General features: G+C 43.1%; 47 protein-coding genes and 1 pseudogene (1 of these 48 only partly in view). 26 read left to right on the top strand and 22 right to left on the bottom strand.

The window, feature by feature from the left end; translation table 11 throughout:
• Nucleotides 1-231 precede the first annotated feature (231 nt).
• The 3 genes from V7K97_RS17300 to prfC form a co-directional block, all read right to left on the bottom strand.
• Entirely contained in the window at nucleotides 232-744 is a 513-nt protein-coding gene (locus tag V7K97_RS17300; protein ID WP_334802248.1) for an RNA recognition motif domain-containing protein, read from the bottom strand.
• Between the two features lie 662 nt (nucleotides 745-1,406).
• Nucleotides 1,407-3,689, bottom strand: a complete 2,283-nt coding sequence (locus V7K97_RS17295; protein WP_334802247.1) for a M48 family metalloprotease — start codon at nucleotides 3,687-3,689, stop codon at nucleotides 1,407-1,409.
• 120 nt (nucleotides 3,690-3,809) lie between these two features.
• A complete protein-coding gene (prfC, locus tag V7K97_RS17290; protein ID WP_334802246.1) occupies nucleotides 3,810-5,438 on the bottom strand; it encodes a peptide chain release factor 3 in 1,629 nt (542 codons plus the stop codon).
• A gap of 124 nt (nucleotides 5,439-5,562) precedes the next feature.
• On the opposite strand from prfC, the gene V7K97_RS17285 reads away from it, so the two are divergent.
• The 3 genes from V7K97_RS17285 to V7K97_RS17275 all read left to right on the top strand — a co-directional run bounded on the left by V7K97_RS17285 (nucleotide 5,563) and on the right by V7K97_RS17275 (nucleotide 8,452).
• Nucleotides 5,563-5,922 carry a DUF4870 domain-containing protein gene (locus tag V7K97_RS17285; RefSeq protein ID WP_334802245.1) on the top strand — a complete coding sequence of 120 codons (360 nt, stop codon included), beginning with the start codon at nucleotides 5,563-5,565 and terminating at the stop codon, nucleotides 5,920-5,922.
• Between the two features lie 502 nt (nucleotides 5,923-6,424).
• Nucleotides 6,425-7,405: a porphobilinogen synthase gene (hemB, locus tag V7K97_RS17280; protein WP_334802244.1), complete on the top strand. Its 981-nt coding sequence runs from the start codon at nucleotides 6,425-6,427 to the stop codon at nucleotides 7,403-7,405.
• A gap of 387 nt (nucleotides 7,406-7,792) precedes the next feature.
• Nucleotides 7,793-8,452 carry a Nif11-like leader peptide family natural product precursor gene (locus V7K97_RS17275; RefSeq protein WP_334802243.1) on the top strand — a complete coding sequence of 220 codons (660 nt, stop codon included), beginning with the start codon at nucleotides 7,793-7,795 and terminating at the stop codon, nucleotides 8,450-8,452.
• A 191-nt stretch (nucleotides 8,453-8,643) separates the two neighbouring features.
• Here the strand turns inward: V7K97_RS17275 and V7K97_RS17270 are convergent, their stop codons facing one another.
• From V7K97_RS17270 to V7K97_RS17255, 4 genes are all read right to left on the bottom strand, one after another.
• A complete protein-coding gene (locus tag V7K97_RS17270) occupies nucleotides 8,644-9,240 on the bottom strand; it encodes a hypothetical protein (RefSeq protein WP_334802242.1) in 597 nt (198 codons plus the stop codon).
• A gap of 362 nt (nucleotides 9,241-9,602) precedes the next feature.
• Nucleotides 9,603-11,189, bottom strand: coding sequence for a glucose-6-phosphate isomerase (locus V7K97_RS17265; RefSeq protein ID WP_334802241.1), 1,587 nt, complete (start codon nucleotides 11,187-11,189; stop codon nucleotides 9,603-9,605).
• Nucleotides 11,190-11,299: 110 nt separating this feature from the next.
• The gene (locus V7K97_RS17260) at nucleotides 11,300-11,557 is read right to left on the bottom strand and encodes a cytotoxic translational repressor of toxin-antitoxin stability system (protein WP_334802240.1); all 258 of its coding nucleotides are present in this window, start codon (nucleotides 11,555-11,557) and stop codon (nucleotides 11,300-11,302) included.
• Between the two features lie 62 nt (nucleotides 11,558-11,619).
• The gene (locus V7K97_RS17255) at nucleotides 11,620-11,817 is read right to left on the bottom strand and encodes a hypothetical protein (protein ID WP_292722524.1); all 198 of its coding nucleotides are present in this window, start codon (nucleotides 11,815-11,817) and stop codon (nucleotides 11,620-11,622) included.
• Between the two features lie 179 nt (nucleotides 11,818-11,996).
• On the opposite strand from V7K97_RS17255, the gene V7K97_RS17250 reads away from it, so the two are divergent.
• The 7 genes and pseudogenes from V7K97_RS17250 (at nucleotide 11,997) to V7K97_RS17220 (ending at nucleotide 16,349) form a co-directional block, all read left to right on the top strand.
• Nucleotides 11,997-13,130: a branched-chain amino acid ABC transporter permease gene (locus V7K97_RS17250; protein WP_334802239.1), complete on the top strand. Its 1,134-nt coding sequence runs from the start codon at nucleotides 11,997-11,999 to the stop codon at nucleotides 13,128-13,130.
• A complete protein-coding gene (locus V7K97_RS17245; RefSeq protein WP_334802238.1) occupies nucleotides 13,120-13,902 on the top strand; it encodes an ABC transporter ATP-binding protein in 783 nt (260 codons plus the stop codon). The genes V7K97_RS17250 and V7K97_RS17245 overlap by 11 nt, the downstream gene beginning before the upstream one ends.
• A 54-nt stretch (nucleotides 13,903-13,956) precedes the next feature.
• Nucleotides 13,957-14,241 carry a type II toxin-antitoxin system HicA family toxin gene (locus tag V7K97_RS17240; protein WP_334802237.1) on the top strand — a complete coding sequence of 95 codons (285 nt, stop codon included), beginning with the start codon at nucleotides 13,957-13,959 and terminating at the stop codon, nucleotides 14,239-14,241.
• A 33-nt stretch (nucleotides 14,242-14,274) separates the two neighbouring features.
• Nucleotides 14,275-14,499: a type II toxin-antitoxin system HicB family antitoxin gene (locus V7K97_RS17235; protein ID WP_334802236.1), complete on the top strand. Its 225-nt coding sequence runs from the start codon at nucleotides 14,275-14,277 to the stop codon at nucleotides 14,497-14,499.
• Nucleotides 14,495-14,653 (top strand): annotated as a pseudogene (locus V7K97_RS17230) (hypothetical protein); the annotation flags it as partial. The gene V7K97_RS17235 and the pseudogene V7K97_RS17230, both read left to right, overlap by 5 nt.
• A gap of 241 nt (nucleotides 14,654-14,894) precedes the next feature.
• On the top strand, nucleotides 14,895-15,470 hold the full coding sequence (locus tag V7K97_RS17225; RefSeq protein WP_334802235.1) for a Uma2 family endonuclease: 576 nt from the start codon (nucleotides 14,895-14,897) through the stop codon (nucleotides 15,468-15,470).
• 165 nt (nucleotides 15,471-15,635) lie between these two features.
• Complete coding sequence (locus V7K97_RS17220; protein ID WP_334802234.1) at nucleotides 15,636-16,349, top strand: Uma2 family endonuclease; 714 nt, start codon at nucleotides 15,636-15,638, stop codon at nucleotides 16,347-16,349.
• Between the two features lie 14 nt (nucleotides 16,350-16,363).
• Here V7K97_RS17220 and V7K97_RS17215 read toward each other — a convergent pair whose 3' ends face one another.
• From V7K97_RS17215 to glpX, 3 genes are all read right to left on the bottom strand, one after another.
• Entirely contained in the window at nucleotides 16,364-16,924 is a 561-nt protein-coding gene (locus V7K97_RS17215; protein WP_334802233.1) for a DUF2087 domain-containing protein, read from the bottom strand.
• Between the two features lie 105 nt (nucleotides 16,925-17,029).
• The gene (locus V7K97_RS17210) at nucleotides 17,030-18,316 is read right to left on the bottom strand and encodes a glutamyl-tRNA reductase (protein ID WP_334802232.1); all 1,287 of its coding nucleotides are present in this window, start codon (nucleotides 18,314-18,316) and stop codon (nucleotides 17,030-17,032) included.
• A gap of 233 nt (nucleotides 18,317-18,549) precedes the next feature.
• The gene (gene glpX / locus V7K97_RS17205; RefSeq protein WP_334802231.1) at nucleotides 18,550-19,587 is read right to left on the bottom strand and encodes a class II fructose-bisphosphatase; all 1,038 of its coding nucleotides are present in this window, start codon (nucleotides 19,585-19,587) and stop codon (nucleotides 18,550-18,552) included.
• Nucleotides 19,588-19,913: 326 nt separating this feature from the next.
• Between glpX and grxC the strand changes: the two genes are divergently transcribed.
• The 4 genes from grxC to V7K97_RS17185 all read left to right on the top strand — a co-directional run bounded on the left by grxC (nucleotide 19,914) and on the right by V7K97_RS17185 (nucleotide 22,733).
• Nucleotides 19,914-20,228: a glutaredoxin 3 gene (gene grxC, locus V7K97_RS17200; protein ID WP_334802230.1), complete on the top strand. Its 315-nt coding sequence runs from the start codon at nucleotides 19,914-19,916 to the stop codon at nucleotides 20,226-20,228.
• 133 nt (nucleotides 20,229-20,361) lie between these two features.
• Complete coding sequence (tadA, locus tag V7K97_RS17195; RefSeq protein ID WP_334802229.1) at nucleotides 20,362-20,847, top strand: tRNA adenosine(34) deaminase TadA; 486 nt, start codon at nucleotides 20,362-20,364, stop codon at nucleotides 20,845-20,847.
• 115 nt (nucleotides 20,848-20,962) lie between these two features.
• Nucleotides 20,963-21,718, top strand: a complete 756-nt coding sequence (locus V7K97_RS17190) for a lysophospholipid acyltransferase family protein (RefSeq protein ID WP_334802228.1) — start codon at nucleotides 20,963-20,965, stop codon at nucleotides 21,716-21,718.
• Between the two features lie 406 nt (nucleotides 21,719-22,124).
• The gene (locus V7K97_RS17185; RefSeq protein ID WP_334802227.1) at nucleotides 22,125-22,733 is read left to right on the top strand and encodes a hypothetical protein; all 609 of its coding nucleotides are present in this window, start codon (nucleotides 22,125-22,127) and stop codon (nucleotides 22,731-22,733) included.
• A 37-nt stretch (nucleotides 22,734-22,770) separates the two neighbouring features.
• On the opposite strand, the gene V7K97_RS17180 is transcribed toward V7K97_RS17185, so the two are convergent.
• A complete protein-coding gene (locus tag V7K97_RS17180; RefSeq protein WP_334802226.1) occupies nucleotides 22,771-22,905 on the bottom strand; it encodes a hypothetical protein in 135 nt (44 codons plus the stop codon).
• Between the two features lie 50 nt (nucleotides 22,906-22,955).
• Here V7K97_RS17180 and V7K97_RS17175 point away from each other — a divergent pair, with 50 nt between their 5' ends.
• Together V7K97_RS17175 and grxD are read left to right on the top strand one after the other, a co-directional pair.
• Nucleotides 22,956-23,213 (top strand): BolA family protein, encoded by a 258-nt coding sequence (locus V7K97_RS17175; protein ID WP_334802225.1) that lies wholly within the window; start codon nucleotides 22,956-22,958, stop codon nucleotides 23,211-23,213.
• A 73-nt stretch (nucleotides 23,214-23,286) separates the two neighbouring features.
• Entirely contained in the window at nucleotides 23,287-23,610 is a 324-nt protein-coding gene (gene grxD / locus V7K97_RS17170; protein WP_273763784.1) for a Grx4 family monothiol glutaredoxin, read from the top strand.
• Between the two features lie 443 nt (nucleotides 23,611-24,053).
• On the opposite strand, the gene V7K97_RS17165 is transcribed toward grxD, so the two are convergent.
• On the bottom strand, nucleotides 24,054-24,302 hold the full coding sequence (locus V7K97_RS17165) for a DUF6761 family protein (protein ID WP_104907495.1): 249 nt from the start codon (nucleotides 24,300-24,302) through the stop codon (nucleotides 24,054-24,056).
• Nucleotides 24,303-24,885: 583 nt separating this feature from the next.
• Between V7K97_RS17165 and V7K97_RS17160 the strand changes: the two genes are divergently transcribed.
• On the top strand, nucleotides 24,886-25,659 hold the full coding sequence (locus tag V7K97_RS17160; RefSeq protein ID WP_334802224.1) for a response regulator transcription factor: 774 nt from the start codon (nucleotides 24,886-24,888) through the stop codon (nucleotides 25,657-25,659).
• Nucleotides 25,660-25,813: 154 nt separating this feature from the next.
• Here the strand turns inward: V7K97_RS17160 and V7K97_RS17155 are convergent, their stop codons facing one another.
• From V7K97_RS17155 to V7K97_RS17140, 4 genes are all read right to left on the bottom strand, one after another.
• Nucleotides 25,814-26,641, bottom strand: coding sequence for an ABC transporter ATP-binding protein (locus tag V7K97_RS17155; RefSeq protein WP_334802223.1), 828 nt, complete (start codon nucleotides 26,639-26,641; stop codon nucleotides 25,814-25,816).
• Nucleotides 26,642-26,657: 16 nt separating this feature from the next.
• Entirely contained in the window at nucleotides 26,658-27,224 is a 567-nt protein-coding gene (locus V7K97_RS17150; protein WP_334802252.1) for a hypothetical protein, read from the bottom strand.
• 68 nt (nucleotides 27,225-27,292) lie between these two features.
• Complete coding sequence (locus V7K97_RS17145) at nucleotides 27,293-27,754, bottom strand: DUF4079 domain-containing protein (RefSeq protein ID WP_334802222.1); 462 nt, start codon at nucleotides 27,752-27,754, stop codon at nucleotides 27,293-27,295.
• A 322-nt stretch (nucleotides 27,755-28,076) separates the two neighbouring features.
• On the bottom strand, nucleotides 28,077-28,472 hold the full coding sequence (locus V7K97_RS17140; RefSeq protein ID WP_334802221.1) for a DUF1830 domain-containing protein: 396 nt from the start codon (nucleotides 28,470-28,472) through the stop codon (nucleotides 28,077-28,079).
• 578 nt (nucleotides 28,473-29,050) lie between these two features.
• Between V7K97_RS17140 and V7K97_RS17135 the strand changes: the two genes are divergently transcribed.
• The 5 genes from V7K97_RS17135 to V7K97_RS17115 all read left to right on the top strand — a co-directional run bounded on the left by V7K97_RS17135 (nucleotide 29,051) and on the right by V7K97_RS17115 (nucleotide 33,253).
• Nucleotides 29,051-30,643, top strand: coding sequence for a photosystem II high light acclimation radical SAM protein (locus tag V7K97_RS17135; protein WP_334802220.1), 1,593 nt, complete (start codon nucleotides 29,051-29,053; stop codon nucleotides 30,641-30,643).
• Nucleotides 30,644-30,727: 84 nt separating this feature from the next.
• Nucleotides 30,728-32,125: a DICT sensory domain-containing protein gene (locus V7K97_RS17130; RefSeq protein ID WP_334802219.1), complete on the top strand. Its 1,398-nt coding sequence runs from the start codon at nucleotides 30,728-30,730 to the stop codon at nucleotides 32,123-32,125.
• Nucleotides 32,122-32,760: a pentapeptide repeat-containing protein gene (locus V7K97_RS17125; protein WP_334802218.1), complete on the top strand. Its 639-nt coding sequence runs from the start codon at nucleotides 32,122-32,124 to the stop codon at nucleotides 32,758-32,760. The genes V7K97_RS17130 and V7K97_RS17125 overlap by 4 nt, the downstream gene beginning before the upstream one ends.
• Nucleotides 32,761-32,813: 53 nt before the next feature.
• Nucleotides 32,814-33,014, top strand: coding sequence for a hypothetical protein (locus V7K97_RS17120; protein WP_334699277.1), 201 nt, complete (start codon nucleotides 32,814-32,816; stop codon nucleotides 33,012-33,014).
• Nucleotides 33,011-33,253: a hypothetical protein gene (locus V7K97_RS17115; protein ID WP_334802217.1), complete on the top strand. Its 243-nt coding sequence runs from the start codon at nucleotides 33,011-33,013 to the stop codon at nucleotides 33,251-33,253. Before V7K97_RS17120 ends, V7K97_RS17115 begins: the two co-directional genes overlap by 4 nt.
• A 120-nt stretch (nucleotides 33,254-33,373) precedes the next feature.
• On the opposite strand, the gene vapB is transcribed toward V7K97_RS17115, so the two are convergent.
• The 5 genes from vapB to clpS form a co-directional block, all read right to left on the bottom strand.
• Nucleotides 33,374-33,601 carry a type II toxin-antitoxin system VapB family antitoxin gene (gene vapB / locus V7K97_RS17110; protein ID WP_334802216.1) on the bottom strand — a complete coding sequence of 76 codons (228 nt, stop codon included), beginning with the start codon at nucleotides 33,599-33,601 and terminating at the stop codon, nucleotides 33,374-33,376.
• Between the two features lie 225 nt (nucleotides 33,602-33,826).
• Nucleotides 33,827-34,066, bottom strand: a complete 240-nt coding sequence (locus V7K97_RS17105; RefSeq protein ID WP_334802215.1) for a hypothetical protein — start codon at nucleotides 34,064-34,066, stop codon at nucleotides 33,827-33,829.
• Nucleotides 34,067-34,070: 4 nt separating this feature from the next.
• Complete coding sequence (locus V7K97_RS17100; protein WP_334802214.1) at nucleotides 34,071-34,292, bottom strand: hypothetical protein; 222 nt, start codon at nucleotides 34,290-34,292, stop codon at nucleotides 34,071-34,073.
• Entirely contained in the window at nucleotides 34,285-35,115 is an 831-nt protein-coding gene (locus V7K97_RS17095) for a CPBP family intramembrane glutamic endopeptidase (protein ID WP_334802213.1), read from the bottom strand. The genes V7K97_RS17100 and V7K97_RS17095 overlap by 8 nt, the downstream gene beginning before the upstream one ends.
• A gap of 129 nt (nucleotides 35,116-35,244) precedes the next feature.
• On the bottom strand, nucleotides 35,245-35,526 hold the full coding sequence (gene clpS / locus V7K97_RS17090; protein WP_012410249.1) for an ATP-dependent Clp protease adapter ClpS: 282 nt from the start codon (nucleotides 35,524-35,526) through the stop codon (nucleotides 35,245-35,247).
• A 299-nt stretch (nucleotides 35,527-35,825) separates the two neighbouring features.
• On the opposite strand from clpS, the gene V7K97_RS17085 reads away from it, so the two are divergent.
• The gene (locus V7K97_RS17085; protein ID WP_334802251.1) at nucleotides 35,826-36,170 is read left to right on the top strand and encodes a hypothetical protein; all 345 of its coding nucleotides are present in this window, start codon (nucleotides 35,826-35,828) and stop codon (nucleotides 36,168-36,170) included.
• 134 nt (nucleotides 36,171-36,304) lie between these two features.
• On the opposite strand, the gene V7K97_RS17080 is transcribed toward V7K97_RS17085, so the two are convergent.
• Nucleotides 36,305-36,505 (bottom strand): hypothetical protein, encoded by a 201-nt coding sequence (locus V7K97_RS17080; RefSeq protein WP_334802212.1) that lies wholly within the window; start codon nucleotides 36,503-36,505, stop codon nucleotides 36,305-36,307.
• Between the two features lie 472 nt (nucleotides 36,506-36,977).
• On the opposite strand from V7K97_RS17080, the gene V7K97_RS17075 reads away from it, so the two are divergent.
• The 3 genes from V7K97_RS17075 to V7K97_RS17065 all read left to right on the top strand — a co-directional run.
• Complete coding sequence (locus V7K97_RS17075) at nucleotides 36,978-37,307, top strand: STAS domain-containing protein (protein WP_334802211.1); 330 nt, start codon at nucleotides 36,978-36,980, stop codon at nucleotides 37,305-37,307.
• A 148-nt stretch (nucleotides 37,308-37,455) separates the two neighbouring features.
• Nucleotides 37,456-40,167 carry a TIGR03960 family B12-binding radical SAM protein gene (locus tag V7K97_RS17070; protein WP_334802210.1) on the top strand — a complete coding sequence of 904 codons (2,712 nt, stop codon included), beginning with the start codon at nucleotides 37,456-37,458 and terminating at the stop codon, nucleotides 40,165-40,167.
• 946 nt (nucleotides 40,168-41,113) lie between these two features.
• Nucleotides 41,114-42,308, top strand: partial view of an Rne/Rng family ribonuclease gene (locus tag V7K97_RS17065; protein WP_334802209.1) — the 5' portion only. 971 nt of this gene lie beyond the right edge of the window; 1,195 of the gene's 2,166 nt are visible here — the first part of the coding sequence; its start codon is at nucleotides 41,114-41,116; the stop codon falls past the right edge of the window.

The following is a 42,308-nucleotide window of genomic DNA, read 5'->3' as shown; positions in this document are numbered from 1 at the left end:
GACTCAAATGATTGAAGATTACATTGACAAATTGCCTAGCCACAAGATTGACGACTCCTTATCCAACCCGCTCCCTAATCAATCTAACGATTGATATTGGTCGGAGTTGGAATCGTCGCCGTCCGCTCCCTATCCCCACCCTATGAGTACATTAAGGGTGGGGACTTCCGCGATACGTTAAAAATCAAAAAAAATTCTGATTTTTAATTTTTAACTTCTTTCCCTTAGGGATTAATTCGTAGTTTGTGCAGCTAGCATCTGCTTCAGCTTTTCTAATTCCGAAGCCCAACGAGGATCTGGACGAATAGCGTCTGAATCTGTGGTTGTGGTGCTGCTTTCACGAGAACCTCCGCCACCACTGCCGCCACGACGAGGCTGTTTCTTAGAGCTTTTCTCACGACGGCTGCCTTCTCTGTTAGGCATAGGAGTGGGGGTACTATTACTAGCAAGAGTCACTGGTTTAGGAGCTTGCTCCTCGCCCTCTTCACCCTTTGTCCGAGGTAATGCCTTCTCTAGCTTAATGGGAGTATCTTTGAACATCTGACCATTATATTTTTCAATGATTTCGTCAGCTTGTTCGTCGTTGTTGACTGTAAGAAAACCGAAACCACGGCATTTGCCAGTTTTGCGGTCTTTAATTAATTTAGTAGTTACAGCATCACCTTCTGCTGCAAAAACTGCTTGCAGATCTTGACGATCTATTTCATCTTTAGGCAAATTACCTATATATAGGCGAATGGACATGAACTATACCTCCAGAGTTGAATGAACATGGCAAGGCGAGAAAAGAATCATTTAGCTTTGGCTTTTAAATAGATGCTATTGACTAAGACTGCCATTAACCAATTTTTTTGCTCGAAACTGTCAACTTATACAACAATACAGTTTTTCGTCGGGATCAAGCTTGTTTAATCCAAAGGCTCACAATATGGTGAGCTAATAACACCTTAATTCTAAGAATTGTAAATTTAATAGCCTATTGCCTGCTAAAGTACACGCTTTCTTCTATGCCCTTTTTTGCAGAATCAAATACCATTCCTTACATTACCACGGTATTTTCTACGTAGCTAGTTTAGCGCATAATTTTCCGACGTTAGCATTATTTCATCGTAACATAAAACACCTTTTTTTCTGCAAGAGAGCATATTTGGAAACAAAAACCAGCCAGTGGCTGGTTAATTTACTGCTGTGTTGGGAGGATAAAAGGTATGGTGCAGGGGAAAAAGCATCCAAATTTTTAACTAAGCTGTGGTGCTGAGTTACATCGGTTGCTCTGGTTTGTGTGAATAAATGTAACACTTGTTAATAAAACCTGCAACTTTTGTTTACATCCCAATTTATCCAATGCCCAATGCCTAATACTTCTCTTCTTAGGCTGCGCCAACGACTTCGCTCAGTACAAGTGCCTAATGACCAATAACTAATGAACCAGTGAGAAAAACGTATGCGCCCCAAGTAAGTGCTGCAAGTGCCAAAACAAAAGACCAAATGGGATGAGGGCTGTGAATGGTTTTACCACTTTGAGTTTCCAGGGTTTGGATATCGATCCAAGGTGTTGCTCCTCGCCGAAACCAACCTGTGACGATAATTTCCCGCCCGATTAGCTCCTGATGATTGCCTGACTGTCCTAACCAAGAAATGTGGTGTAATTTCACCAAGCCTGCGCTCGATTGGAGGATTAAATCTTGGGCTAGGGAGTTGCTGGTGCCTTGACGACCTAATAGTTTGCCTACAAGACGCACGCTGATGCTGTCAATGGGTAAGGCAGAAGGATCTGATAACAGGTTGGGTAAGCTGTCGTCAGTTTGCACGGTGGCAGGTTTAATATCGGGGAAGAAAGAGTTAATCCGCATCACTGTACCGATGCTAAAGCCAATCAGAAGGCAGCCTGTAATGAAAGAGGAATCATCATATATCCACTTGAGATTTAAAAACTTGAGTGCAAATGCTAGTTGCCAGGTTATCCAGACCAAAGCTGCAAGCAGAACGCCTAGAGGAATTCCCAACCAAGGAGCGATTTGCAATAAGAAAGACTGACGCTTAACCTTTGATGGTTCGCTAGCCAAATGTAGTTCGGTGTCTAGATGCCAGTGACGGGCTATTTGGCAAAGGCGTTCGATGCGATCGCCCATTAAAGGATGACTATTATTAATCGTAAACCATCGGCCATAGGGATTGGCAGTATCCCACTTCAAAAAGGATTCAAAAGATAGATTGCTGGCAATAGTGCCTAAAGATAAACTCTGTTGGTGGCTGACTGGTGTCAATAGGTTTAAGCTTTCCAGTTGCCAACTGGTGTGTTCTTCTTTTTGGATATCAGCTGCAATGCCAATGGCAATTTTGAGTAAGGCACGAATTAGGGCATTGGGATTACCAGTAATTTCAGAGGCGACGCGATCGCTATAATAAAGCCGCAACTGTGACAACCACAATGCAGTTCCAGTCAGCAAACACCAAACTCCATAAATTAGACTAGCCAGAATTGTCACCGGCCAGCGCCAAATTTTCGTTGATATTTTGTCTCCCCACTTCGACACTTGCTGATATAGTTGATGAGTTGGTAGTGTCACCAGCAGCAACAAAGACATCACAGCAAAATCCCAGTGAGCAATATGCCCTAGCTGCGTGGCATAAATAGTGGCGATTTCATCATCTGCTAGTTGCTCTAACAGCCCTTGACTCACAACAATCCTGGCATTACGTGGTAAACTACCATAAGTCAGGATAATTGGTGCAGCCATTGGTAAAATCCGTAGTTTGGGTAATGGCCAGTGCCGTTGTTGGCAACAACGTTGTAGCACCCGAACAGCTTCGCGGCTATGAGTATTCAATACATCCTTGGAAAATTCTCGCTGACCATACAAGTTTGCCAGTAGCAGATCCAGCAACCAAGGTGATACTCCGATCAAAATCACCAACACTATTAGCAAAAGTTTAGTAGGATCGTTGTATAAAACCTGCAACGGACCCACATAAGGTAGTTTAACTAAAGTCTGGTTGATCAATCCCATTGCTAACTTGAGGATTTCTCGCATCACCCAAAATAAGGCAATGAATGTTCCTGCTGATAGTAGCCGTAAAGGTATTAATTTCGGTTTACGTAGTGGTTGCCATGCTCTGGCGCGTTGTGCTTGTCGCCAATAAATAACGCCGAATAATTTGGCTTGGGTGCGAGTAACAGAACCCATAAAGCCACTTAGAGGCGCAGGTGGTGGTAGTGGTGTAGCGACGGTAGCTTTGAGTCTAGTTAGTGGCACCATTGGTGGGGTGTCGTCGCTTTTGGTTTCTATTACTTGATCATTTGGCTTTTCCTCTAATGTCGGAGTTACCGGGGGAGGATCTAGGTTTGCATCGGGGGTTGAATTATCAAAGGCAACAAATCCAGTTTCGACATTTTTTGATTCTTGATCGGGTTTTTTACGTTTTGTCAGGTGTTCGAGAGCGCGTGTTGCCCACTCTTGAACTTGGGGATTGTTACTCTCAATGAGATTCTGGGAAATAGCGATCGCTTTAGAAACTTCGCCAGTGCGAGCATAAGCCATGACTAAGCCAACCTGGGCTTGTAAGCTAGCAGTACCACTGCTTTGGCTGCTAGCAATAGGTTCTAGTTGAGCGATCGCTGTTTGGTAATTTCCCTGCTTGAGGGCAACTAAACCAGCCTCCAAAGACGATTTGGCGTGTGAAGGCATACAAATTCTGGCACTCCAATCTCTTCTAAGTGATCCACGTTTGGGCAAAAGCGCGAACCTCGGATGCCGTGGAACTCAACCGTGCCCAAGTTTTGCTTGTCAACCAAAATTCGGAGTGAATTATTCCTCCACTGGTTGTTGACTAGAAAATACTGGAGCGATCGCGCTTAATTTTAACTCTGGATGGTCGCCCAATAACTGTTGACAATTCCATTCATTGCGGAATAGTAACACTGGGCGTGCCATACTATCTTTAACTGTAGTGGTATTGAATATCCGTCCCACTTTTTCTAATGCTTCCCAACCACCCTCAACCCAACGGGCGACACTGTAGGGCAATAACTCTAATATGGTTTCTACACCATACTCGTTTTGTAACCGAAACTGTACCACCTCGAATTGCAACTGACCCACCGCCGCCAAAATTGGATCGCGCTTGGCTTCATCAGTTGAATACATAATTTGCACAGCCCCTTCTTCGCGCAATTCCGCAACGCCTTTTTGGAATTGTTTAGACTTCGAGGGGTTCGGATTCCTCAAAGATGCAAACAGTTCTGGCGAAAAATACGGAATCCCTTCATATTCGAGCTTTTGTCCCGTGTAAATTGTATCTCCGATCGCAAAAACACCAGGATTATTCAAACCGATCACATCGCCAGGATAAGCCACATCAATCGATTCTCGCTCTTGAGCAAAGAGTTTTTGCGGGCGAGACAGACGGATAAGTTTACCAATGCGAGCGTGATTCACCATCATATCTTTTTCAAACTTACCAGTGCAGACCCGGATAAATGCGACGCGATCGCGGTGTTTCGGGTCCATGTTCGCTTGCAGTTTGAAGACAAACCCCGAAAATTCTGGGTATGTAGGGGCAACTTCGCCAACACTGCTGAGATGAGAACCGGGTTTGAGGGCATAGTCGAGGAAGTATTTGAGGAATAACTCTACCCCAAAGTTAGTCATGGCGCTACCAAAGAACACAGGCGTCATTTTGCCTTCGTGTACCAACTGTAAATCTAGCTCTGGTCCAACTCCTTCTAACAGTTCCAGATCATTTTTCAGTTGGTAGTACAGACTTTGTTCTAGCTGCTCTTCTATTTTCGGATCGCCTAATTCGACTATGGTATCACGGGCTTCTCGGCTGCCGTGGGCGCTGCGTTCAAACAGGTGAATTTGTTGCTTGTGGCGGTCAAAAACACCTTTGAAGCGATCGCCCATACCAATTGGCCAGTTTACCGCATAGGTTTGCAATCCCAATTCTTGCTCAATTTCATCCAACAGTTCCAGAGGTTCCCTTCCTGGGCGATCGAGCTTGTTGATAAATGTAAAAATCGGGATACCCCGCAACTTACACACTTCAAACAATTTGCGGGTTTGAGGTTCCAAACCTTTTGCCGCATCAATCAGCATTACAGCGTTATCGGCGGCGGCAAGGGTGCGGTAAGTATCTTCACTGAAATCTTGGTGTCCGGGAGTGTCTAATAAATTGATTTGACAATTCCGGTATTCAAATTGCAACACCGTGGAGGTAATGGAAATACCCCGTTGTTGCTCCATTGCCATCCAGTCAGAGGTAGCCTTGCGCTGTGCCCGTCGCGCCTTAACCGCCCCAGCTTCGTGAATTGCACCTCCGTACAGGAGTAGTTTTTCTGTTAGTGTCGTTTTACCCGCATCGGGGTGAGATATAATCGCAAAGTTGCGGCGAAGTTCAACTGCTTGAATAAGTTCAGACTGAAGTTCAGTTGACATAAGTGTATTTGTTTGTGAGCTAACTTAATTTTTTTTGACTCTGGTAAGTCTTTTAATCTTAAGACAACGATGCTCGTGATCGGGTCGTGATATAACCAACAATCTGACTAAATAGGAGAAAGTAATGTACGACACAGACAAGCGAAAGCTTCTATCTGCCTTGTCGCATGGAGCGATTTTTTTCAGCACGACATTGGTATCTGTAAGTGTACCGATTGTCATACTGCTTGTATCTGATGATCCTGTTGTTAAAGAAAATGCCAGAGAATCCATCAATTTCCACTTTAACGTCTGGCTTTATGGAGGAATTCTCGGAGCGCTATTTTTTATATTCGGTTGGTTAGTGTTACCTCTATTATTACTGGGGCCACTAGCCGGTCTGGGATATCTATTGCACTGGGGATTAACAATTTGGGCACTCATCGGAGTTTTCAGCAATCCTGATATACCCTTCCGTTATCCCTATATTTTCCGGGTTTTTTAACACAAATTATCATTGGGCATTGGGCATCCCTTCTCTACGAGACGCTACGCGTAGCTTGCTTCCACGAAGTGGTACGGCTCCGCTTAGGGCAAGTGGGCATGGGGCATGGGGCATTGGTAATTGTCAGTTATTTTTTATTAAGCTGTTGTGCCTTGAATTTGCACACACCCAATTGCCACAATTTTTGCCAACAGACAGTCTTACCATTTTGAATTTTGTTAGCGAGTCCGCGTACCCTTACAGGGAAGCAAGCTACGCTTTTAGCGTCTCCTAGAGAGCGTCATTTTGAATTTTGAATTGCTTCGTATGTTGTTTTTTTTCCAGTCCGTCGGATAGTTGCAACCAAGATGTAGAATACAAAATTGCCCCACAACTTGATTAAGAGTAGGGCAAAGGACAGTTAAGCACTGTTTGTAGTCTGTCCGGCGGCAGGAAAATTTTAGCCTGCTCCTGTGACGCTTTATTTTGTGTCCATTTGCGTTGTTTTTCTTCATAAAATTTTATGTTTCCTACACATCGCCCCCGTCGTCTGCGTACTCATCCCCAACTGCGCCGGATGGTTCGTGAAACTGTTTTAACAACAAGCGATTTAATTTACCCATTATTTGCTGTACCAGGTGAGGGAATCGCTAATGAGGTGAAATCCATGCCCGGTGTCTACCAACTTTCGGTAGATAAAATTGTTGAAGAAGCAAAAGAAGTTTATGACTTAGGAATTCCTGCGATTATTCTATTTGGGATTCCGGCTGATAAAGATGTGGATGCCACTGGCGCTTGGCATGATTGCGGTATCGTCCAAAAAGCAGCGACGGCGGTAAAAGCAGCAGTACCAGATTTGATTGTAATTGCTGATACTTGTTTGTGTGAATATACTAGCCACGGTCATTGTGGTTATCTGCAAGTTGGTGATTTAACAGGACGAGTTTTAAATGACCCAACTCTGGAATTGTTGAAGAAAACAGCAGTTTCTCAAGCGAAAGCTGGTGCTGATATCATCGCACCTTCGGGAATGATGGATGGGTTTGTGCAGGCAATTCGGGTAGGTTTGGATGAAGCAGGATTTCAAGACACGCCGATTCTGTCTTATGCTGCGAAGTATGCTTCGGGTTATTATGGCCCATTTCGGGATGCGGCAGACTCGACACCGCAATTTGGGGACAGAAGAACTTACCAAATGGACCCAGGTAACGCCCGCGAAGCGATTAAAGAGATTGAATTGGATATTGCAGAAGGTGCTGATATGCTCATGGTTAAGCCAGCCTTGGCATACATGGACATTATCTGGCGGGTGAAGGAAGCGAGTAATTTACCAGTTGCGGCTTACAATGTTTCTGGTGAGTATGCGATGGTGAAAGCCGCGGCTCTCAATGGTTGGATTGATGAAGAGCGGGTAGTTATGGAAACTTTAACTGGATTTAAACGCGCTGGCGCAGATTTGATTTTGACTTATCATGCTAAAGATGCGGCGCGATGGTTAAAGTAAGTTGGGCGATTCAAGGGTAAGAATTTAAGAAATCTCACGCAGAGGCGCACAGACGCAGAGTTGTGTTTTGGTGTTTGGGCGTGAGATTATTTGTATTTTGGTTAATTCATGAATAATTAATACTATCTATTGACTTAATTTTATTTTATGAGAGGCAATAACGAGTGTAGGCGCAGCCTGCCCCAGGTATCGCAATCCTTCGTATTTTCCTCAGTGACTGTTATTTGTTGTGATAAACTTTACAGAAAATTCATACTTAGCCACTGTGTAATTCCATTTACATGAGATAAGAGATTTAGTACTGTCGAAGAAACAGATTATACTCACTACACTGGTGTTGATTAATCAAAAACATCTACCAAGTTTAAAACTTCGGCTAAATGACCCATGTATTATCAAATTTGGAATTTCTTTCTTAAAGAAGATAAATACATTTATTGGAAAGAAAAAATAAAAGTTAACAAAAACTTTGACAAAGTTACATGGCAAAAGATTATTGATTTTTTGTCACTAGTAGAGCAAACTTTCCAGTTAAAAAGTCAACTAGCAGAAACCGATAGCCTGGAGCCATTTCTCAAGTTAGCAACAGACAACGGTTACAATTTGACCGCAGAAGAACTTGCCTGGTTTCTAGTTACGAGAAGACAGATTTGGGATCTTTTTGATTTTGCACAAAAAACGCCATCTCTCAAAGAAGACTTGTTAATAACTAAAGATCCGCAGCATTTCGTCAATATCGCTGCCGAAAATGGCTATTACTTTTCTGTAGAAGAGTTAGCTTGGCTGTTAATTGAAATCAAATCATCTTCAGAATTAGTATCTATTAACAACAGCGTTGGAGAGATTATCACGGTATCAAGCTATGGCAGAATTGAAACAGGATACTGGATTTGGCTGGCGGAAGACTGGGGAATTGTACCACCATTCTGTCATCGGGATCAGCCGGGTACTTTCTTATGTGAAAATAACAACAATCCTTTTTTACTTGATCGCTGTTTCTTACCCAAGAGTTACTTTAGTCAACACCTCATGGCAATTAGTAATTAGTAATTCGTAATTACAGCAGAATCAGGAATCAAGAGTTAGTGCCCCTACTGACCAGCCACTAGGCTTAATACTATTTATGATCATTAAGCCTAGTGACTTTTGAATTGAATTTAGTTCTTGTATACTACTTTGTCAGCTTTTTGTTGATGTGTGACAGTTAGGGTGCCGAAGGTGGGTTATAATATAACTTTTCAGTGTACAGCACTAGCTAAGATTCCTAAAATTTTATTGACATCTTTAAGATAATATTCACTTAAGTCTATCTGGATAAATTGCCCTTCTAATTTTAAAAATTGCCAAATACTTCCTGTTGTAACAGTTCCGTAAATTACCAAATTTTCATTACTTGCTCGTTCGTTAAATATTCTTGCTGCTAACATTTCGGCTACACATTGTCCTAAACCAGCAGGAATATTTTCTTTTTTAGCTTCCACAATCATAATAACTGGTGCAGTGATAATTAGTCTTTCTGGAGAACGGGTAATTAGAAAATCACAGATTCCATTTAAACCTTGTGCCGTATCAACATTAAATTCCACACCAGAGAACAAATTTATCTGGTCATTTAATTGTCGTCTCAATTCTAGTAGAATCGGAGAAATAATCATCTCAGAGCGAGCTTTTTCACTATTACTGGCAATAGCTATAGGTGAATTATATTGAAGAATTTCTTTTAATAATTCACTGCATTCTATATCAGGCGTATTAGCAAAAACATCAGTTTTCTCAATAGTATTTATTTGAAATTTTTGCTTGACTTTCTCTAAAGTAAAATCACTATATGCCATATTAAGTAATATCCATCCACAATAACGTTAAATTATAGCGCTTCTCATTTGTATTGCATCCGTTCGAGAACCGCTATTTAACAATTCAAAATTCAAAATGACGCTCTCTACGAGACGCTAAAAGCGAACGCGGACTCGCTAACGCTGCGCTAACAAAATTCAAAATTAAAGACATTTCAGACGGGGATTTAAACCCCGACTGAAATGGGTCTTAAACCCTTTAAATTACGATAAATTGGAATTGCGAATTATATGGTGAAGCATCCTAGACGGAAGATATATCTTCTATCTAGGATGCTTCACAAGAAAATTGTTGCTGAGACAACAATTATTGACAAAATGTGATATTTAGACTAGAGCTATCAGCTAGCAGAAACCGTCAAACTACCTGGTTTCTGAAGATCGCCTTGCAAAAACACACCTCGCTGATTGGCATGGAGATGACGCAAAATCTTGTAAATTGCTTCTACTTGCTCTGATGCGCCTGCTTTTTCGGCAAGTTCCTCAAGAGAAATGGGAGTTTTTTCTTTTTGTAGCACTGCTACCACTCGTGTTTGCAAATCGAGAATGGAGGCGGCAGCTTTTTTACCAGCTTCTACCCCTGGTTGATGGTAGGCGTTGACATTAACCAAGCTAGCGTATAAACCAACAGCGCGTTCATACAAAGCAATTAATGCCCCTACAGTTCGGGGATTAACTTGGGGAATGGTGACTGTAATGGAATCGCGGTGATTTTCATAAAGCGCTTGTCGGGTTCCTTGGAGAAAACCGGAAAGATAATCGCCTGATGTAACTCCCGGATCTATTTCAGTGGATGGCCCCTGACGATCTTCCAACACTTCGATGAAGGTAGCAAAGAAATTCGCTACACCCTCGCGTAACTGCTGCACGTAAGCGTGTTGATCTGTTGAGCCTTTGTTGCCATAAACGGCGATGCCTTGATGGACAACTTTACCGTCTAAGTCTTTTTCCTTGCCCAAGGATTCCATGACTAGCTGTTGTAAATAGCGACTGAATAAAAATAAGCTGTCCTTGTAAGGTAGGACAACCATATCTTTTTCGCCCTTTCCATTGCCAGCAAAGTACCAAGACAAAGCGAGTAAGGCTGCTGGGTTGTTTTTCACATCACAGACGCGGGTAGCGTCATCCATTTCTTTTGCGCCATCTAGGATGGCGCGAACATCTATCCCCTGTAATGCGGCTGGTACTAGCCCCACAGCAGACATTTCTGAGGTACGTCCCCCTACCCAGTCATACATAGGAAATCTGGCTAGCCAACCTTCGTCTTTGGCCAGTTTATCCAGGTTGCTATCAACGCTGGTAATAGCTACTGCATACTGAGCAAATTCCAAATTGTGGCCGGCGTAGGCTTTTTTAACTTCAATCATGCCATTTCGAGGTTCCGGTGTTCCCCCAGATTTGGAGATCACCAATACCAGAGTGCTGGCGAGGCTATTTCGGAGATGATTGATCACGCGATCAATACCTGCGGGATCGTTGTTATCGATAAAGTGAATTTTCAGAGGCGGGAAATCAGGAGCGAGAGCTTCCGCGACAAATTGGGGGCCGAGGGCGGAACCACCAATGCCAATGGAGATAATATCTGTAAAGCGGCTGGCTCTGGGAGGGTGAATAGCACCTGTTTGGACTTTTTCCGCAAAGGCTTCGATTTGTTCTAGGGTTTGGACTATTTCTTGTGTAACTTCTGGAGTTGGCGCTAAATCAGGATTTCGCAGCCAATAGTGTCCAACCATGCGGTTCTCATCAGGATTTGCGATCGCACCCTTCTCTAGTTGAGCCATATCCGCAAACGCCTTGTCAAACTTCGGCTGCAACGACTCCACAAAGGCATCATCGAACCGTATCCGACTCACGTCTAAGTACAGTCCCAATCCCTCGTGGAAATATAACCAGTTTTGGTATCGTTGCCAAAGTGCCCTAGCATCCATAGGGAAATCTCAAATAAAGTGTTTTTCAAAACCAGTTTAATGTAAGGTTATAGCGATCCCTGCCTAGCCTTATACAGTTTACAGTTTTCAGTGTTCCCTTAACTCTCTCCTTAAACATCTGGCATAGGGATGACACGTAGAAATTTCACGATTTCACCCCTGATTTCTATACCAATTAGATAATTATCGAGGGTAAAGCGGTGAAAAATGCCTTCGCTATCAAGCTGTCGCAGTTCTTTTAAATCAGTCAGTTGCCACTTTTGGGCTAACTCAATAAAGACAAAATCATACACCCGCTCGTAGGCGGCAGGTTCTAAATTCTTCAGGTCTAGCAAAAAAGACCTGGCATAGCGCATTTCCAGACTCACTAGGCGTTACCTTAACCAAAACTTGAGGGGCCACTGGCACTAGAAAAGAAAGCGCTGCTGAATTAGAAAAACATCAACAGTCGTACCGCTTCTTCATGGGTTAAGATATCCCACGGTTGCTGCGATCGCTTAACTTGTTGTATTGCTTTGAGCATATAAAAGTCACAATGTAAAGCTTCGAGAACGTCCCAAATGCTTTGCAAATCCTCATCGGCTAACTGCTCGATTAAGTGATGCATTCTCAGTCGCAGCAAATTCATACGTCAATTATTCCTTACAAGCAAACACCAACAATAAATAGTATTCCCAAAAAATTAGCTACGCTAAACTTTATTACTTAGAGCATCGATTCAGGAATCAAAAACCTAACCCCCCAGCCCCCTTCCCTACTAGCGTTGGGGGAGCAAAACTCCTAACTCCCCACTCCCCATTCCCTAACATGGTTGACTATCTCATTTTCTTAGCAATTTCTACAGCGCTTTTTGCTCTATTCGCATTAGGACTCAATTTGCAGTGGGGCTTTACTGGGCTAATTAACTTTGGTCATATTGCTTTCATGACTCTGGGAGCATACACAACGGTATTGTTAAGCTTAAAGGGCGTGCCTTTACTCATATCAGCAATAGCTGGGGCAATTGTCGCCGCCTTGTTAGGTTTGGTAATTGGTTTTGCAACTCTACGCTTGCGGGAAGATTATTTGTCGATTGTCACTATAGGTACAGGAGAATTAATTCGTTTGGTGGTGAATAACCAGGAATTACCTGTGGGTGACACCTGGGTTTCTGGAGCGTTTGGTGTGCAAAGTTATCCCATACCCCTATCCACAGAGCCGAATTTGTTTGTCAAATTTGTGATGATTGGGTTGTTAACGCTACTAGCTGCCGTAACTTTTTTTACATTGTGGCGATGGATTCGCACCACCCAAATATCTCGGACTACTGATTTAGGCCAAAGAATGACTAGCAAGCAAGAATTCGCCTCTCGTTTGGGTGTGGGAATTGTGTTAGGAGTTTTGGCAGTAGCGATTTATATTTCCGGGGTGATTGGACTGTATAATTACAACCCAAAAGCGGGTTTAATGCTAGTCTTGCTGCTGGTTTTAGCATTTGTATACTGGCGGTTAGAAATTTTGGTGCGATCGCCTTGGGGTAGAATTCTCAAAGCCATCCGCGAAGATGAAGAAATTCCCAAGGCGCTGGGAAAAAATGTTTTTTGGTATAAATTACAATCTCTCATGCTTGGGGGTGCGATCGCGGGTATTGCTGGTGCTTTCTTCGCTTGGCAACTCAGCGCCATTTACCCTGATAATTTCCAACCGCAGATCACCTTTGACACTTGGATTATGGTGATTTTAGGCGGTTCTGGGAATAATGTTGGCACAATCTTAGGTGCGGTAATTTTCTTTGCTTACGATGCCCTGACGCGGGAAATCTTACCCAGAATCGTTCCCCTCGATCAAGACCGTTTGGGTGCATTTCGCATCATGGTAATCGGACTAATTTTAATGATGCTGATGATTTGGCGACCTCAAGGTATCTTAGGTAAAAAGGAGGAACTCACCCTTGGTAAATAACCAGTCATCGCCACTTCCCCTTTTAGTAGCCACTGGACTTTCTAAAAGCTTTGGTGGTGTCAAAGCAGTTAATGAGGCGAAAATCGAAGTTGCTAAAGGCAGCATTACGGGCTTGATTGGCCCAAATGGTGCTGGTAAAACCACTTTATTTAACTTACTCTCCAACTTCATTCGCCCAGATAAGGGACGAGTGATTTTTGACGGTGAACCGATTCACAACTTGCAACCATATCAAATCGCCCAGCAGGGAGTAATACGCACTTTTCAGGTTGCACGCACCCTTTCGCGGTTGTCGGTGTTAGAAAATATGCTGTTGGCAGCGCAAAAACAAACGGGTGAAAATTTTTGGCAGGTGCAGTTGCAACCGCACGTTGTCGCTAAGGAAGAAAAGCAACTCGTAGAACGAGCAATGTTCCTATTAGAATCAGTGGGTTTGGCAAAAAAAGCATCCGATTATGCTGGTAGCTTGTCTGGTGGACAACGTAAGCTGCTAGAAATGGGACGGGCGTTGATGACTAATCCCAAGTTAATTTTGTTGGATGAACCAGCCGCCGGGGTGAATCCGAGGTTGATTGATGATATTTGCGATCGCATTATCACTTGGAACCGTCAAGATGGCATGACCTTTTTGATTATCGAACACAACATGGATGTAATTATGTCCTTGTGCGATCGCGTTTGGGTACTTGCCGAAGGGCAAAATTTGGCTGACGGTACACCCGCAGAAATTCAAACTAATCCCAAAGTTTTAGAAGCTTATTTGGGCAAATAAACTCATACTCATGTTAAATGCCCAAATAATCTTGGGTAAAAGGCAAATTAGTATATGCCCAAGAAAATTAGAGAACTGAAAAGTTTATTACTGCGATCGGGGTTTACCTATAAACCGGCAAAGGGAAGTCATAGCAAATGGATACATCCAAAATTATCTAAAGCTATGATCATTGCTGGTAAAGATGGTAGTGACGCTAAACTATATTTAGAAAACCAGGTTAATGAAGCACTAGAAGAATTAAATATAGCGTTTATTAATCAGATGAGGTACATCATAGCCCCCTCTCGAAGAGCGGGGTGGGGTTCTTGTACCTCACTCAACCGAGAACCGCTATAAGATAGAAGCAGAGGAAAAGAAGGAACCAGAAGCATGAAATATACAATATTAATTCAGTGGTCAAATGAAGATGAATGTTATATAGTTTCATTACCTGATTTCCCGGATGTTATGCAGCCTTGTACTCATGGAGACACTTATGAGGAGGCTTTGAAAAATGCTCAGGAAGTATTGGAAATGTTAATCGAATCTTATTTAGAAGATGGTCAGCCTTTACCAGATCCACAAACATTAGGTAAGTCTTTAAAAGTGGCTTGAACACAATATGGATGTGATTATGTCCTTGTGCGATCACATTTGGGTACTTGCCAAAGGGCAAAATTTGGCTGACGGTACACCCGCAGAGATTCAAACTAATCCCAAAGTTTTAGAAGCGTATCTGGGAAAACAATACTGTGGTTTAAAGTTCTGATTGACCATATATTGGGTAATAGATATAGCAGTCCTAAATCATTTGTGAAAGTTTCTGTTGATTCTTCTCTCTGTGTTCTCTGCGCCTCTGTGGTTCGATTAAAAAGTAATTTTCACAACTCAGATAGGATTGCTATATTACCTTTAAATAGGTTTGAGAGAAAGTCGCACACGGTGTCAAATCTTCGGAAATTTGGCTCTTGTTAAAATCGAGTTGTATATCTCAGTGGAAAAAGCTTTTTATGTCAATGATGACAGTCAGAGATTTAGAGCAAGTTCAAACCGCTTTTACCGAAGCAGGTTTAGATTACCAGCTGGAACTCGAAAATGGGAAAATTTCAATCATGGGACCGTCAGATATTGTATCCAGTGAAATCAGTAGTCGTCTCATCGCCTTTCTCTTTGCTTGGGTAAATCCTCGTCGCTGGGGAAGAGTATTTGATTCCGCAGGCGGTTTCATCATGCCAGATACAAACCTCAAAGCACCTGATGTTTCCTTTGTTCGCGCTTCCCGACTTCTCCAAAGTCCTCGTTACTTTGGCGAACTTGTCCCTGACTTGGTGGTAGAAATTAAATCTCAGAGCGATAAAATTAAACTTATAGCAGCCAAAATTCTGAAATTTATAGAACTAGGAGCGATCGTCGGTATTCTAATTGATCCTGATGAAGAGACAGTTACAATTTATCGCTCTACAGGCGAACCGACAGTTTTAGAAAATGGCGAAATTTTAACCATACCAGAACTTTTTCCCGGTTGGGAATTGCCCGTTACTGAATTATGGCCTCCGATCTTTACCGAGGAAGAAACACAAATTTAGTGTTCTAACTGCATAAAAATACAACCTATAATTGTGCGGTTATTGTGCGGATAAAATTTGTGGATTATATTACCATTTTAAAATACTATCTGAAGTTAGTCGGCTACAAGTTTTATCTGAACTGTCCTAAACTATGAGAATATCGAAGAGTGAAGGCGTAGCATTATGGTAATCACTGCTAATACCGCATCTGAGGTCATCTACCCCGAAAGCGACGGACAACCAATGGCGGATAATACCAAGCAGTTTCGCTGGATAGTAACTATTAAAGAAAATTTAGAAATTTTATTTGCATCCCAATCAGATGTATTCATCGCCGGAGATTTATTTTGGTATCCAGTTGCAGACAACCCTAACATCAAACAAGCACCTGATACTCTGGTAGTGTTTGGTAGACCCAAGGTAGATAGGGGTTCTTACAAGCAATTTGAAGAAGATAACATTCCGCCACAGGTGGTGTTTGAAATCTTATCTCCTGGTAATACAACTAAAGAAATGGCAAAAAAACTCCTGTTTTATCAACGCTATGGAGTTGAAGAATATTACATTTACGACCCAGACCGAAATGAATTAACAGGATTTATGCGCTCAGAAGATTGGTTGCAAGAAATTAACCAGATTCATGGGTGGATAAGTCCGCGTTTGGGAATCCGTTTTGAGCTAGCCCCACAAACTCTAGAAATATATCGCCTTGATGGATATAAATTTCTTACACCCGTTGAGCTTGACCAAGTACGTACACAAGAACGTCAACGCGCTGAACAAGAACGTCAAGCTAAAGAAGTAGCTCTCCAACAACTGGAACAAGAACGCCAACGATATCAAGATTTATTGACACGACTACAAGAACGGGGAATTAACCCAGAACAACTGTTGTGAAACATCTTTCATACCTATGTTGTACGCCAATAAACCCCATTTTCGCGCTGCATTAACTGGCAAGCAATCAACTCTCTTCGCAAGGTGGCGCAGTCAAGATGGTAGCGTTTGAGAATGTCATTTACCAGACGTTCAGGGTAGTTGACTCCCACTTCAAACTGGTTTACCAACCATTTAAGAATTACTAAACGTTTTTTGCGACTAGCGGGGATTTCTTTAAGGGATTCGCCCTCGAAATAGTTTTTCAACACTTTGCTTTCCCAAGCCTCGGTATCCACATCTCCAATCAAAGATGCTATTTTCTCAGGTGTGAAAATTTCCTTACTAATGCTTTGCAAAGCCTCGCTATCCAATTTATATAGACGGCTATTACCTTCAGGACGCATTGTTACCAAATTTAGCTCTTTAAGTTTCGCTAAATGATGGGATACCGTCGGTTCCTTCAGTTGCAGTAACACCGCCAATTCTTCGACGCTGCACTCCTGATTCGCCAGGATACCTACAATCTTCAATCGGCTATCATCCGCTAATGCCTTGAAAAAGCGCAGTAAAATGTTAAATTGCTCTGGTTGCATAACTAACTTCTAATTAGATATCTATCTAATTAGAAGTATATCTAATTTAAAAGCTCAGATCCCCGACAACTTTTACGAAGTCGGGGATCTTACTTGTTGTTTAATTTAACTAAACTGTTCCTCTGCATCGAGGTTGAACAGCATTTGCAGAGTTTGCATACAGCGCCGTCTGGCTTCTACATCTTGCTGCGATCGCAATTGCACCATCGGGTCATGTAAAATTTTATTGACAATTCCCCGCGTTAATGCTTCAATCACTTCTTGATGTTTGTCGGCGAATTCCGAACCCAATCTCGACAAAGCTTTTTCTAACTCTTGTTCGCGGATGGTTTCGACTTTATTTCGCAAACAGCTAATAGTGGTAACAGTTTCCAGACTGCGCCACCAAATATCAAAGGCTTCTACTTCTTCTTCTAAAAGTCGCTCCGCTTCCTGTGCAATCTTGCGACGGCTTTCGTAGTTTTGCGCCACTACAGCCTTCAAATCATCCACATTAAACGCCTGCACATTTTCCAATTCATTGACATCCGCATGAACATTACGCGGCACAGAAATATCAAATAACATCAAAGAGCGCTGAACTTCTAAAACTATTTCTAACTTGGCACGGTCAAGTATTGGCTCTGTTGCCGAAGTACTTGTAAACACCAAATCACTATCGGCAATCACTGCCATCATTTCCGATAGTGGATGAATTTGGATCGGTTGTTGAGGGAACTGCTTGGCTAATTCTTGGGCGCGATCGCGGGAGCGATTTACAATACTAATTTGCACAGCACCCTTAGAAAGTAAATGTTGCACCAGCAGCCGCGACATTTTACCAGCACCCAAAATTACCACTCGGCAAGCTGCTAAATTTGCCACTTTTATCTGTGCTAATTCTACAGCGGCCGAACTGATAGAGACAGCGCCAGTACCAATACTAGTTTCAGTCCGAACCCGCTTACCAGCTGTCAGCGCTTGTTTAAATAATCGATTCAAAATGGTTTTTATACCACTATATTGCTGTCCCAGTTTGTGAGTAGTCTTCACCTGAGCCAAAATTTGACCTTCTCCAAGTACCAGACTATCTAAACCACCTGCTACCCGCATAACGTGCATCACGGCATCATCATGAAGCAACATAAACAAGTGTTGTCGCAAAGACTGTCCAGGTAACTTGCTGTATTCAGCAAGAAACTGGGTAACTTCCCGAATACCTTGGTCTGTTTCACTGGTAACAATATAGATTTCTAGGCGGTTACAAGTGCTAAGAATTGCAACTTCATCAATATGGGGATAGCTGGCCAGTTGAGCGATCGCACTTTCAATTTGTGGTTCTGGAATGCTCAGTTTTTCTCGGACTTCTACTGGGGCTGTCTTATGGCTTAACCCCACCACTGCTATATTCATTTGCTAAATCGTAGTTACTAGTTGGTAGTTGAAAATAAGATATTGAGTGAGAAGAGGGAATGGGGAATTTTTGTTTATTGATTGATAGTTTTTCCAACCAACAATTAATCACTAACTACTAACTACTAACTACTGTAAGAATGAAGCATTTGAGTGGCTATTTTTCAGTTTTGTAGAAAGATTTCCTTCCAAATGCTTCGCCCCTACTTTTACCATTCCCCATTCCCTAAAAATTAGTTCAGTTGGAGAGTCTTTGGTTCATTCAACATATGAATTGTATCAACAAATCGAGCAGTTTTCGACTGGTTGGAAATTACCAAGCTTTGAGTTCTTGCTCCGTCCTTGAAGAAACGTACACCTTGCATCAGATTACCACTGGTAATGCCACAAGCAGCGAACAAAACAGTTTTACCAGATGCCAGTTCATGAGCATCATAGACCTTATCAGGGTCATTGATATTCATAGACGTTAAGCGATCGATGTTGGCTTGCTTGCTTTCTCCAATCAGACCTGTTTTTACTATTTCTGGATCGTAGATCAGTTGACCTTGGAAGTGTCCACCCAAAGCACGCATTGCTGCTGCCGATATGACACCTTCAGGAGCTGCACCGATACCCATCAGCGCGTGGATATTAGTTCCAGCAAAACCACAGCTGATGGCTGCACCCACATCACCATCTGAAATTAGGGCGACTCTCGCTCCAGCCTCACGGATTTCTTTAATTAAATCATTATGGCGTTCGCGCTTCATGACTATGATTACAAGTTCTTCAATCGAGCGGTCTAGACACTCAGAGAGAATCTTGAGGTTTTCCGTTGCTGACTTGTTGATATCTACCTTGCCCTTAGCTGCGGGAGGTGCTGCTAACTTCTTCATGTAAAAATCAGGAGCAGCAAACAATCCACCCTTCTCAGAAATTGCCAAGACAGCCATCGAACCAGGTTGTCCATAAGCTACCAAGTTTGTACCTTCGCAGGGGTCAACAGCGATATCAATTTCGATTAATTCATCAGGGTTACATAAACTACTGGCATTTGCTTGGGTACAGATACCAACTTCTTCCCCGATATATAGCATCGGCGCGTCGTCGCGTTCGCCTTCCCCGATCACAATGCGACCCCGCATATAGATTTTATTCATCCGTTCCCGCATAGCTTCCACAGCTACCTGGTCAGCGATGTTTTTTTCGCCTTTACCCATCCACTTTGCGGATGCGATCGCAGCTTGCTCTACTACTTCAATAATCTCTAACCCAAGTGTATTTTCCACAGAATCTACCCTCTCAGCTGCTTGAATTTGCGTCGTTTCTTCTGGCTATTTCAGTTTTCAAGTCTACCAAAGGGCGGATACACGTGGAAGAAAGTTAAGTTTTACTGCTAACTCGTTAGAAAAGCGCCAGTTAACACATCCTGATTTTCTACTTATACTAGTTCAGTATAAAGCGTGTTCAAAAGTAAATGAAGTATCTAGACTGGATATTTATCTGACTGGAATTATTTAGAGAGTTCCCAAAAGTTGCTTCCAGCACCGATGCGGTAAGCAATGCCAGCAATGATCTAGGCTAGAGACATAGTTAAAAGCTTGCTTAATAAAATATGCTGGACTTTCTTAATCCCCTCTTAAATCGCCATCCAGAGCGAGTCAAAGCCAACGTCGAACTTTACACATGGCAAACTTGTCCTTACTGTATTCGTGCCAAAATGCTGCTGTGGTGGAAAGGTGTAAATTTTACTGAGTACAAAATCGACGGCGACGAAGCAGCCAGAGCTAAAATGTCAGAACGCGCTAACGGATGTCGGACTGTACCACAAATATTTATCAATAACCAGCACATTGGCGGCTGCGATGACCTCTATCAGCTAGACGCACAAAGTCAACTCGATCCCCTTTTAGCCCAAGTCGCTATTTAGACGCGATGAATCGCCGTCAAGACGAAAGATTATTGTAGAGACGGCGATTCATCGCGTCTCTTGCCTTAACCGAACAGTATTGGGGGAATGGAAGTGAGGTCAGAATATTAAGTTGCACATTATTGATCAGAATATGCTAACTAAATATAGAGAATATCTTATACATCAACAATGGATGAGTTGTGCCCTAGAATTAGCACAAACAGCAGGTGATGCAGGTGAAGTCCCTGTAGGTGCTGTTATCATTGATTCAACAGGTAAATTGCTGGCACAAGGAGAAAACAGAAAAGAGCGCGACAAAGACCCTACCGCTCATGCGGAAATTCTCGCTCTCAAGACGGCTGCAACAACTTTACAAAATTGGCATCTTAATGAATGCACCCTCTACGTAACTCTCGAACCTTGCCCGATGTGTGCAGGCGCTATTGTACAAGCGCGTCTAGGACTACTTGTATATGGAGTAGACGATACCAAAACTGGCGCAATTCGTACAGTTATTAACATACCCGATAGCGCTGCTTCTAATCACCGCCTCCAAGTAATCGGAGGTATTCTAGAGTCGGCTTGTCGTCAACAATTACAGGCTTGGTTTGCCACTAGGCGGCGTAGGGTAAACTAACAGACAGAGGTAAAACTGTCCATCTAGTACGACACAAGTCACCCAAGAGAATCTACGGTGTAACTAATTAGGCTTTTCGTTAAATTTTACGCGTAAATCAGCTGCATCCGTCATCATGGAATTTTACTCTTCATCTGATACCTGCCAGCACACAGCAGCAAATTCCCAGGTAGACCATACTACCTCAAGAGTCTCGCCTTGGTTAAGTCCTCTGGCATATTTATTAGGGCGTCACTGCCTATTACCATTATTCTTTGGGCAAATTAGAATAACCGGACAAAAAAATATCCCCACAACTGGGCCTGTGATTCTTGCACCTACCCATCGGGCGCGTTGGGATGCCTTGCTTGTACCCTACGCTACCGCCGATTGTCTGAGAAAACAAGACCTGCGGTTTATGGTGACTATTGATGAATGCCGAGGTTTGCAAGGCTGGTTTGTCCGACGTTTGGGGGGGTTTCCTGTAAATTCTAAGCATCCGTCAATCCGCACACTGCGTCATGGAGTTGAGCTACTTCAGCAGGAAAAAACCCTGGTGATCTTTCCAGAAGGGAACATTTTTCGTGATGGCCAAGTTCACCCATTGAAGCCGGGAATTGCTCGTCTGGCTTTGAGTGCTGAATCTAGTCATTCCGGGCTGGGAGTGAAAATTATACCCATAGGCATTAATTACAGCCAACCTGATCCAAACTGGGGTACAGATGTGAGTATTGACATTGGTTCCCCAATTAGAGTAGCGGATTACATGAGTGGCTGTATCAAACAAAATGCCAAGAGTATCACAGCTGATTTAGCAAAGGCACTGCATCAATTAAGCCATCAAGAAACAAAAGTTACTAATCGTGCATTTGCAGAAATCACTAATTCTTAACGTCATAAACATGACTGGTAAAAACCCAATTTTGGGAAGTTTGGACTCGGTACATCACCATTTTTAACTTGTTTGGTGCGATGCCTAGGTTGGGCTACGCCTACGCAAATAGTTCAAGCAGTGCTTTCAAAAAATTCTTCTACCAAAGATCCCAGTTAACCTGAGATAATTATTGGGGAGCAAAGTCGGTAATCAAACAGATGGTGAAGCAGTCTACCGTGGGTATATCTCATCAGGGCGATTTAAGTTGGTTACTATACAGGGTTAATGGGAACTCTAGTAAACCGATTTTTAGTCTAAACCAGAGATACTTTTGATGTAACTTTGCTTTGTCCAAGACCAAAACAGAGTTAAGATACCCGAAGTTTCCATGACTTTTTTATCTAGTTGTCGCACTAATTGACCCATGAACACTGCTGCCGCTGTTACCTTGATGCACCGTACCTTATTATCAGTCATAGCAGTCCTCAGCCTGCTATCACCTGTGAATGCTCAGGTATCACAGTCACCAGGCACTACCAGCCAACCACAACCGATTGACCCCAACGATCCGAATAATCTCCGCCCCATAACTGAAAGTAACAGCATTTTGAGCATTGATGGCGGCGATCGCTTAGTGAAAGAGGCAGACCAAGCCGTTTCTGCTCAAAACTACCCCTTAGCTGCTAAAAAACTGCAAGAAGCACGTCAGGTTTATAATCAGCTATCTAATTTTTATCAAGAATTAAACGCTAGCTTTTCGGGAATTGACAATAGAGTTTCTGATTCTCAGCGTCAAAAAGCTCTATTAACAGCCCAAAAGCGAGATGAAGCCACCTTTCAGCTAGCATTGGTACATCGGGCACAAAATCAGCCAGAATTAGCTGTACCATTGTTGATTCAAATAATTAAGAGTCAAAACCCGACGCGAGATTTAGGCAAAAAAGCCTATAAACAGTTGTTTGAATTGGGTTTTGTTGATTCTCCCTATCCCAGAGAAGGTGGTAGTTCATCCTCTTCATCCCCAAAAAAATAAATAAATTAAATCTTCGTTGACTGTTTTCCCCATCTCCCTAACCAGTCCCTTGGGAACGCCCCAGTGCTAGGATAGAGCTATCCGCCGTAGCCAAAACCTGAGCGTTCTCAAAATCCACCTCAGAGGCGCATTGATCTACAGCCTTGCCAAAACCTGAAGTTGGCACAGGCATTTGCTCTATATCTGTTAATAATAGAAAAGTAAGTTTTTTCAGGAATTGCGATGATTAGTCCGCAGCAGATTGAGGCAATGATCAAGGCGGGACTGCCAGACGCCCAGGTTCAGGTGCAAGACTTGACTGGTGGCGGTGACCACTATCAGGTGACAGTAGTTTCATCGCACTTTGCAGGTAAAGGACTAGTACAACAGCACCAGTTAGTTTATGGTGCGTTGGGTCAAGCTATGTCAACTGAAGCGATTCACGCCTTGGCGGTGAAAACATACACTCCCGAAGCTTGGCAACCAACAGCAGCTTCGTAAAGTTATGAGTTAGGAGTTATGAATTTTTTTTAACTCCTAACTCTATTAATGCAACATAGGAAACACAAATACCATGACACCAGAACTCAAAGACAAAATTGATAACTTGCTACAACAGAACAAGATTTTAGTTTTCATGAAGGGAAACAAGTTAATGCCCCAATGTGGTTTCTCCAACAACGTTGTGCAGATTCTCAATACCTTGGGAGTTCCCTTTGAGACGGTTGATGTTCTATCCGACTCGGAAATCCGTCAGGGAATTAAAGAATACTCTAACTGGCCGACAATTCCCCAAGTGTATATCAATGGTGAATTCCTTGGCGGTTCTGACATCTTAATTGAACTGTACCAAAAAGGTGAATTACAGGAAAAGGTAGAAGTAGCACTAGCTTCGTAATCTCTATTTCCGCAAACTAGAGGGTATGGTGCTAAATTTTCGCTTCGCAATCAAGGCAATGTGCCGTTTTTAATCAGGACTTACGCAAATAATAGCCGAAACCCTGATTTCAGGTAGGGGCAATTCATGAATTGCCCCTACAATATTTTCTTTTGCCTAAATGCTACTCAATGTCCTTGAAAGGGAAAATAAATAGTGTCTCCCCTTTCAAGGGTTTTTTCATAGATTTCTGTCAATTATGTTGGGCTTGATTTCATAGCTAGTCAACAATCCCCTCAGTCGTATTGGCAATGGTAAGACCAATATAGGGCTGAGGGGATGGGTTTAATCAATACAATATCTCCAAAATGTCACACCACGGCAAAGCGTTGACCAATACAGATAATATGCTATAATTATCTGCGGTAATTAGCGTTTACTCTCAATCACCAGGTAAATGGTACTTAGTAGTAATCGGGTTGTGGCTGTGGTTGCGGCACTGCAAAGTTTGATCCATCGTACAAGTAGCGGCTGGCTTCCTCTTCTAGGCGATGAATCAGAAAAGGTTCAATAACGTTGCTATGTCGCAGTGCGGCTAAATACCCATCCAAATACATCCGCATATCATCCGTGCGATAACCGCGATTCCATAACTCGACGAAGGCGTCGGTGAGTCTTTGGTAATAGCGGATGGTTTGTGTGTCTTGGAGCATAACTGCTGTATTAATCTCTTTGGAATGAGAATTGTAAATGATTCACGCTCAAAAGTGAAGTGTAATTTCACTTTGGCATCAACTCAAAGTCAACACATCTACTTTGGGTAGTACCCTCATAGCAGTTACAAGCTACTTTAATCCTATTCCAGAAAACATCGATTTTAGTTAGCTGCTAAGTTATTTTTCTGATTTTCATGGTCAACAGCCCAATTGCATTGGTGTTATATTCCTGAATATGGGCATTAAATTTTTGCGAAAAATCCACTTTAACTATCAGGTTGAAAAGCTGTTGTAGTAACGGTTAGTTGGTTGGGTTATAGATGTTTACCAGATGACAGCCATGTAAAAGCAGAATGTTAAGCTAAAAGAACTTTTGATAAGTCTAACAACACTCTCGATAAATTTAATAAAAATTTAATAATATTTCTAATCGCCTATCGGAAGGCATAAATTAAAGATATTACCGCTCTTTTTATGAGGAAATGTAAAGCTCATCGCAATTGAAGTAACAAAGGCTACAAAACCTTAGAGATGGGCTTGTTACTTTGAAAGTCATCAGACGCTAAGGGGTCTTGCCACCGTGGGTTCGGTTTGTATAGAAATCATTGAGGGGAATCCCCATCTGAGGTCGTTGTTGGGTTGGCACTTGCAACAACTGGAATACCGTGTGCATCAAGCTGCCAGCATTTATCAAGCAAGGGAAGTATTTTTAAGCCATCAACCAACACTGGTCATTTTAGATGCAGACTTGCCTGATGGTGATGGCATTGAGTTTTGTCGTTGGTTACATCGTCAACAACAGCCTCTAATCTTAATGCTATCTGCCCGTAATAGTGAAGCTGATATCGTCGCAGGTTTAAAGGCGGGTGCCGATGATTACCTTAGCAAACCTTTTGGGATGCAAGAGTTTTTGGCACGGGTAGAGGCACTGATTCGCCGGAAGCGCACACCTACTGCACCAGCTTATTTGGATTATGGCACTTTGCAAATCGATTTAGTTCAGCGTCGTGTCCGCTTCCAAGGGGAGTTCATCGACTTAACGCCTCAGGAATTCAGTTTGCTGTACGTTTTAGCACAAGCTGGGGGAGTGCCTCTGAGTAGGTCTGAATTGCTGCGTCGTGCTTGGCCTGACGCTATTGATAACCCTCGTACCATTGATACTCACGTTTTATCGCTGCGGAAAAAGGTTGAACTTGATCCCCGGCAACCGAATTTAATTCAAACTATCCGCAATGTAGGATACCGTTTTAACATGGAAATTTTGAATACCAATATTTCACAGTCACAAACAACAAAGTTAGCTAGAGAGAGATTTAATAATCAACGCTCAACACTTACTAGTAGTCAAGTGTAAATGGGGCATGGGGCACTTGTACTGAGCGTACCCCTCCGGGGATCTTGCTACGCGTAGCGTCTCCAAGAGTTGTCGTTGGCGCAGCCTAAGAAGAGAAGTATTGGGCATTGGGGTGAGGAAGTAAGAAAACAACTCCTGATTCCTATTTCCTGATTCATCCAAAATCGTCTTGAGCTTCTGCTTGAATTAGGCTTTCTCGTAATTCAATCCAGTTTATCTCTGAGAATCTTTGATTTGCGAATAAATGACCTTTTTGTAGATGCAATAACCGAGTGCAAAACATCTGGGCTAGTTCCAGTTGGTGATTTACCATCAGAATCGTGGTTTGATGAGTTTGATTCAACTGGGTTAAGACTTGCATTAGATGAGCAGATGTACCAGTATCTAGTGCAGAGGTTGGCTCGTCTAATAATAATATTTTAGGCTGGATGATTAAGGCACGAGCGATCGCTACTAGTTGTCGTTGTCCCGCAGAAAGTTGTACCTCTGTTCGCCCCAACCATTCATTGGGAATGTGCAGTTGTTCTGTCCAATGATTGACTCGTTGCTGAATTGTCTGTTTGGGCAAACCACGCAAAACTAAAGGATAAGCCAAGGCTTGCCCAACTGTCATCCCCAACAGCTTTGACTCTTGCAATACAAGTGTCACGATCTGGCGTAGCTGGATGACAGGAACTTGGCGATATTCTTGATTTTCTAGATAGATTTTACCACTGGTGGGTTCAATTAGGCGGTTAAGGAGGCGTAATAACGAAGTTTTTCCAGCGCCTACTGGGCCGACAATGGCAATGCGTTCGCCGCAGGCGTTGGCGGAGCCATCGCTGTGGAATACCTCTAAGGAGATATCCTGCAATATGGGATATCCTTGCTGATTGCCGGCAAGTTGGGTTTTCAGCTTCGTAAACAGATTAATTTGCTCTAGCCTGAGTATGGCTTTTGCTGTATTCAAGGGGGAGTGGGAAGATGGGGAAGAAATAACCAATGCTCCATACCCAATTTTAAGTTAATTGTGCAGTAGTTAAGGCTGTAGCGATCGCCCAACCATCGACCAATAGTAGCAGCAGAGTCAATCCTAGTAAAATCAGGTACATCCACGGCTGTGCTAAAGGGCGAACATCTGTGGTATCAATGCCCGTTTTTGCTTGGACAATTTGCACTAAACGGGCAAATCCAGCTACACGCATCGGTAGCAAATAAGCTTTTCCATCCTGGCTAAGGAAATAATAAACTAGCCCTCCTTGACCAGTGGTGCGGGGTTTTAACTCTTTCACATCTGACCAAGGTAATAGCCAGCCTTTACGAAAAAAGCTCGGCACCCAGGCGGGGTAAGTAACCTGAATTCCCTGGTCATTTACCATTACTTGTTCAGTTAATACTGCATACAAGGCAACTAAGCCTGCGGTAATTCCTACCCATAGTAATCCTGGGGGTACGGGTGCAGCTGTTACCTGTGATAAAAAGGGCAATGGAACTGTGAGTGCTATGTATAGACTCAGCAGTGTTATCCTAATCAAAGGAGACAGGCGAAAAATAGATGCTGAGATATTGGCTGAGTTTGCTGTCACGGCTCGATTACAATGTTTTTCTTCATTGTAGGGTAGGTCTATGTCCCAGATGGTTGGTGTGTGGTAGTTCACGGTAAATACTTTTGCACTACAATCCAACCAGTAAGGGATACCCAGGCGAATCCGATAAACAAAATAATATTTACGCCGATGTGTAAAGGTCTAGCCCAAGGTCGTCTGACACTGATTTGCGTAGCACTGAAAGCAGACAGCAAAACTAATACTACCACTATCAAGCCAGCAGCTAAGTGTGACGAGTGTCCTAAAGAACCAAAGTGGCCAAAAGTGCCAACAATGCCAATAACTAGCAGCAGTAGCACCAAACTTACCATGCTGATGCCCATTGTATAGTGGAGCGATCGCACCCCTTTATTTCCGCCGATAAATGGGGTAATAAAAGGGAATTGCTGCGAAGTTCTCGCTCGAAACATCCAAACGCCGGTGACTGCTAACATCAGATATGCCAGCAGGGACAATCCCATCGACCAGGCGGCTATTTTCCACAACCAAATAAATGAAGGCAGATTCATAAGAATGATTGTAGATGAGACGGGGGAGAAATCAATTCAAAATTCCTGCATTAAAGAATTTATTTCTGTCTCCTACCTCCTCTTGCCCAATACTTCTCTTCTTAGGCTGCGCCAACGGCAACTCTTGGAGACGCTACGCGAACGCTCAGTACAAGTGCCCAATACTTCTCTTCTTAGGCTGCGCCAACGGCAACTCTTGGAGACGCTACGCGTAGCAATATCCCCGGAGGGGTACGCTCAGTACAAGTGCCCAATGCCCAATAAATAATCAACAAAAAGGGCTGCTGAATTAGCAACCCTTTTTGTTTAGTAAAATTTTTTTTTAATCAACCGATGCAAAACCAAGGATTTGCAAGGGTTTTGTAGGATCTCCGATTTTTGTATTAATTTGCTGCACCATTAGTTTGGTATTAATAGCCTCTTTTCCATCTGATGAGTCTGTATCAAACTCATAAGTACTGGGTTCTTCGAGCATCAGGCGATCGCACGGAATCTTATCGGATAAAATTGCACTTGCCATCATCCCTGTATGAATCTCCACTTGACCTTTCCTCGGAGCTTCAAAAACTAAACGTTGTCCAGGGAAAACAACCCTTTCAAAGTACCAGTTGGGAATATTGCAGATGCGAGCTACCTGTATTTTGCTCGTGGCATTAATGTAGCAGCAGAGAATTTTTCCCGATTGCTCAGGTGGTAGAGGATCTAATATTTGAGCCATAACTGCTGAGGAGCTTTACGCCACAATTTTACATTACACTAGCCCAGCCTAACACCCACTGATCCCCAACTGCTGTAACTGCGAATACCAACTGAGTTATTTTAGATTATTTTTGTCTAAAGATATATTTTTAGTTGTGAAAATTTTGTAATTATTTACACCTTCTCCGGAATTATACACTATCAATAAAAGTTTTTGATATTTTTTTCTGGTATAAAAGTTTTAATTCTCTTAAGCTAGATAATATTGACATAACCATGATCCCCTTGCTTTTCGCCTAGCCAAGAAGTGAGTTTTGCTGTTTCACCTATCCCAGAATTAATCGTCTGGGATCATCGCTTAATGAATAAACTCGATGTTATGGTAAAGCTATATGAAAAACTTCTTCATAAAGCCTCTTATAGATTCCATGTATATTTTATGCACAGCGATTTTAGCATTTCCCGCAGTTGCTAACGGCAGATTCATGCATACCAACAATTCCTTGAAATGTCAAGCAAGATTGTAATAAATAAAACCAAACAAGCACACACTTTCAAACTGGATGTTTCTCTCGCTTTCTCCTAAAGATTGGCAAGATGGAAGTTAAAACACAGATGACGGAAAATCGAATTCTTTACGTTCGCCTTCCTTGTAACCCCATTTTTCCGATTGGGGTTGTCTACCTGAGCGATCATGTCCATAAGCAGTTTCCTAATATTGAACAGCGCATCTTTGATTTGGGAACAGTGCCACCTTTAGACTATAATTCGGCTCTGGATAGCTGTATTGATGAATTTAAACCGACACTACTAGTATTTTCTTGGCGGGATATTCAAATTTACGCCCCGGTTGGTGGACGTGGTGGCAACCCACTGCAAAACGCCTTTGAATTTTACTACGCCAAGAATCCTCTGTTGAAACTACGCGGGGGATTGGGCGGTTTGCGAATCTTCATCGCTTACTATCTAGAGTTGTGGCAAAACCAGGGTTTAATCAAACGCGGTTTAAAGCGGGCCCAAAAATATAATTCTGATGCTCGTGTAGTTGTCGGTGGTGGTGCAGTCAGCGTATTTTACGAACAATTGGGTAAAAGCTTACCCCAAGGGGCAATTATTTCTGTGGGTGAAGGCGAAACCCTGCTAGAAAAACTTTTAAGTGGCAGAGATTTTCGAGATGAACGCTGTTACGTTGCCGGAGAAGCTCAACCACGTCAACGGCTAATTCACGAACAACCTACCCCAATAGAAAAAACTGCTTGCAACTACGACTATATCGAAAGCATCTGGCCGGAATTTAACTATTACCTGCAAGAACAAGACTTTTATATAGGTGTACAAACTAAGCGTGGTTGTCCTCACAACTGTTGTTATTGCGTCTATACCGTCGTCGAAGGTAAACAAGTACGCATTAACCCAGCAGATGAAGTAGTTGCGGAGATGCGCCAATTATACGATCGCGGCATTCGCAATTTCTGGTTTACCGATGCCCAATTCATCCCAGCGAAAAAATTTATCGCCGATGCTGTAGAACTATTGCAAAAAATCGTCGATTCTGGGATGACAGATATCCACTGGGCAGCATATATCAGAGCCGACAATTTGACACCCGAATTGTGTGACTTGATGGCGAAAACCGGGATGAACTACTTTGAAATCGGGATTACCAGTGGTTCTCAAGAACTCGTGCGGAAAATGCGGATGGGGTATAACCTGCGAAACGTCTTGCAAAACTGCCGTGACTTAAAAGCAGCTGGTTTTAACGACTTGGTTTCCGTCAACTACTCCTTTAACGTCATTGACGAACGTCCCGAAACCATCCGCCAAACCATCGCTTATCACCGCGAACTAGAACGGATTTTTGGGGCTGATAAAGTTGAACCCGCCATCTTCTTTATTGGACTACAACCCCATACCCACTTAGAAGAATATGCTTTCAAAGAAGGCATCCTCAAACCAGGGTATGATCCAATGAGTTTGATGCCGTGGACAGCCAAAAAACTTCTCTGGAATCCTGAACCCCTTGGTTCATTCTTTGGAGAAGTCTGCTTGCAAGCTTGGCAACAAAACCCCAACGACTTCGGGCGCGAAGTCATGAAAATCTTAGAACAAAAGCTGGGTTGTGCCGACTTAGAAGCAGCACTGACAGCACCATTAGAGACAAAAGAAAAACAGTTAGCAGGTGTCTCCTAGAAAATACAAATTCTGAATTTCTCCCCCTCTCTTCCTCTGTGTCCTCTGCGCCTCTGTGGTTCGTTTTCATAAAATCCCAAACCCATGTTAGAAGGTTCAATCCTACAAAAGCTAGAAACAGCCCATCGCCACACAACCAGGCCAATTAGATTCGGTGTTTACTACAAAAATACCCTAGTTGCCCTGTGCCACGCTCTAGAAGACCATATCTTAACCGATGACGGTACACCCCTAGTGATCACAGCCTTCCAACAGGGGAAATGGTATCTACAAGAAGCTGAACGATATGCAGACATCGCCCAGCACAGCCGCCAAATTGCGATCATGGCTGCCTCTGAATCCGGTTTTGCTGAACATCCCACCAGCCAGCTACCCAATGTAGACTTAGTGGCATTACCTCCAGTTGACCCAGTGGCGCAGGAGTGGCACTTAATTATTTTGTCGCCTAAATACACAGCAATGGTAATTTGTCAAGAATTATCAGAGGCAGATTATGGCAGTGCGGGAGTGCCGACATCAGACTTAGAGCGTAAATTCTATGGCTTGTGGACATTTGAGCCGGAGTTAGTGCAAGATACAGCAGAAATAGCGATCGCTCACATCAGAAAATACAACCCAGAACTGGCGAAAAAACTCACAGGCAATAAACAGCAAATTGTACCGTCAATGGACAGATCCCAAAATTTAGGTGCAGTTGTCTCCCGTGTAGTAGATTACCTCCAAACTGGGCAAGATAATTTATCCATCCCCACAGCACTTCAGCAACAAACGCTGGATCGCAACTTGGTTTCTAACGAAATCCAAGCCTTTTTGCGAATGGCGCAACTGATGGATATGGCAGATGTGAACAATCCAATGGCAGCTGCGGAAGTAGTAGTGCTTGCTGAAGCGATCGCCCAGCTTTTGGATCTTCCCGCATGGCAGATTAAGAGATTGCGGCTAGCGGCTTTGTTACATCGCATAGATCCATTACAAAATGCCGAAAGCGTCCTCACTGGCGGTATATCCACACGCTACCAAGAAGATGCCCCCAGTTCTCGCTTAAGTTGTCCCTTAATACCAGGGGCACAAGTATTGCGAACCATGCCACGACTCCGAGCAGTTGCCCAAATTATTACTCACCAAACCGAGTGGTGGAATGGTTCAGGGGAACCAGCAGGTTTAGCTGGAGATGAAATTCCCCTAGAGTCGAGAATTTTGGCATTATTAGCAGACTTTCAGTGGCGGTTAAATCAGCGAAAATTGTCAAATCAAAGCCGGGAACAGATATTTACTCAAGCTTTAGATGAGTGCAAACAGCAACAATCTACCCGCTTTGACCCTAAACTTGTAGATACCCTAGCTTTATTAGTTATGGGTTTACAACAGGGACTCGACTTACCTTTGATGACACCCAAATTCAGCGCCGGCATCTGGATACTTGATTCCCAATGGGATAGCCACAGCAAGATCAGTGAGGAGATTGGTAGTTACTTTACATGAATATTGAAGCCATTAGATTAGGAAAACTCAAACAACTTCCAGGGGCAAATTTAGAAGACGAGGAACTCTCTCGACTGGATTTAAGCCGGATTAATCTTGCTGGCGCTACCCTTGTCGGCACTAATTTTACTGGTTCTAAGCTCGAAGGTGGGCATTTGGAGGGGGCAAATTTGATGGGAGCCAACCTCCAACAAACTGACTTGCGGGCGAACTTGATGGGAGCAAACCTGATGCAAGCAGATTTAACAGGTGCTGACTTGCGGGGTAGCAACTTGCGTGGCGCTAACTTGATGGGAGCCAGACTCAGCGATGTGTCATTGGTGGGTGCTTTCTTGAGTGGTGCCAATTTAATGAATGTGAACTTGCAAGGGGTTGACTTGCGCGGTGCTGACTTGCGCGGTGCAAACCTGACTGGGGCAAATCTCAAAGGTGCAGATTTGAGTCGCGCCGATTTGCAAGGGGCTTTGTTGAGTGAAGCCAACTTGGAAGAAGCTGACTTGCGGGGGGCAAATTTGGCAGGGGCGAATTTGACAGGGGCAAATTTACTCTGTGCGGAGTTAGAAGGTGCAAATTTGAGCGGCGTTAATTTGAATAAAGCGTGTTTGGTGGGGACAGTGATTGAGACGCTTGCGTGAAAAGTTGTGAGCCTAACCGTACCTAGTCGCAGTCCCGATTAAGGAATCAAAGCATGACCGATGACAGCCAATCAAACAACTCAGATGAAGAAGAGTTTGACCCGGTAACAGATCCAAGGGATTGGTCGGCAGCAGAAACAGAGTTAGCCTGTTTTGCGCTTGCCAGAAGCAAGGGTAAACGGTTGGTTAAAATCATCAACACCAAAAAACCACCTATGCCGATTATTTGTATTTTTGAGGACTATCCAGAATGACACCCGTTGCCGCCCAAGTCTCAATCACCGCCATCATTCCCATGTTGACCGCGATCGCCAATCGACAATGGGAACAGTTCAAAGAACTGGAGGCAGATTTTGTATCCCAGTATGGTGTAGAGGTATGGCAAGAGGTTTTTAATTTCCGTCTCAAGCCAGCACTGGATAAAGATTCTGACAGATGGCTACTGATTCAGTGGTGTGGTGAAGGAATTATCTCAGTTAAAAATGTGGCGTAGGTGCGATCGCGCAAAGTGAATTATGGCGATCGTTTTTATTCCCATCCGAAGGTCACTACTTCGCCGTTTTGCAGTACTCTTAGCTATTGATAAAAGCATGAGTATCCAATAGTAATCTATTCATTTCATATATTCTTTCATATCTTGAAGCGGCTCATCAAAGTCATTAGGCAATGGCAGAACAAACATTCCTTTCATCGTTCCAGCAACGCGACGCTTGTTTGTCTGCTTTTCTTCGGTAGAGTTTTTAGCGTGCTTCTCTATCAAAAACTCAATGTAATGAAGCACTTCTATCTGAAGAGACTCAGGGAGTTCTTCTAATTTTTCTAAAATGACTGGCTGTATCATTGTTTTTTCTCCTTGGCAATTTTTATGAAAAACATCACAGCTATATTTGTTTGAATGTCAAATACATTTTAATCCGGTTTGGATAAGCACTTTAATATCATGTCCGCTTGATTACTTACTAAACCCCAAGAACCCCACCCCGCCAATCCTTGTGGGGGCTATGTGCTGATTTAGGAAACGCACCTTCTACAGAGGAAATTGATGTAGCCCGTAGTGAAGAATGGGCTAGCTTTCCACGGGTTTGATGCTGCGTGCTGTATTATCAATATATTCTTGTGGGAAAATTTGCCTTCCTAATACCAACGCTTCTTGCCTTTCCTCATCTGTCATATAATCATCTCCCTTAAGTCCCGTTGGGGTGCGTCGAGGATTTCCCTCTGCATCTAAATATCGCTGACGTGCGATCGCAAATAGTTCTAATATTCTTTGCGCTTGCTGCTGTTTAATGGTACTAGATTGCGTCATCGTTTTATTCCCATCCGAAGGTCACTACTTCGCCGTTTTGTAATATCGTTGCCAAGGGTAAAACAGTGCTAGGAGTTTGAATATGCCAATACCCTGTGTCTTCATCATATAATCTCCAAACAAGTAAATTTAGAGCTTCTAGAGCATTTACTACCAAGTATTGCTCTTCTGTTGGTTCCACAAATGGTAAGTGTGTATGTAAGCCAGTGCTTATATTATCAGACAAGCGATCGCTCAGTTCGCCCTCGTATCCACAAAGCTAGTACACTCATTAACAACACCCCCATCACACCTTGCAGGGGATTATTATTCACACCAGTTACCCAATCAGGAACAAGACCCGAATATTTCACTAATTCCCCAACATTAATAATGTAGTAGCCCCAAACTAAACCACCATGCAAACCAATTGGAAAACCCAAGCGTCCCCTCCGCCAACGCTTTCCCCATACTTGCGTTAACCCCAGCAGTACTAAAGCTGGAAATTGCGGCAGTGTATGAATAATTGCCTCCAAAGGTTTAATAAAGTGCAATGTAGCAAAGGCAGTTGCATCTGTCCACAGTGCCACACGCAGACTGTAATCTCGTTGTAATTCATCTAGCAACCAGCCTCGGAATAATAATTCCTCAGCAAATCCAACACCTAAGCCAACAAGTAAACCCTCTAAAACAACTTTCACCAAAAAAACTTTCGGTTGTTGCCACACCAACCAACCCAACAAACTTTCTACCCCAAAAAGTATCAGAATATTAATTATCCCTATAGCCAAGCCACGCAGTAAATCTACACCGTTTTGCCGGGTGAATTCTAAGCCATAATGTCGCAGAATTTGAGGCTGCTGGTAGACATATTTACCCCATAGTCTCAGGAGAACAATAAATACCGCATATAATAACACCAATGTCAATATACTTTCTAAGTTTGAATCATGCACTAGTAAGTATATTGGTGTAGCTAAGGGCAACCATAGCAACAATAAAATCAAAATAAAAGCACCCAGCCTAATAGGGGCAGGGCGTTCAGCTAAACGGATAAGGTTTTCTTTCATACTAGTAAGTCACCAGCCAATACTCTATATTTCAACTAATGACCAATACTTCTCTACGAGAGGCTGCGCCAACGACTACGCTCAGTACAAGTGACTAATGACTAATGACTAATGACTAATGACTAATGACTATTCATCAGGTTCAATCGTGCTACTTAAACCATGACTTATCAATGTTTCGCAATAAAACTCAGCGTGTTCCAGAGCGCAAGTAATGACTAAAGCTAGCCCGTTAGTATGGGCTTCCATCATGATACTCACGGCTTGGGGTTGGGTAAGGCTTGGTACAGTGGCTATTAGTGACTGCACAACATGCTCCATCGAGTTGTAGTCGTCGTTATGGAGCAAAACGCGATACCGAGGCGCGAGCTTGCGGGTTGTGGAAGGCTTTTGAATAGTTTCAACTGACACGGCTCTTTGCTCTTTTCTCGTTAATTCACTACAACAAAGTCTCTGTTTAGCGATCGCTCAACAGTCGTTCACCTATTCTATAGTATTTCTGCTCAGATACTATGCTAGGAAAACCCTTTACTGCTAGGGATTGCTCGTATTAGTTTTGGTAGCGACTTGTGAGGCAGATGTCTGAGACATGGCTGCCGTCACAGTGCTACCATAATCTTACAGAAGCTTTCCTTAAACGTAGCGCATTTTCACTTTTAAGATTAAGGAAGTTGCAAAATAATCCTTGCCCCTGCCCAAAGTGCATAATGATGGACATCAGCCTAGATTTTCTTCAACCGGGACAAATTGTGTCTTTAGAGCATGGTGACAGTAATCTCTATGCAGAAGTCATTCAATTTGTAGTTTCCCGTCAGTTGTGCTGGGTGCGTCCTTTATTAATGGTTACTTTTATTGAAGAATCGCCCCTAATTACCGATTTGCGAGATGCATCTGATTTGCTTTGGCCTGCCAATTTATTTCGCCCAGCTTTAGACACAGAAGTAATTACCTTCTTGAGCCAGGTTTTAGCAAAAGAACCAAAAACTGAACCTGACTCAGCAGCCAAGCAGCAACTCAACCAGTTTATTCACCAACTTTGGCAAGCATATCAATAGGGATTGGGCATTGGGCATTTATCATTCTCCCCCTGCTCCCTCATCTCCCCACTCCCAATTTCTCATTCCCCATCCCCTTATCAACCGTAGCGAATACCAGCATCTTTATTACGAATTACGAATTACGAATTATTTTAAAATCCCAGGCTGGGAACCAACTGGATTCGGCCAGCATCCATCTCTGCCATTAATAATTCTAGGGCTTCGTAATCAACATCAGAAATGTAACCCCGTTCCGTCAGTTCTGAGTTGATTTCATTTTCTATCTCAGGAGTTAGTTTTTTAATGTCAAGAGCTTTTTCTACCAATTTACGAATAGCGTACTGAGTTCTCATAAGTAATAACCCAACTGTATATGATAATAATCATCCCCGATCAGTCTAGGTATAAAGAGTGATCGAAATACTAACTTACTAGTGACATATATCACAACCTAATTAGTTAGTTAGATGATGTGCAATAACTTTGCCACAAGACATCAGCAACGGTAAGGCTTGAGATTTCATCCACCATTAAGACTTGGCTAAATTAGGTTGAGTTATAGACTAAGCAAGTTTTCTCAGCATAGTTACTGATGAATTTGTCTATTCTATGGCTGTCTATAGTTGATTGTTTTTGAACTGGGATAAAAAAAAAGTATACATAAACACATTTTAGCCTGGAATTATAACAATCTTTAAACAGAGATACTAAAGCAATAAAGATTCAGCAAAGAGAGCTAAGACATAAGGACGATGCGACAAAATAGAGTTTATGTTCAAATAATCCTTAGCTTGACGCTCTCACAATTCTCGATAGGATGTAACTATGCAAGCAGTGCTTAACTATCCCAAGATTGCAGTTATTCGCCCCCAAGGGTGTTTGAATGCTGCAAATGCCTTGGAATTTGAACGAGATATGACCACAGCGTTGGCACAAAATGGTATTTCCATCTTGGTAGTAGACTTAGCATTGGTAGAATCCTTAGACAGCGCGGGGTTGATGGCATTGTTATCTACACACAAGCTGGCTCTTACTTTAGGACGGAGTTTTCGGCTTTGCGCGATCGCTCCGTCAATTAGAATTATTTTTGAACTGACGCAACTCGATCGGGTATTTGAAATATTAGACGGCGAAGCCGAGTTGGCCGTAACATAACTTTATGTAAAAGCACAAAGGTTCGGGCAAGAAGTGGACTTTATGTAAAGGAGTTGTAAGTTACAACGATAAACTCTGTTATAAGAGCTAATTCAATGCTAAGGTTGGGGTTGAGTAGCTGTAATTAAGGTAGCTAGAAGATAGCACAGTGGTTGTTGCAGTTGAAAGATTAATAACGTCAGATATTTCAAAACCAGCCCGTTACCTGGGTAACGAGCTGTTAGCAGTCCACAAACCTTGGGATACGACAGCAATACATTGGGTTTTAACCTACCCAGAAGTGTATGAAGTCGGTGCATCTAATTTGGGGCACATCATCCTTTATAACATCTTGAATGCCCAACCGCGTCAATTGTGCGATCGCGCCTACCTCCCAGCACAAGACTTGGCAGCCAAACTACGCGAAACTAATACGCCGTTGTTTGCGGTAGAGTCAAAGCGATCGCTCACAGAATTCGACATTTTAGGCTTTAGCCTCAGTTACGAACTGGGTGCAACTAATATCCTTGAAATGTTGGATTTGGCTGGAATTCCCTTGACGTGGAGAGAGAGGCAGGGGAGCAGGGGAGAATTTAGCGATACCCAGTTATCTTATCCGTTGATTTTCGCTGGTGGGCAAACAGCGACATCGAATCCTGAGCCTTATGCCGACTTCTTCGACTTTTTCGCCCTTGGAGATGGAGAAGAACTGCTGCCAGAAATTGGTTTAGTATTGGAAGAAGGCAAACAAGCAGGATTGAGTCGGGAACATCTGTTACTGGATTTGGCACAGATACCAGGCGTATATGTTCCCCAGTTTTACAACATGGCAGAGGATGGCTCAGTTCATCCTCGTCGCCCAGACATCCCAAAACGAATTCTGCGAAGGGTTGCAACTCCCATACCAGCATATTCCATTGGGTTAGTTCCTTACGTAGAAACGGTGCATGACCGTTTAACCATTGAGATTCGGCGTGGTTGCACTCGTGGCTGTCGCTTCTGTCAACCAGGAATGCTGACTCGACCAGCACGGGATGTAGAACCCGATCAGGTTGTAGAAGCAATTGAACAGGGGATGCGGGCAACTGGTTACAATGAGTTTTCCCTACTATCTCTGAGTTGTTCTGATTATTTATCCCTACCAGCAGTGGGGATGGAAATCAAAAATCGCTTAAAAAATGAAAATATTTCTCTGACTCTACCAAGCCAACGGGTAGACAGATTTGATGAGAATATTGCCAACATCCTGGGAGGTACGCGCCAAGGTGGATTGACTTTTGCTCCAGAAGCTGGTAGTCAGCGAATGCGAGACATTGTGAATAAGGGTTTGACGAATGAAGAATTGTTGCGGGGAGTAAAAACGGCTTGGGAGCAAGGCTGGGATAAAATAAAGTTGTATTTTATGATTGGCTTGCCGGGTGAGACGGATGTTGATGTTTTGGGCATTGCGGAAACAGTAAGCTGGCTACAGCGAGAATGTCGGGGTAAAGGCCGAAAACCCCTAAACTTTAACCTGACAATTTCTAACTTTACGCCCAAGCCCCATACACCATTCCAGTGGCACTCAGTTTCTACGGCTGAATTTAAGCGTAAACAAAACCTGTTGCGGCAAGAATTCCGCCGAATAAAGGGAGTGAAGGTAAATTTTACCGATGTCCGGATTTCGGCAATGGAAGATTTCGTGGGACGAGGCGATCGCAATTTGGGCAAAGTAGTCCGCCGCGCCTGGGAATTAGGTGCAGGTATGGATTCCTGGTATGACAATTTAGATCAGGCTTTTAGTGCTTGGGGATCTGCGATCGCCCAAGCCGGTTTAGATTGGAAATACCGCCAAGTAGAAAATGGCGAATGGAATTTGTTTCACGCAGAAACGCCCAAGAGCAGAGAAAATGGAGAAAATACCCAACTCCTAACTCCTAACTCCCCATTACCCCTTATCCCCAGAGGGGACCCTACCTTCCCCACTCCCCACTCCCTCGATATTCCCCTACCTTGGGATCATATTGATACCGGGATTGACAAAAAGTGGCTCCAAGAAGACTTGCTACGCGCTCTAGAAGCCGCAATTGTACCCGACTGTTCTTTTGAAGGTTGTTCTCATTGCGGCGTTTGTGGCACCGATTTTGGGCATAACATCGTGATTGAATCACCTGCGATCCCAAAATTCGCTGGCGAGTTTATCCCCAACAAAACTAAGGCGCAAAGACTGCGAGTTTGGTTTGGCAAACAGGGTAATATGGCTTTAATCAGCCACTTGGATTTAATTCGTCTGTTCGATCGAGTTGTGCGGCGAGCAGGCTTGCCAATTACTTTCAGTGGTGGATTTCACCCAATGCCACGGATTTCTCTAGCAACTGCTTTGGCTCTAGGGGCTACTAGTAGCGGTGAAATTGCAGATTTTGAGTTAACCGTGCCGGTGGAAGTTGATACTTTCCGAGAACAGTTGGCTCGTGAAATGCCCACAGACATACCTATATATAATGTGGAGCAAATAGATTTAAAAGCAAGTGCCGCTACCCAACTGCTAGAGTCCGCAGAGTATTTGATTACTGTAGCAGCACTTGCAGAAACAACACCTATACAATGGCAAGACTGGATTGATACAATCAAAGCAAAAGAGGAGTTTTGGTACGAGCAAATAACTAAATCAGGCAAGAGCCAGTTAATAAATCTGCGTGATCGCTTATTTGAACTGAAATTAGTCGAAACCCACAATAGCAGAGCAGAATCTATCTCATCTGTGATCCGTTATTTAGGTAGTTATCGCCAGGACGGTTTACTGTTGCGTCCCGAACAAATCCTGTTTATGCTAGAGACAGTGGCTAATGTAGAATTTCAACTCCTGCATATTCACCGCAATCGGCTAATTTTAGAGGTATAATCCCTGTAGGGCAACTTGCTAGTAGTTGTCCTAACACGGCAGATCACAGGAATTGATTTTTAGCAAGGTTGCGTTAGAATAGGGTGAAGAGAAATTTTCTGGCGCTGCATTGAATTAGCTGGTTCACTACCCTGGTATTCAGGGGGCGAAAGCAAAGATATTAGAGTGCAACTTCTAGGATTTTATCCTAGACAAACAAAAAGCAGATTAAAGAATGCACACTCTCTCTATAGCTACCTTGTGAATCAGTAAGGAACAGCAGGCTCGGTTAGCTTCTCTAAATCCATGCTTTTTAAACAACTGCTGAACGTCTAATCCACGTAGTGCCCAAGAGCTAGTGCATTACTTTTTTAGAGTTGAAGCACTACTGTTGGTTATGCCAACTTGTAGAAGTTCACAGACGCGGAAGGCGAGGCTTGTCTTAGGCTAGAGCGGCTCAAGGCAGGATGGCTACTGGCGCTGCTGAGTATAACCCTAAGATAAATCCGGGGAATGGAAAATAGAAATAGTTTCTTTTTCTTAACGAATTCAGTAGGTTACTCTCAAATAAAGCGTCCTGAGTTAAAATTCTCACTCAGGATTTAGAACTTTCAACTCAGAACTCTCAAGATTTGAGAGTATTGCATCACAAATCAACCACGGACGGTTGATTAACGGTTGATTTAATTGCTTAAACGATATGCAGCCGTTCTCGAATAATCAGCAGTGGAAATGCTCTTAAGAGCGCCAATAGCTATTTAACTTAGAAGCTCAGATTTACGATTTTTATTACCAGTAGCGTCTTTTGAGGGTTGTGAGGGCAGCAAAAGTATAATATCAAACCGATAAAACACTGATAATCAAAACTGAGGCGGAGACGCGGGTAGTTTTGAAATATAAGTAATTAACCGGATTTGATACAACAAACCTCAAACCTGTAAGTGCTGCCAATTTTTGAGGAAATTGAATGCCAAAACAAATTATCATTGCGGAGCAGCACCAAATTGCTGCAGTTTTTTCTGAAGATCAAATACAGGAACTTGTTGTTGCTACGGGTCATCATCAAATAGGTGATATCTACTTAGGAGTAGTAGAAAACGTATTGCCTGGGATAGATGCGGCTTTTGTCAATATTGGCGATCCAGAGCGAAACGGTTTTATTCACGTCACCGACTTGGGGCCATTGAAGCTCAAGCGTACCGCAGCCGCAATTACAGAACTACTAGCACCACAGCAGAAAGTTTTGGTGCAAGTAATGAAAGAGCCAACGGGGACAAAAGGCCCCAGGCTCACGGGTAATATCACCTTACCTGGACGCTACGTAGTACTAATGCCCTATGGTCGGGGCGTAAATTTATCCCGACGAATTAAAAGTGAAAGTGAGCGCAACCGGTTGCGGGCACTGGCGATTTTGGTCAAACCGGCGGGAATGGGTTTGCTTGTGCGTACAGAAGCCGAAGGCAAACCCGAAGAAGCGATTATGGAAGATTTGGAATTGCTGCAAAAGCAATGGGAGGCCATTCAGCAGGAAGCCCATTCCACCCGCGCTCCAGCACTGCTCAACCGAGACGATGACTTTATCCAGCGCGTATTGCGAGATATGTACGGCGCCGATGTAAATCGGATTGTTGTGGATTCTAGTACTGGTTTGAAGCGCGTAAAACAGTACTTGCAAAATTGGAGTGGCGGTCAAACACCGCAGGGATTGTTGATTGACCATCACCGCGATCGCTCTCCAATTTTAGAGTACTTCCGGATCACTGCCGCCATTAGAGAAGCCCTCAAACCGAGAGTGGACTTGCCTTCTGGAGGTTACGTCATCATCGAGCCGACAGAGGCATTAACCGTAATCGATGTTAACTCAGGTTCCTTCACGCGATCGGCAACAGCTAGAGAAACAGTTTTGTGGACAAACTGCGAAGCTGCAACCGAAATCGCTCGCCAATTGCGTCTGCGGAACATCGCCGGGGTGATTGTCGTTGATTTTATTGATATGGAATCACGACGTGACCAACTGCAAGTTCTCGAACACTTTAATAAAGGACTCAAAGCAGACAAAGCTCGTCCCCAGATTGCCCAACTCACCGAACTAGGTTTAGTAGAATTGACCCGCAAACGTCAGGGTCAAAATATTTACGAATTATTTGGTGAAACTTGCCCCA

Source organism: Nostoc sp. (assembly GCF_036917815.1).
Lineage (GTDB): Bacteria > Cyanobacteriota > Cyanobacteriia > Cyanobacteriales > Nostocaceae > Nostoc.
Note: the sequence above shows the minus strand (reverse complement) of the source record. Positions and strands in the feature narration are given on the sequence as shown.

Excerpts from the sequence above, each read along its gene's own strand:
- V7K97_RS17190 (WP_334802228.1), top strand. The coding sequence starts at position 20,963 with ATGGAATTTTACTCTTCATCTGATACCTGCCAGCACACAGCAGCAAAT.
- V7K97_RS17125 (WP_334802218.1), top strand. The coding sequence starts at position 32,122 with ATGAATATTGAAGCCATTAGATTAGGAAAACTCAAACAACTTCCAGGG.
- V7K97_RS17240 (WP_334802237.1), top strand. The coding sequence starts at position 13,957 with ATGCCCAAGAAAATTAGAGAACTGAAAAGTTTATTACTGCGATCGGGG.
- V7K97_RS17085 (WP_334802251.1), top strand. The coding sequence starts at position 35,826 with ATGGACATCAGCCTAGATTTTCTTCAACCGGGACAAATTGTGTCTTTA.
- V7K97_RS17120 (WP_334699277.1), top strand. The coding sequence starts at position 32,814 with ATGACCGATGACAGCCAATCAAACAACTCAGATGAAGAAGAGTTTGAC.
- V7K97_RS17265 (WP_334802241.1), bottom strand. The coding sequence starts at position 11,189 with ATGGATGCTAGGGCACTTTGGCAACGATACCAAAACTGGTTATATTTC.
- V7K97_RS17300 (WP_334802248.1), bottom strand. The coding sequence starts at position 744 with ATGTCCATTCGCCTATATATAGGTAATTTGCCTAAAGATGAAATAGAT.
- V7K97_RS17105 (WP_334802215.1), bottom strand. The coding sequence starts at position 34,066 with ATGACGCAATCTAGTACCATTAAACAGCAGCAAGCGCAAAGAATATTA.
- V7K97_RS17270 (WP_334802242.1), bottom strand. The coding sequence starts at position 9,240 with ATGGCATATAGTGATTTTACTTTAGAGAAAGTCAAGCAAAAATTTCAA.
- V7K97_RS17225 (WP_334802235.1), top strand. The coding sequence starts at position 14,895 with ATGTCAATGATGACAGTCAGAGATTTAGAGCAAGTTCAAACCGCTTTT.
- V7K97_RS17215 (WP_334802233.1), bottom strand. The coding sequence starts at position 16,924 with ATGCAACCAGAGCAATTTAACATTTTACTGCGCTTTTTCAAGGCATTA.
- hemB (WP_334802244.1), top strand. The coding sequence starts at position 6,425 with ATGTTTCCTACACATCGCCCCCGTCGTCTGCGTACTCATCCCCAACTG.
- V7K97_RS17210 (WP_334802232.1), bottom strand. The coding sequence starts at position 18,316 with ATGAATATAGCAGTGGTGGGGTTAAGCCATAAGACAGCCCCAGTAGAA.
- V7K97_RS17185 (WP_334802227.1), top strand. The coding sequence starts at position 22,125 with ATGAACACTGCTGCCGCTGTTACCTTGATGCACCGTACCTTATTATCA.
- V7K97_RS17235 (WP_334802236.1), top strand. The coding sequence starts at position 14,275 with ATGAAATATACAATATTAATTCAGTGGTCAAATGAAGATGAATGTTAT.
- V7K97_RS17175 (WP_334802225.1), top strand. The coding sequence starts at position 22,956 with ATGATTAGTCCGCAGCAGATTGAGGCAATGATCAAGGCGGGACTGCCA.
- V7K97_RS17075 (WP_334802211.1), top strand. The coding sequence starts at position 36,978 with ATGCAAGCAGTGCTTAACTATCCCAAGATTGCAGTTATTCGCCCCCAA.
- V7K97_RS17115 (WP_334802217.1), top strand. The coding sequence starts at position 33,011 with ATGACACCCGTTGCCGCCCAAGTCTCAATCACCGCCATCATTCCCATG.
- grxC (WP_334802230.1), top strand. The coding sequence starts at position 19,914 with ATGCTGGACTTTCTTAATCCCCTCTTAAATCGCCATCCAGAGCGAGTC.
- V7K97_RS17220 (WP_334802234.1), top strand. The coding sequence starts at position 15,636 with ATGGTAATCACTGCTAATACCGCATCTGAGGTCATCTACCCCGAAAGC.
- V7K97_RS17255 (WP_292722524.1), bottom strand. The coding sequence starts at position 11,817 with ATGAATTTGCTGCGACTGAGAATGCATCACTTAATCGAGCAGTTAGCC.
- V7K97_RS17275 (WP_334802243.1), top strand. The coding sequence starts at position 7,793 with ATGTATTATCAAATTTGGAATTTCTTTCTTAAAGAAGATAAATACATT.
- vapB (WP_334802216.1), bottom strand. The coding sequence starts at position 33,601 with ATGATACAGCCAGTCATTTTAGAAAAATTAGAAGAACTCCCTGAGTCT.
- V7K97_RS17165 (WP_104907495.1), bottom strand. The coding sequence starts at position 24,302 with ATGCTCCAAGACACACAAACCATCCGCTATTACCAAAGACTCACCGAC.
- prfC (WP_334802246.1), bottom strand. The coding sequence starts at position 5,438 with ATGTCAACTGAACTTCAGTCTGAACTTATTCAAGCAGTTGAACTTCGC.
- V7K97_RS17140 (WP_334802221.1), bottom strand. The coding sequence starts at position 28,472 with ATGGCTCAAATATTAGATCCTCTACCACCTGAGCAATCGGGAAAAATT.
- V7K97_RS17295 (WP_334802247.1), bottom strand. The coding sequence starts at position 3,689 with ATGCCTTCACACGCCAAATCGTCTTTGGAGGCTGGTTTAGTTGCCCTC.
- tadA (WP_334802229.1), top strand. The coding sequence starts at position 20,362 with ATGCTAACTAAATATAGAGAATATCTTATACATCAACAATGGATGAGT.
- V7K97_RS17080 (WP_334802212.1), bottom strand. The coding sequence starts at position 36,505 with ATGAGAACTCAGTACGCTATTCGTAAATTGGTAGAAAAAGCTCTTGAC.
- V7K97_RS17135 (WP_334802220.1), top strand. The coding sequence starts at position 29,051 with ATGGAAGTTAAAACACAGATGACGGAAAATCGAATTCTTTACGTTCGC.
- V7K97_RS17145 (WP_334802222.1), bottom strand. The coding sequence starts at position 27,754 with ATGAATCTGCCTTCATTTATTTGGTTGTGGAAAATAGCCGCCTGGTCG.
- V7K97_RS17285 (WP_334802245.1), top strand. The coding sequence starts at position 5,563 with ATGTACGACACAGACAAGCGAAAGCTTCTATCTGCCTTGTCGCATGGA.
- grxD (WP_273763784.1), top strand. The coding sequence starts at position 23,287 with ATGACACCAGAACTCAAAGACAAAATTGATAACTTGCTACAACAGAAC.
- V7K97_RS17250 (WP_334802239.1), top strand. The coding sequence starts at position 11,997 with ATGGTTGACTATCTCATTTTCTTAGCAATTTCTACAGCGCTTTTTGCT.
- V7K97_RS17095 (WP_334802213.1), bottom strand. The coding sequence starts at position 35,115 with ATGAAAGAAAACCTTATCCGTTTAGCTGAACGCCCTGCCCCTATTAGG.
- V7K97_RS17130 (WP_334802219.1), top strand. The coding sequence starts at position 30,728 with ATGTTAGAAGGTTCAATCCTACAAAAGCTAGAAACAGCCCATCGCCAC.
- V7K97_RS17180 (WP_334802226.1), bottom strand. The coding sequence starts at position 22,905 with ATGCCTGTGCCAACTTCAGGTTTTGGCAAGGCTGTAGATCAATGCGCC.